The sequence below is a fragment of the Gordonia sp. Swx-4 genome (assembly GCF_030316175.1).
In the GTDB taxonomy this organism is placed as follows: Bacteria; Actinomycetota; Actinomycetes; order Mycobacteriales; family Mycobacteriaceae; genus Gordonia; species Gordonia alkanivorans.
This window is the reverse complement of record NZ_CP128197.1, coordinates 1,891,945-1,949,615: the sequence shown is the minus strand read 5'-3', so window position 1 is coordinate 1,949,615 and position 57,671 is coordinate 1,891,945. Positions and strand designations below refer to the sequence as shown.

The 57,671-nt window shown below is 68.4% G+C and carries 47 protein-coding genes, 1 tRNA gene and 1 pseudogene (2 of these 49 only partly in view); 14 read left to right on the top strand and 35 right to left on the bottom strand.

Annotated features, from left to right (window positions below):
* The 3 genes from PWF70_RS08960 to murA all read right to left on the bottom strand — a co-directional run.
* On the bottom strand, positions 1–194 hold the 5' end (the start) of the coding sequence (locus PWF70_RS08960) for a MadB family AAA-type ATPase (RefSeq protein ID WP_006360533.1). 910 nt of this gene lie to the left of the window's left edge; 194 of the gene's 1,104 nt are visible here — the first part of the coding sequence; it begins with the start codon at positions 192–194; its stop codon lies off the left edge, out of view.
* Positions 195–323: 129 nt separating this feature from the next.
* Positions 324–1,595 carry an NDMA-dependent methanol dehydrogenase gene (gene mdo / locus PWF70_RS08955; RefSeq protein WP_006360532.1) on the bottom strand — a complete coding sequence of 424 codons (1,272 nt, stop codon included), beginning with the start codon at positions 1,593–1,595 and terminating at the stop codon, positions 324–326.
* A gap of 152 nt (positions 1,596–1,747) precedes the next feature.
* Positions 1,748–3,004, bottom strand: coding sequence for a UDP-N-acetylglucosamine 1-carboxyvinyltransferase (gene murA / locus PWF70_RS08950; RefSeq protein ID WP_040004357.1), 1,257 nt, complete (start codon positions 3,002–3,004; stop codon positions 1,748–1,750).
* A 56-nt stretch (positions 3,005–3,060) separates the two neighbouring features.
* On the opposite strand from murA, the gene PWF70_RS08945 reads away from it, so the two are divergent.
* Complete coding sequence (locus tag PWF70_RS08945; protein WP_006360530.1) at positions 3,061–3,675, top strand: cob(I)yrinic acid a,c-diamide adenosyltransferase; 615 nt, start codon at positions 3,061–3,063, stop codon at positions 3,673–3,675.
* 56 nt (positions 3,676–3,731) lie between these two features.
* Here PWF70_RS08945 and PWF70_RS08940 read toward each other — a convergent pair whose 3' ends face one another.
* The 16 genes from PWF70_RS08940 to rpmE all read right to left on the bottom strand — a co-directional run bounded on the left by PWF70_RS08940 (position 3,732) and on the right by rpmE (position 18,308).
* Positions 3,732–4,220, bottom strand: a complete 489-nt coding sequence (locus tag PWF70_RS08940) for a DUF2550 domain-containing protein (protein WP_006360529.1) — start codon at positions 4,218–4,220, stop codon at positions 3,732–3,734.
* A 205-nt stretch (positions 4,221–4,425) separates the two neighbouring features.
* Positions 4,426–4,806: a F0F1 ATP synthase subunit epsilon gene (locus PWF70_RS08935; RefSeq protein ID WP_006360528.1), complete on the bottom strand. Its 381-nt coding sequence runs from the start codon at positions 4,804–4,806 to the stop codon at positions 4,426–4,428.
* A gap of 9 nt (positions 4,807–4,815) precedes the next feature.
* Entirely contained in the window at positions 4,816–6,264 is a 1,449-nt protein-coding gene (atpD, locus tag PWF70_RS08930; protein ID WP_006360527.1) for a F0F1 ATP synthase subunit beta, read from the bottom strand.
* Between the two features lie 67 nt (positions 6,265–6,331).
* A complete protein-coding gene (locus PWF70_RS08925; RefSeq protein ID WP_005194832.1) occupies positions 6,332–7,255 on the bottom strand; it encodes a F0F1 ATP synthase subunit gamma in 924 nt (307 codons plus the stop codon).
* A gap of 45 nt (positions 7,256–7,300) precedes the next feature.
* Positions 7,301–8,929, bottom strand: coding sequence for a F0F1 ATP synthase subunit alpha (gene atpA / locus PWF70_RS08920; protein WP_006360526.1), 1,629 nt, complete (start codon positions 8,927–8,929; stop codon positions 7,301–7,303).
* A gap of 79 nt (positions 8,930–9,008) precedes the next feature.
* Entirely contained in the window at positions 9,009–10,433 is a 1,425-nt protein-coding gene (locus tag PWF70_RS08915; RefSeq protein WP_006360525.1) for a F0F1 ATP synthase subunit B/delta, read from the bottom strand.
* Positions 10,433–10,921, bottom strand: coding sequence for a F0F1 ATP synthase subunit B (locus PWF70_RS08910; protein ID WP_006360524.1), 489 nt, complete (start codon positions 10,919–10,921; stop codon positions 10,433–10,435). The genes PWF70_RS08915 and PWF70_RS08910 overlap by 1 nt, the downstream gene beginning before the upstream one ends.
* 47 nt (positions 10,922–10,968) lie before the next feature.
* The gene (locus tag PWF70_RS08905) at positions 10,969–11,220 is read right to left on the bottom strand and encodes a F0F1 ATP synthase subunit C (RefSeq protein ID WP_006360523.1); all 252 of its coding nucleotides are present in this window, start codon (positions 11,218–11,220) and stop codon (positions 10,969–10,971) included.
* A 134-nt stretch (positions 11,221–11,354) separates the two neighbouring features.
* Positions 11,355–12,104: a F0F1 ATP synthase subunit A gene (gene atpB / locus PWF70_RS08900; RefSeq protein ID WP_006360522.1), complete on the bottom strand. Its 750-nt coding sequence runs from the start codon at positions 12,102–12,104 to the stop codon at positions 11,355–11,357.
* On the bottom strand, positions 12,101–12,514 hold the full coding sequence (locus PWF70_RS08895; RefSeq protein WP_006360521.1) for a hypothetical protein: 414 nt from the start codon (positions 12,512–12,514) through the stop codon (positions 12,101–12,103). Before PWF70_RS08895 ends, atpB begins: the two co-directional genes overlap by 4 nt.
* Positions 12,515–12,797: 283 nt before the next feature.
* A complete protein-coding gene (locus PWF70_RS08890; RefSeq protein WP_286352925.1) occupies positions 12,798–13,997 on the bottom strand; it encodes a glycosyltransferase family 4 protein in 1,200 nt (399 codons plus the stop codon).
* Positions 13,998–14,054: 57 nt separating this feature from the next.
* Entirely contained in the window at positions 14,055–15,278 is a 1,224-nt protein-coding gene (glyA, locus tag PWF70_RS08885) for a serine hydroxymethyltransferase (RefSeq protein ID WP_081474369.1), read from the bottom strand.
* Position 15,279: 1 nt separating this feature from the next.
* Positions 15,280–15,933, bottom strand: a complete 654-nt coding sequence (locus PWF70_RS08880; protein WP_006360518.1) for an L-threonylcarbamoyladenylate synthase — start codon at positions 15,931–15,933, stop codon at positions 15,280–15,282.
* Positions 15,934–16,003: 70 nt separating this feature from the next.
* Positions 16,004–16,882: a peptide chain release factor N(5)-glutamine methyltransferase gene (prmC, locus tag PWF70_RS08875; protein WP_006360517.1), complete on the bottom strand. Its 879-nt coding sequence runs from the start codon at positions 16,880–16,882 to the stop codon at positions 16,004–16,006.
* 4 nt (positions 16,883–16,886) lie between these two features.
* Entirely contained in the window at positions 16,887–17,963 is a 1,077-nt protein-coding gene (gene prfA / locus PWF70_RS08870; protein ID WP_006360516.1) for a peptide chain release factor 1, read from the bottom strand.
* Positions 17,964–18,095: 132 nt separating this feature from the next.
* The gene (gene rpmE / locus PWF70_RS08865; RefSeq protein ID WP_006360515.1) at positions 18,096–18,308 is read right to left on the bottom strand and encodes a 50S ribosomal protein L31; all 213 of its coding nucleotides are present in this window, start codon (positions 18,306–18,308) and stop codon (positions 18,096–18,098) included.
* A gap of 255 nt (positions 18,309–18,563) precedes the next feature.
* Between rpmE and PWF70_RS08860 the strand changes: the two genes are divergently transcribed.
* Both PWF70_RS08860 and PWF70_RS08855 read left to right on the top strand, forming a co-directional pair.
* Entirely contained in the window at positions 18,564–19,787 is a 1,224-nt protein-coding gene (locus tag PWF70_RS08860) for a sulfite reductase subunit alpha (RefSeq protein ID WP_035750774.1), read from the top strand.
* Positions 19,788–19,812: 25 nt separating this feature from the next.
* Positions 19,813–20,760, top strand: coding sequence for a ChuX/HutX family heme-like substrate-binding protein (locus PWF70_RS08855; protein WP_279956803.1), 948 nt, complete (start codon positions 19,813–19,815; stop codon positions 20,758–20,760).
* Positions 20,761–20,919: 159 nt separating this feature from the next.
* Here PWF70_RS08855 and rho read toward each other — a convergent pair whose 3' ends face one another.
* The 6 genes from rho to argS form a co-directional block, all read right to left on the bottom strand.
* Positions 20,920–22,965, bottom strand: a complete 2,046-nt coding sequence (rho, locus tag PWF70_RS08850; RefSeq protein ID WP_035750770.1) for a transcription termination factor Rho — start codon at positions 22,963–22,965, stop codon at positions 20,920–20,922.
* A gap of 455 nt (positions 22,966–23,420) precedes the next feature.
* Positions 23,421–24,425, bottom strand: coding sequence for a homoserine kinase (thrB, locus tag PWF70_RS08845; RefSeq protein ID WP_006360511.1), 1,005 nt, complete (start codon positions 24,423–24,425; stop codon positions 23,421–23,423).
* Positions 24,406–25,491 (bottom strand): threonine synthase, encoded by a 1,086-nt coding sequence (thrC, locus tag PWF70_RS08840; protein WP_006360510.1) that lies wholly within the window; start codon positions 25,489–25,491, stop codon positions 24,406–24,408. Before thrC ends, thrB begins: the two co-directional genes overlap by 20 nt.
* Positions 25,484–26,827 (bottom strand): homoserine dehydrogenase, encoded by a 1,344-nt coding sequence (locus PWF70_RS08835; RefSeq protein WP_006360509.1) that lies wholly within the window; start codon positions 26,825–26,827, stop codon positions 25,484–25,486. Before PWF70_RS08835 ends, thrC begins: the two co-directional genes overlap by 8 nt.
* On the bottom strand, positions 26,824–28,245 hold the full coding sequence (lysA, locus tag PWF70_RS08830) for a diaminopimelate decarboxylase (RefSeq protein ID WP_035750768.1): 1,422 nt from the start codon (positions 28,243–28,245) through the stop codon (positions 26,824–26,826). Before lysA ends, PWF70_RS08835 begins: the two co-directional genes overlap by 4 nt.
* A complete protein-coding gene (gene argS / locus PWF70_RS08825) occupies positions 28,242–29,894 on the bottom strand; it encodes an arginine--tRNA ligase (RefSeq protein WP_035750766.1) in 1,653 nt (550 codons plus the stop codon). The genes lysA and argS overlap by 4 nt, the downstream gene beginning before the upstream one ends.
* Before the next feature lie 155 nt (positions 29,895–30,049).
* Here argS and PWF70_RS08820 point away from each other — a divergent pair, with 155 nt between their 5' ends.
* Both PWF70_RS08820 and PWF70_RS08815 read left to right on the top strand, forming a co-directional pair.
* Positions 30,050–30,874, top strand: a complete 825-nt coding sequence (locus tag PWF70_RS08820; RefSeq protein WP_035750765.1) for a thioredoxin-like domain-containing protein — start codon at positions 30,050–30,052, stop codon at positions 30,872–30,874.
* Between the two features lie 17 nt (positions 30,875–30,891).
* Positions 30,892–31,677: a DUF305 domain-containing protein gene (locus PWF70_RS08815; protein ID WP_006360505.1), complete on the top strand. Its 786-nt coding sequence runs from the start codon at positions 30,892–30,894 to the stop codon at positions 31,675–31,677.
* Positions 31,678–31,765: 88 nt separating this feature from the next.
* Here PWF70_RS08815 and PWF70_RS08810 read toward each other — a convergent pair.
* From PWF70_RS08810 to PWF70_RS08790, 5 genes and pseudogenes are all read right to left on the bottom strand, one after another.
* A tRNA-Arg gene (locus tag PWF70_RS08810) sits at positions 31,766–31,838 on the bottom strand.
* Between the two features lie 56 nt (positions 31,839–31,894).
* A pseudogene (locus tag PWF70_RS08805) lies at positions 31,895–34,869 on the bottom strand (AAA family ATPase).
* 13 nt (positions 34,870–34,882) lie between these two features.
* Positions 34,883–36,070 (bottom strand): exonuclease SbcCD subunit D, encoded by a 1,188-nt coding sequence (locus tag PWF70_RS08800; protein WP_006360503.1) that lies wholly within the window; start codon positions 36,068–36,070, stop codon positions 34,883–34,885.
* A gap of 47 nt (positions 36,071–36,117) precedes the next feature.
* Complete coding sequence (locus PWF70_RS08795) at positions 36,118–37,671, bottom strand: DHA2 family efflux MFS transporter permease subunit (protein WP_035750762.1); 1,554 nt, start codon at positions 37,669–37,671, stop codon at positions 36,118–36,120.
* Positions 37,672–37,673: 2 nt separating this feature from the next.
* Positions 37,674–38,339, bottom strand: coding sequence for a PadR family transcriptional regulator (locus tag PWF70_RS08790; RefSeq protein ID WP_006360501.1), 666 nt, complete (start codon positions 38,337–38,339; stop codon positions 37,674–37,676).
* Positions 38,340–38,461: 122 nt separating this feature from the next.
* Between PWF70_RS08790 and PWF70_RS08785 the strand changes: the two genes are divergently transcribed.
* The 4 genes from PWF70_RS08785 to PWF70_RS08770 all read left to right on the top strand — a co-directional run bounded on the left by PWF70_RS08785 (position 38,462) and on the right by PWF70_RS08770 (position 48,167).
* Positions 38,462–39,538 (top strand): glutathione S-transferase family protein, encoded by a 1,077-nt coding sequence (locus PWF70_RS08785; protein ID WP_035750916.1) that lies wholly within the window; start codon positions 38,462–38,464, stop codon positions 39,536–39,538.
* Positions 39,535–40,260, top strand: coding sequence for a hypothetical protein (locus PWF70_RS08780; RefSeq protein ID WP_006360499.1), 726 nt, complete (start codon positions 39,535–39,537; stop codon positions 40,258–40,260). Before PWF70_RS08785 ends, PWF70_RS08780 begins: the two co-directional genes overlap by 4 nt.
* On the top strand, positions 40,257–44,216 hold the full coding sequence (locus tag PWF70_RS08775; RefSeq protein WP_035750760.1) for an ABC transporter ATP-binding protein: 3,960 nt from the start codon (positions 40,257–40,259) through the stop codon (positions 44,214–44,216). The genes PWF70_RS08780 and PWF70_RS08775 overlap by 4 nt, the downstream gene beginning before the upstream one ends.
* A gap of 138 nt (positions 44,217–44,354) precedes the next feature.
* Positions 44,355–48,167 (top strand): multifunctional oxoglutarate decarboxylase/oxoglutarate dehydrogenase thiamine pyrophosphate-binding subunit/dihydrolipoyllysine-residue succinyltransferase subunit, encoded by a 3,813-nt coding sequence (locus tag PWF70_RS08770; RefSeq protein WP_035750759.1) that lies wholly within the window; start codon positions 44,355–44,357, stop codon positions 48,165–48,167.
* A gap of 69 nt (positions 48,168–48,236) precedes the next feature.
* Here the strand turns inward: PWF70_RS08770 and PWF70_RS08765 are convergent, their stop codons facing one another.
* Both PWF70_RS08765 and PWF70_RS08760 read right to left on the bottom strand, forming a co-directional pair.
* Complete coding sequence (locus PWF70_RS08765) at positions 48,237–49,652, bottom strand: hypothetical protein (RefSeq protein ID WP_006360496.1); 1,416 nt, start codon at positions 49,650–49,652, stop codon at positions 48,237–48,239.
* Between the two features lie 68 nt (positions 49,653–49,720).
* Positions 49,721–50,356, bottom strand: a complete 636-nt coding sequence (locus PWF70_RS08760; protein ID WP_035750757.1) for a TetR/AcrR family transcriptional regulator — start codon at positions 50,354–50,356, stop codon at positions 49,721–49,723.
* A gap of 75 nt (positions 50,357–50,431) precedes the next feature.
* On the opposite strand from PWF70_RS08760, the gene PWF70_RS08755 reads away from it, so the two are divergent.
* Positions 50,432–51,985 carry a flavin-containing monooxygenase gene (locus tag PWF70_RS08755; RefSeq protein ID WP_006360494.1) on the top strand — a complete coding sequence of 518 codons (1,554 nt, stop codon included), beginning with the start codon at positions 50,432–50,434 and terminating at the stop codon, positions 51,983–51,985.
* Positions 51,986–52,020: 35 nt separating this feature from the next.
* The gene (locus tag PWF70_RS08750) at positions 52,021–52,851 is read left to right on the top strand and encodes an SDR family NAD(P)-dependent oxidoreductase (RefSeq protein ID WP_006360493.1); all 831 of its coding nucleotides are present in this window, start codon (positions 52,021–52,023) and stop codon (positions 52,849–52,851) included.
* A 3-nt stretch (positions 52,852–52,854) separates the two neighbouring features.
* Here the strand turns inward: PWF70_RS08750 and PWF70_RS08745 are convergent, their stop codons facing one another.
* Both PWF70_RS08745 and PWF70_RS08740 read right to left on the bottom strand, forming a co-directional pair.
* Positions 52,855–53,823 (bottom strand): type 2 periplasmic-binding domain-containing protein, encoded by a 969-nt coding sequence (locus tag PWF70_RS08745; RefSeq protein WP_035750915.1) that lies wholly within the window; start codon positions 53,821–53,823, stop codon positions 52,855–52,857.
* A 49-nt stretch (positions 53,824–53,872) separates the two neighbouring features.
* Complete coding sequence (locus PWF70_RS08740) at positions 53,873–54,493, bottom strand: MarC family protein (protein WP_006360491.1); 621 nt, start codon at positions 54,491–54,493, stop codon at positions 53,873–53,875.
* 54 nt (positions 54,494–54,547) lie between these two features.
* Here PWF70_RS08740 and PWF70_RS08735 point away from each other — a divergent pair, with 54 nt between their 5' ends.
* Complete coding sequence (locus PWF70_RS08735) at positions 54,548–55,636, top strand: magnesium and cobalt transport protein CorA (RefSeq protein WP_035750754.1); 1,089 nt, start codon at positions 54,548–54,550, stop codon at positions 55,634–55,636.
* A gap of 39 nt (positions 55,637–55,675) precedes the next feature.
* On the opposite strand, the gene PWF70_RS08730 is transcribed toward PWF70_RS08735, so the two are convergent.
* Positions 55,676–56,227: a TetR/AcrR family transcriptional regulator gene (locus PWF70_RS08730; RefSeq protein WP_006360489.1), complete on the bottom strand. Its 552-nt coding sequence runs from the start codon at positions 56,225–56,227 to the stop codon at positions 55,676–55,678.
* A gap of 93 nt (positions 56,228–56,320) precedes the next feature.
* Between PWF70_RS08730 and PWF70_RS08725 the strand changes: the two genes are divergently transcribed.
* Both PWF70_RS08725 and PWF70_RS08720 read left to right on the top strand, forming a co-directional pair.
* A complete protein-coding gene (locus PWF70_RS08725; RefSeq protein WP_035750751.1) occupies positions 56,321–57,235 on the top strand; it encodes an alpha/beta hydrolase in 915 nt (304 codons plus the stop codon).
* Positions 57,232–57,671 carry the 5' portion of an SDR family NAD(P)-dependent oxidoreductase gene (locus PWF70_RS08720; protein WP_006360487.1) on the top strand. It continues 358 nt past the right edge of the window, so the window shows 440 of its 798 coding nt (coding positions 1–440); the start codon lies at positions 57,232–57,234; the stop codon falls past the right edge of the window. The genes PWF70_RS08725 and PWF70_RS08720 overlap by 4 nt, the downstream gene beginning before the upstream one ends.

Sequence of the window (57,671 nt, the reverse complement as noted above, 5' to 3'; positions counted from 1 at the left end):
TTGCCGACACCGGCCGGCCCCTCGAGGAGCAGCGGACGGTCGAGCAGTGTCGCCAGGTGCACGACGACCGCCAGCTCGGTTCCGATGAGGTATCCCTGCTCGCCCAGGGCGGCGGTCAGTTCCTCTGCGGAGGCAAAGCGAGCGGTCTCGTCGGCATCTGCAAGACGGGCCAGACCGGTGGAGGTGTGCGTCATCGGGTCGCCAGACCTTCCTTCGTCGGATCGATGGGGTGGGACGGAACCTCTTGCCCCGGGAGGGATCTCCCTTCCCGGGGCACGGCTCCGCCACGGGCGTCGTGGTGGCTCTCGACGCCCTGGGCGTGATCAGTAGCTGCCGGTGAAGGCGTGCGTGACCATGGGGATCAGCGATTCGACGGTGCTCTCGCGGGGGTTGCCCGGGGTGCACCAGTCGCCCATCATGTGCTCGGCGATGGCGCGGATCTGCTTCTCCGAGGTGTCGATGCCCTCGCCGCGACCCTCGTACTTGCCGGTGTTCATCCGGTTCTTGTCGTAGCTGTTGGTCGACAGCTGTCCGAAGTTGTCCGGGATGCCGAGGTCCTTCGACAGGCGGATGGCCTCCTCGACCGCGGCGTCGGCGGCCTGCACGGTGGTCATCTTGGAGGTGTCGACGCCGAGAAGTGCGGCGATCTCGGCGTAGCGCTCGAAGCGGGAGGGCAGGTTGTACTCCCACACGCGGGGCAGCGCGATGGCGTTGTTGAGGCCGTGGTGGCTGTCGTAGAAGGCGCTCACCGCATGGGACAGGCTGTGCACCAGGCCGAGACCGCCGGAGTTGAACGCCTGCGCCGAGATGTACTGCGCGTGCATCATTCCCGTGCGCGCCTCGAGGTTGCGCGGATCGTAGACCGCGGTCCGCAGGTGCTTGGCGATCAGTTCGATCGAGTACTTCGCGTTGCCGAGCGACGGCGCGAAGTCCAGCCGCGAGACGTACGGCTCACTGGCGTGGGCGAGGACGTCGAACCCGCAGAACGCGGTGAAATGCTCCGGGCAGGGGTAGTACAGCAGCGGGTCGTCCATCGCGAGGTCGACGAGACAGGTGTCGTCGAAAGCGACCCACTTGTGCGGGTTGTTCATGTCCGAGGTGTCGGTGATGACGTAGGCCCAGGAGGTCTCCGAGCCGGTGCCCGCGGTGGTCGAGACCGCGATGTGCTTCGGGTTCTCCTTGTTGGTGGCCTTCGAGAAGCCCTCGAACTCGTTGATGTTGCGGCCGTCGTGGGCGATCACCATGCGGGCGCCCTTGGCGGCGTCGTGGCTCGAACCACCGCCGACCGAGATGATGCCGTCGCACTTCTCCGACTGGTACAGCGCGGCGGCGTCCATGACGTTGTAGTCCTTGGGGTTGGACTCCACCTGGTCGTAGAGGACCACGTCGACGCCCTGGTACTCGATCTTGCCGATCAGTTCCTCGATGATGCCGGAACCGCGGAGGCCGGTTGTCATCAGCAGGGCACGGGTCATACCCAGTTCCTTGGCCTCGACACCGAGCATGTCGTGCGCACCGACGCCCAGCTTCGCCTTCGGGAACGGGTGGAACTCCTTGATCGGGAAATCCCAGATCTGGTTCAGCTCAATGGCCATGGGGGTGAACTCCTTGTGACGGTTGGGTCTGTCACAACGAGAATGTCGCTCAGATCACAACGGCCACAAGGGGTCCTGACCCTTGGCGGACAGGGTCGGCCCATCGGGACGGGGGTACCACCTGTCCGATCGGACAGGTCGGCACCCACGGGTCAGTCGGAGACGCGCTCGATCTCGCCGCCGAGACTGCGGAGGATCTCGACGAAGTGCGGGTAGCCGCGGTCGATGTGTTCGACGTCGTGCACCTCGGTGACGCCGTCGGCAACGAGGCCGGCGAGCACCAGACCGGCGCCGGCGCGGATGTCCGAACACCAGACGGGCGCGCTCGAGAGCTTCTCGATTCCGCGGATGACCGCGTGGTGGCCGTCGGTGCGTGCGTCTGCCCCGAGGCGGACCATCTCCTCGACGAAGCGGAACCGGGCCTCGAAGACGTTCTCGGTGATGACGGACATGCCCTCGGAGATGGCGGCGAGGCCGATCGCCATCGGCTGCAGGTCGGTGGGGAAACCGGGGAACGGCAGCGTCGAGACGTTGACCGCGACCGGCCGGTTGTCGTGACGCACCCGGAAGCCGTCGTCGAAGGTGTCGACGCGGGCGCCGGTGTCGACGAGCTTGTTCAGCACGAGCTGCAGATGCTCGGGCTGCACACCCCGGACGGTCACGTCACCGCGCGTCATCGCGGCGGCGATCCCCCACGTGGCACCGACGATGCGGTCCCCCACCACCCGGTGGGTAGCGGGATGCAGGCGGTCGACGCCGTTCACGGTCAGCGTCGAGGTGCCTGCTCCCTCGATCTGCGCACCCATCTGCTGCAACATCACGCAGAGATCGACGATCTCCGGCTCGCGTGCGGCGTTGTCGATGGTCGTCTGGCCCTCGGCCAGGACCGCCGCCATCAGAATGTTCTCGGTGGCACCCACCGACGGGAACTCGAGCGCGATCGGCGCGCCGACGAGTGCGTCGGCCTCGGCCACCACGCAGCCGTGCTCGATCGAGCTGGTCGCGCCCAGCGCGCGCAGACCCGCCTGATGCATGTCCAGGGGCCGCGACCCGATCGCGTCGCCGCCCGGGAGGGCCACGACAGCCCGATGGCACCGGGCCATCAGCGGTCCGAGGACGCACACCGAGGCGCGGAACTGGCGGACGGCCGCGAAATCGGCATGGAACTTCGGTTCGGCCGGGGCCGTGATCGAGACGGTGTCGCCGTCCATCTCCACGACGGCACCCAGACCGCGCAGGACGTCGGCCATCAACGGCACGTCGGCGATCTCGGGCGCGTTGGTCAGCACCGTCGTCCCCTCGGCCAGCAACGCCGCCGCCATCAGCTTCAGCACGCTGTTCTTGGCGCCACCCACCGACACCTCACCGGACAGACGTGCCCCGCCCGTCACCAGAAACCGATCGCTCACGCATGCCACCTTATCCGCCGCCGTCCGGCGCTCATCGCACGCAGTACATTCAACGCATGGCTGTTCATCTGACGAGGATCTACACCCGCACCGGCGACGACGGTTCGACCGGTTTGAGTGACTTCTCGCGCGTTCCCAAGACCGATCCGCGTGTTGTCGCCTATGCCGACTGTGACGAAGCCAACGGCGCGATCGGCATGGCGTTGGCTCTCGGCGGTGACGTACCCGCCGACATCGCCGCGGTGTTGTCCACCGTGCAGAACGACCTGTTCGACGCCGGCGCCGACCTGTCCTCGCCGATCGTCGAGAACCCGGAGTACCCGCCGCTGCGGATCGCCCAGGAGTACATCGACGCCCTCGAGGGCTGGTGCGACGACTTCGGCTCCGAGCTTCCGCCGTTGGACTCGTTCATCCTGCCGGGCGGAACCCCGTTGGCGGCACTACTGCATCAGGCCCGCACGGTGACCCGTCGCGCGGAACGTTCGGCGTGGGCCGCGGTGGCCGCCTATCCGGACAACACGAGCGTCCTTCCGGCGAAGTACCTCAACCGCCTGTCCGACCTGCTGTTCATCCTGTCGCGGGTGGCCAACCGGGCTCCCGACGGCACCCTCGGTGACGTGAAGTGGGTTCCGGGCGGCAACCGGGAGCGTCCGGAGTCGTCCGACAGCTGAGAGGTCCGAGACCTGGTAGGCCCCGGAGACAGGACGATCCCGCCCGTCTGACGGACTCAGGCGCTCTTGCGCCGCTGTGACCGTGCAGACTGCCGGGACTCCAGCCAGGACTGGAACGCGGTGACCGCGCCCGGGCCCATGGCGAGCTCGTAACCGTCCTTGACCTTGCCGTCCGAGCCCGCACCATCGGAACCCTTGCCGATGGTGTGGGTCTTGCCGGTGGTCTGTACCTGCAGGATCACCATGCCGTCGAGGATCTCCATCTCGGTTCCCTCGGGGCGTCGCCGGCCCGCGATCTCGATGCCCTGACGGGCGAAGGTGACGTTGGGGCCCGGACGCAGTGAGGCCAGCCGGTAGTAGCGCAGCGAGTCGTCGCTGTAGTGCACCGTGCCGTGACGCCAGCCGTGATCTACCTCTGCGGGGATGGTGCGCAGCAGGATCGGGGTGCCGACGCGTCGGAGCTGGGCCAGACGCACCGCGAGCAGAACGCAGACGATGACGGCCACCGCCAGCAGCACACTGAGCAATACGACCAGCAGCGTCATCACCTACTCCTTTGTGCGGTCACCGCAAACGTCCGGTCCGCCGTCGGAGATCCTGATCGATCATCGACGGCATGACCCGACGAGCGGGACAAGGGCTGTGGATCCAGCATGCCAGATCACGCACATCGGGCGCGAAACGACCTCGGCCGGTCACCGGATGCATATCCGATGACCGGCCGAGGTGACCGTCGCGCGAGCGCGGGTGCTACTTCGAAAGCTGCTGTGCCGCAGTCAAACGCGCGTGAGCACGGTGGTACTCCGGGGAGTCCGGCTCAGCCTGCTCGAGTGCGGTCTTCTCCGCGTTGACGTCGACGTCGTCGGCCCAGTCGGCCGACTCCGCGAGCACTGTGACGGCCTCGCCGGTGACGGACAGGAATCCGCCCTCGACCGCGGCCGCGCGGCGATTGCCGTTCTCCTCGACGATCACCACGAAGCCACCCGGGACCAGCTGGCCCAGGAGCGGCTCGTGGTTGGCCAGGATGCCCAGCTCGCCGACCGTGGTCTGCGCGATCAGGAACGTGGCCTCGCCCGAGTACAGGCTCGAATCCGCGGAGACAACCTCCACGTGGAAGGACTTCTCAGCCATGGATTACCGCTACTTTCCGGCGATCTTGGCGGCGGCGGCCTCCACGTCGTCGAGTCCACCGCAGCTGTTGAACGCCTGCTCGGGCAGGTGGTCGAACTCGCCCTTGGCGACACGGTCGAATGCCTCGATGGTGTCCGCGAGCGGGACGACCGAGCCCTTCTGACCGGTGAACTTCTCGGCGACGAGGAAGTTCTGGCCGAGGAACTTCTGGATACGGCGAGCACGCTGCACCGTGACCTTGTCCTCTTCGGAGAGCTCGTCCATACCGAGGATGGCGATGATGTCCTGCAGCTCCTTGTACTTCTGCAGGATGCGCTTGACCTCGTTGGCGACGCGGAAGTGCTCGTCGCCCACGATCGAGGCCTCGAGGATTCGCGAGGTCGAGGTCAGCGGGTCCACGGCCGGGTAGATACCCAGCTGCGAGATCGGACGCGAGAGCTCGGTGGTCGCATCGAGGTGCGCGAAGGTGGTCGCCGGCGCCGGGTCGGTGTAGTCGTCGGCGGGGACGTAGATCGCCTGCAGCGAGGTGATCGAGCGGCCCTTGGTCGAGGTGATGCGCTCCTGGAGCTCGCCCATCTCGTCGGCCAGGGTCGGCTGGTAACCCACCGCGGACGGCATACGGCCGAGGAGGGTCGAGACCTCCGAGCCCGCCTGCGTGAAGCGGAAGATGTTGTCGATGAACAGCAGCACGTCCTGGTGCTTCACATCGCGGAAGTACTCCGCCATGGTCAGCGCCGACAGCGCCACGCGCATACGCGTGCCCGGCGGCTCGTCCATCTGACCGAACACCAAGGCGGTGTCCTGGAGAACGCCCATCTCCTCCATCTCGAGGTGGAGGTCGGTGCCCTCACGGGTGCGCTCGCCGACGCCGGCGAACACCGAGGTGCCGGAGAACTCACGCGCGATACGCGTGATCATCTCCTGGATGAGGACGGTCTTGCCGACGCCCGCACCACCGAACAGACCGATCTTGCCGCCCTTGACGTACGGGGTCAGCAGGTCGATGACCTTGATACCGGTCTCGAGGATCTCGGTCTTGCCCTCGAGCTCGTCGAAGGCCGGAGGCTTGCGGTGGATGCTCCACTGCTCGCCATCACGACCCAGGCCGGGGCTGTCGAGGCAGTCGCCGAGGGCGTTGAAAACGTGGCCCTTCACGACGTCGCCGACCGGCACGACGATCGACTTGCCGGTGTCGGAGACGGGCGCACCGCGGACCAGGCCGTCGGTGGGCTGCATCGAGATGGTGCGCACCAGGTTGTCGCCGAGGTGCTGCGCGACCTCGAGGGTCAGGGTCTTGGCAACCGAGGAGAGGGTGACCTCGGCGTGCAGGGCGTTGAACAGCTCAGGGATCGAGCCGCGGGGGAACTCGACGTCGACCACGGGGCCGATGATGCGGACGACCCGCCCGTCGGCGGAACCCGCCGACTGCGCGGAGGGGTTTTCTACTGCTGCGGTCATGGTGCTTGGGTCACTTCCTCTTGATCGAAGTATTGGTTCTCGTCGTCAGGACTCGGGGGCGCGGTGGCTAGGTGGCCAGTGCGCTCGAACCACCGACGATCTCGCTGATTTCCTGGGTGATCTGGGCCTGGCGGAGCTGGTTGGCCTCACGCGACAGCGTCTTGGCCAGTTCCTCGGCGTTGTCGGTCGCCGCCTTCATGGCGGTACGGCGAGCAGCCGACTCCGACGCGGCCGAATCCAGCAGTGCCGCGTACACCCGCGTTGCCACGTACTTCGGCAGCAGCGCGTCGAGCAGCGCATCCGCACCCGGCTCGAACGTGTAGTTCCGGGACGGGGTGTCGTCGGACGGATCGTCGTCCTCGGACACGACCAGCGGCGCCACCCGGCGAACCTCCGGCACCTGCGACAGCATCGACTGGAACCGGGTGTAGACCAGGTGCAGTTCGTCGACGCCCTCGAGGACGCCGTCGCCACCCGGACGCTCGACCTCGGTGCCCGAGCCGGCCACGAACAGATCCACCAGGAACTGCGTCGCGGTGCTGGCGTCGGAGTACTTCGGGGCCTCCGAGAAGCCGGTCCACGAATCCGAGACGGTCAGGCCGCGGAAGTTGAAGAACCCCACACCCTTTCGACCCATCACGAAGAGCACGGCTTCCTTGCCCTCCTCGCGCAGCAGCGCGATGAGCTCACGGGTCGCCTTGAGCACGTTGGCGTTGTAACCACCGCACATACCGCGATCGCTGGTGACCACCAGGATCGCCGCACGCTTGGGATTCTCACGCTCGTTCAGCAGCGGGTTGTCCAGGTAGCCCGAGTTGCTCGCGAGCTCGGAGAGCACCGTCGTCATCTCTTCCGAGTACGGCTTCGCCGCCGCGACGCGACCCTGGGCCTTCGTGATACGCGAGGTCGCGATCAGCTCCTGAGCCTTGGTGATCTTCTTGGTCGACTGGACCGACCGGATGCGTGAGCGCAGCTCACGAATGCTGGCCATGAGCCCTCACCCCTTCCTTATCGCAATGTCCGTTGACGTCTGAGATCACTTGCGGATCTTGATCTCTTCGTTCTCGACGTTCTCGGCATCCATTGCCTGCGCCTCGGCCTCGTTGACCACGCGACGGCCGTCGTGGGTGAGGTAGCCGTTCTTGAACTTGTTGGTCTCGGCGACGAGGGCCTCGGCCTGGTCGTCGGCGAGCGCCTTGCCGCCGGCGATCGAGTCGTAGACACCCTTCGCGTTGTGGTGCAGGTGGCTCAGCAGCTGGGTCTCGAAGTTGCGCACGTCGTCGACCGGCACCGAGTCGTAGTGACCCTCACCGCAGAGGTAGATCGAGACGATCTGGTCCTCGACCGAGAAGGGGCTGTACTGGTCCTGCTTGAGCATCTCGACCCAGCGGGCACCGCGCTCGAGCTGCGCCTTCGACGCATCGTCGAGGTCGGAGGCGAAGGCCGAGAAGGCCTCCAGCTCGCGGAACTGGGCCAGCTCCAGACGCAGCGAACCCGAGACCTTCTTGAGGCCCTTGGTCTGTGCGGCACCACCGACGCGCGACACCGAGGTACCGACGTTGATGGCGGGGCGGACACCCTTGTTGAACAGGTCCGACTCCAGGAAGACCTGGCCGTCGGTGATCGAGATGACGTTGGTCGGGATGAACGCAGAGACGTCGTTCGCCTTGGTCTCGATGATCGGCAGACCGGTCATCGAGCCGCCGCCGAGCTCGTCGGAGAGCTTCGCACAACGCTCCAGGAGGCGCGAGTGCAAGTAGAAGACGTCACCCGGGTATGCCTCGCGGCCCGGCGGGCGGCGCAGCAGCAGCGAGATGGCGCGGTAAGCCTCGGCCTGCTTGGTCAGGTCGTCGAACACGATGAGGACGTGCTTGCCCTGGTACATCCAGTGCTGGCCGATGGCCGAACCGGTGTACGGGGCGAGCCACTTGAAGCCGGCCGAGTCCGAGGCCGGGGCCGCCACGATGGTGGTGTACTCCATCGCGCCGGCCTCTTCGAGAGCGGACTTGACGCCGGCGATGGTCGAACCCTTCTGGCCGATCGCGACGTAGATGCAGCGGACCTGCTTGGTGGGGTCGCCGGTCTCCCAGTTGGCCTTCTGGTTCAGGATGGCGTCGATGCAGACGGCGGTCTTGCCGGTCTTGCGGTCGCCGATGACGAGCTGACGCTGTCCGCGGCCGATGGCGGTCATGGCGTCGATGGCCTTGATGCCGGTGGCGAGGGACTCCTCGACGGGCTGGCGCTCGAGCACCGAGGCGGCCTGCAGCTCCAGGACGCGCTGCTCTTCCGCCTCGATGTCGCCCTGTCCGTCGATCGGGGCGCCGAGGGGATCGACCACGCGGCCGAGGAAGGCGTCGCCGACGGGCACGGAGAGCACGTTGCCGGTACGGCTGACCTGCTGGCCTTCTTCCAGGGACTCGTAGTCACCCAGGATGACGGCGCCGATCTCGTCCTCGTCGAGGTTCAGCGCGACGCCGAGGACGCCGCCGGGGAACTCGAGGAGCTCGTTGGCCATTGCGCTGGGCAGTCCGCTGACGTGAGCGATACCGTCCGACGTATCGGTGATCATACCGACCTCGTCACGCGACGCTTCGGCTTCGAACGACGAGACGTACTGCTCGATCGCTCCCTTAATCTCGTCTGGTGAGATCGTCAACTCCGCCATGGGTTCTCGTCTTTCCTTGATTAGCTCTGAGGCTTTAGGGCTCGGGCTTGGGTGTTCGGGTGGTCAGGGTCGAGCTGCGTCAGCGCGGCAGCGTCTCGGCTGCCTTCGCGAGGCGCGTGGCGACATCGGCGTCGATGACCTCGTCGCCGACGCTGATCCGCAGGCCGCCCAGCAGTTCGGGCTGGACCTCGGTCTGCACCGAGATGGTGCGGCCGTAGATCCCGCCGAGGACGGTCGCGAGGCGCTCGACCTGTGCGTCGGCCAGTTCGGAGGCCGACACGACGTGGGCGACCGATTCGCCGCGTCGGGCGGCGGCCAGCTCGGCGAGCTGATCGACGGCGACATCGGCGGCCTGACCGTTCAGCAGGCGGACGGTCGAGGACAGCAGCGTCCAGGTGTGGCCGCTGACCTTCTCCCCCACCAGCTTCTGCAGGAGGTCGACGCGCTTGTCGGCGTCCTTGCCGTGATCGGAGAGCAGCGACGCGAGCTGCGGGTTGGCCTCCAGGATCCGGCTGACCCGGAACAGCTCGTCCTCGACCTGCTCGATGACCCCGTCACGCTCGGCGGCGGTGAGCACGATCAGCGAGTTCTGGCGACGCAGGGCGGTGATGAAGTCGCCCGACGACGACCAGCGCTGAGTCGAGGCGGTTGCGAGAACCTCCACGACCACCGCGGCCACCTTGCCGTCGAACAGGGTGTGCACCAGCGAGTTCTTGCCGGCGGCGTTCTCGTCGTCCTCGACCAGTCGCTTGCGCAGCACCGGGTTCTCGCCGAGGAGGTTGATGGCCGCGGTCAGATCACCCGACGCCGCGGCGAGCGCCGCACCGTCGAGATCGCTCGCAGCCGAGTCGAACTTGTCCGACACCGCGAGAGCGGCGTCGCGGCTGGCGGCACGCATGGCGTGCAGACCGACGAGCTTGGCGCTCGACGGAACCGCCGACGACGATCCGGAGGACATCTCCTCGAGCTCGTCGATGACCCGGTCGACACTCGCGGCCTGGGCCGAGTCGTCGGCGAGGTGGTTGCGCACGAGTTCGCCGGCCTTGTCGACCGCGGCGAGACCGAGGTCGGTACGAAGCTGACGAACCAGGTTCGCCCGCACCAGCGCGACCTGGTTGCGGCCGTGCTCGGAGATGCGCTTGACCTCGTGATCGGCCTGGGCGCGGATGTCGGAGGTGATCGCCTCGGCATCGGCCGCGGCGTCCTTCTTCAGCTGCTCGGCCTCGGCCTTGGCCTCGGTCACGGCCTTCTCACGAGCCTTCTTGCCTTCGGCGACCCGCTTCTTGGCGGCTTCGGCCTCGGCGAGTTGGGTGCGCACCGTCTCCTGCCGATCACGCATCATCTTCTGCACCGGCGGGCGGACGTACTTCCACAGCAGGAAGATGATGACCGCGAAGCCGAAGAGCTGAGCGATGAAGATCGCAGGGTCGAAAGCAGCACCGATGTCGTGGAGCCAGGTACCGATGGGGCCCTGGTCGGATTCGGTCTCAGTGTTGGCAGCCATCAGTTCACCGCTCCGCTCGTCGATCGGGTGTCGGAAAGAGTGGCCGAGTCGACACCGAGCACACGCGCCGCGAGGGTCTTGGCGAGTGTGTCCACATCAGCTGCAGCCGTCGATGCCGCCTGCTCACCCTGAGCCGCCAGCTCGGAGCTGGTCGACTGCAGGGCAGCGTCGGCCTCGGCGGTCGCTCGCTGCTTCATCTCGTTCAGCTGTTCACGGCCCTCGGCGCGAGCTTCGTCGCGCTTGGCGGTGGCCTCACCGCGCGCTTCCTTGAGGAGCGAACGGAACTGCACGTCCGCATCCTCGAATTCGGCGGCGGCAGTCCGATTGTCCTCCGCGGTGCGGTGGATCATCTCGTCCCGCTCCTCGAGGACCTGCTGAATCGGCGGAACCACGAACTTGCGGATGACCAGCAGCAAAATCACGAAGATGAGCAGGACAACGAAGAACGTTCCATTCGGAAGCAGGAAGTTCTCTGCAGCAAGCGTCATTGTGGTGAGGTGTCGTTTCTACTCGGCGACAAAAGGGAGAGCGGTGATCAGCCGGCGCTGATCGGGGTGGCGAACACGAAGAGCGCCATGAAGGCCAGGTTGATGAAGTAAGCGGCCTCAACCAGACCAACGGTGATGAAGAACGGGGTGAACAGACGACCCTGAGCCTCCGGCTGGCGAGCGATACCGGCGATGAGCTGGCTACCGGCCAGGCCGTTACCGATACCGGCACCAACGGCGCCACCGGCCATGATCAGGCCGCCACCGATGAGTGCGCCGAGGCCAATGTAAGGATCCATTGTGATATTTCCCTTTCGGTTGCTGACAACTGGTGTGTCAGGTCTGTGGCTGCGACGACAGGCGCCGACGCAGGTCGGTCATGTGCGGTTGTGGTCGCGGCGTTCTCACCCCGCGAGGTGCCCTGCTCGGGCGGTCAGTGATCCTCGGTCTCCATCGACTGCGAGAAGTAGAGGATCGTCAGCAGCGCGAAGATGAACGCCTGGATCAGGCCGACGAACAGCTCGAAGGACTTCCAGATCGCGTTGGGCGCCCACATGATGTACGGCGGGAACAGTGCGATCAGGGCGACCATCATGCTGCCGGCGAACACGTTGCCGAAGAGTCGCAGCGAGAGCGAGATCGGCTTGGTGAACTCCTCGATCACGTTGATCGGTGCGAGGAAGGTGACGTGACCCTTCAGGATGCGCTTGGGGTGGCCCAGCAGACCACGCTGCTTGAAGCCGGCCGCCTGGTACCAGATGAAGACGAAGACCGCGAGCGCGTAGGCGAAGTTCACGTCCGCGGCGGGCGGCTTGAGGATCTCGTGGTGACCGACCTGCACCGGCAGGATCGACAGCCAGTTCGAGATCAGGATGAAGGTGAACAGGGAGACGGCCAGCGGCAGGACGTACGGGGCGACCTTCATGCCGATGGCGCTCTCGACCTGGCTGCGCATCTGGACGGTGACGGTCTCCCAGAAGAGCTGCACACCCGACGGCACACCCGTCGAGGTGACCTTGGACTTCAGGTAGAACGCCAGCGCGAGCATGATCGCCGCCGCGAGCGCCGTGGCGATGATGGTCTCCAGGTTGAAGGTCAACCCGAAGAGCTCGAACTTGGTGTAATGACCCACCTGGATGGATGATTCTCCATCCTCTGCGGCTAGGTAGAGGGCGGTCGTCATGGTTGGCTACGAAGTCCTTTCATCACCGGAATGACCGTGTTCAGCACCAAGACCACCTGGCCGATGGCGAGTCCGAACATCGCGCCCAACCCGTCGGGTTGGACCAGAAACGCCGCCAGCAGAGCGAGCACCGTGATGGCACCGAGTCGCATGGCGGAGTTGAGAGCAAGTGCGGTTTTGCGGGGGTTCAACTCGGCGGTGACCGTGTCGACGGCACGCTTGACGAGCAGTGCGTTGACCAGGATTCCCGCGACTCCGAGCAGGAAGAACACTGCGAAGAGGGGATGACCGACGAGGATCGAGACCACCGCGACCACGAGCGTCACGCCTCCGGCGATAAGGGCCGGACGACGCAGACCGGTGGGCGCCTGCGGATAGACGGGGGCTGAATCAGGGGCAGAAGTCTCCATGTCCCTCTCCTCAGCTCGTTGAATCCATACCGACGGCACGGGGCACCCGCGTGCGTGCAGCAGCCAGTGGCCGCCAGGCAACAGCTCGCGTTTGGTGTGACCCTACCAACACCACCCCGAAGGTCTTACCGGGGGGTATGAGTCGCGGCTCGCGGGAACCGCCGGCGATCACCGTCGGAGCCCGGGCCACAACTACTACGGCCGATAGTACACGAGCTTTACCGTGCCCTTACCAAGGGTGCGCTCGGTCGGAACCGGACATTACCGGAAGCCCACCTGGACCTCACCGGAACGCTTTCGTAGAAGTCCTGAGCTCGGCAAACCGGCGCTCCAACCGGGGCGCCATCGTGACCAGCAGGGCGACCACCAGTCCCCCGCCGAACATGGGCGCGACCACCGACAGCGGGAACAGGGTGCTCGCCGCGGCGGAGAAGGCCAGGACCCCGACCCAGAGGTAGATGATCAGAGCGACGCGGCGCTGGGAATGCCCGAGTTCGAGCAGACGGTGGTGCAGGTGCATCTTGTCCGGGGTGTAGAAGCCGACTCCGGCACGGGTCCGGCGGATCACCGCGAGCAGCATGTCGAGCATCGGGATGAAGACCACGGCCGCCACGAGGATCAGCGGTGACAGCAGGGTGAAGATGTCGGCCGGGCCGTAAGCGTTGACCGCGATACGACCCGACGCACTCGTCGAGGCGGCTGCCAGCATGAGCCCGATCAGCATCGCCCCGGAGTCGCCCATGAAGATCCGGGCCGGCGAGAAGTTGTGCGGCAGGAAGCCGAGACAGGCCCCGGCGAGTGCGACGGCGATGAGCGCCGGCGGGTAGTAGCTGACGTCGCCGCCCTGATCGCGGAGCAGGCCGAGCGAGAACATGCAGATCGCGGCCGCGGCGATGAGTCCTAGACCGGCGGCGAGACCGTCGAGGCCGTCGACGAAGTTGATCGCGTTGATGGTCGCCACCGTGACGGCCACGGTGAGGAGGCCCGCCTGAAGCGGATCCAGCACGATGGTCCCGATGTCGGCGAACGGCACCGGCACCTGGATCCAGGAGATGCCGAGGAGAACGAGCGCCCCGGCGGCGGTCAGCTGCCCGACGAACTTCGTCAGCGCGTCGAGGCCCCACCGGTCGTCGACGACACCGACCAGGACGATCACCGTGCCCGCGGTGATCACCGCGGTCATGTCGGTGGTGTAGGCGAATCCCCGGTTGAGTGCGGGCAGGTTGGCGGCGAGCGCGATGCCGGCCACCACCCCGCCGAACATGCCGAGACCGCCGAGTCGCGGGGTCGGGATCACGTGGACGTCGCGCACGCGCGGTACGGCGACCGCGCCGGCCTTGATCGCGAACACGCGCACCGCCGAGGTCAGCAGATACGTCATCGCGGCAGCGGTCAGACCGACGAGCAGCAACTCGCGCAGCGGGACACCGGCCCCTCCCCCGTCGGTCGCGGCCGCGAGCACCACCGGGGCGGCGTCGATCATCGGCTCACCACTCCCACCGTGGAGATCGCTGGGGACGTATCGGACACCCGGACAACGCTACCCGCATGCGAGGCTGCTGATCTCACGGTGGATCCGATCGTGCGTCGCGAGATCGTCGGTCGACATCGCGGCCAGCATCGCATCGGCGACCGCCGGGATCATGTCCGCGGTCAGGCCCCGGGAGGTGGCCGCCGGGGTGCCGATCCGGATGCCCGAGCCCTCGGCGACGGGACGCTCGTCGAAGGGCAGGACGGCTTTGTCGACCACGATCCCCGATCGGTTGAGACGATCCTGCGCCTCGGACCCGGAGATGCCGAGCGCGGCGACGTCGACCACCGCGAGATGGATGTCCGTGCCCCCGGAGACCACGCGCAGCCCGCGGGCGGTCAACGCGTCGGCGAGGTCGGTCGCGATGCGCGCGGTCGCCCGCACGTAGTCGGCGAACTCCTCGGTACCGGCGTCGTGGAAGGTGACGGCCTTCGCGGCGATCGCGTGCATGGACGGACCGCCCTGGATGAACGGGTGGACCGCCTTGCGCAACGCGTCCGCATGTTCGGTGCGCGCCAGGATGACGCCACCGCGGGGCCCGCGGAAGACCTTGTTGGTGGAGAAGGTGACGACGTCGGCGTGCGGCACCGGCGACGGGAGGAGCCCGGCGGCGACGTGTCCGGCGAGATGCGCGGCGTCGACCAGGAGGATGCACTCGGCCTCGTCGGCTATCTCGCGGAGCAGCGGGTAGTCGAAGGAGCGCGAATACGACGTGGCGCCCGCGACCAGCATCCGCGGCCGGTGCACCAGGGCGAGTTCCCGTACCTGGTCGTAGTCGACGAGCTCATCGTCGCGGCGCACCTCGTAGTGCAGCGGCGAGAACCAGCGCCCGGAGAAGTTGGCGCGCGAACCGTGGGTCTGGTGCCCGCCGTGTTCGAGCCGCAGCGCGAGCACGGGGTCGCCCGGTTGGGCGAACGCGGCATGGACGGCGAGATTCGCCGCACTCCCCGACAGCGGCTGGACGTCGACGTGACCCGCGCCGAAGAGGTCCCGCGCCCGGCCGATCGCGAGCTCCTCGAGCTCGTCGACGACCTCGCACCCGCCGTGATAGCGGGACCCGGGGCGCCCCTCGGCGTACTTCGAGTCGAAGGTCGAGGCCATCGCGGCCCGCACCCCGGAAGTCGGTTCGGTCTCGCTCGCGAGCAGCTGGAGCCACGTCCGCCGGCGGGTCGACTCCCGCTCGATCAGCGCGTCGATCTGCGGGTCACCCGTCGAACCGATGCCCGGCGGCATCTCACCCACGCAGTGAGTCGGGGTCGACGTCGAGGACCTCGGCGACGGCCTCGATCGTGATGGCACCCTCACGCAGGACCCGCGGCTGCGCGCCCGACACGTCGACGATCGTCGACGCCTGGGCGACCGGCGCGGGCCCGCCGTCGAGGTACACCGAGATCTCGTCGCCGAGTTGTTCACGGGCCTCGTCGACCGTGGTGGCGGGCGGACGCCCCGAGACGTTCGCGCTCGACACCGCCATCGGCCCGACCTCGCGCAAGAGCTCGATGGCGACCGGGTGCAGCGGCATGCGCAGCATGACCGTGCCGTCGGTGTCACCGAGATCCCAGGCGAGCGAAGGTGCCTGGCGGACAACGAGACTCAGTCCGCCGGGCCAGAACGCCTCGATGAGGTCACGGGCGGCCTGCGGGACGGACAGCACGAGTCCGTCGATGGAATGCCAGGAGCCGACGAGAACCGGCACCGGCATGTCCCGGCCCCGATGCTTGGCCGCGAGCAGCGAGCCGACGGCGTCGGAATCGAAGGCGTCGCAACCGACTCCGTAGAGCGTGTCGGTGGGGATCACCACCAGGCGTCCCGCCTTCGCCGCCCCGACGGCCGCGCGAATGCCCGCCGAACGGCTCTGCGGATCGTTGCAGTCGAAAACAATGCTCACCGGTCCATCCTTTCATGCCACCGGCCGGGCACCCCGGCAGACGCGCCTCAGCCGACCCGGCGGGCGCGCCTCAGCCGACCCGGCGGGCCGTCACGAAGCGCGGCCGGCCGGCCAGATCCGTACGGGCGGTCACCTCGTCGAATGCGCCGTGCGCGCGTAGGCAGTCGACGACGGCGCCCGAGGTCGTGTCGTCGTGTTCGATCCCGACGAGACCACCCACGGAGAGCATGGTCGCGATGATCGGCACCATCGGGACGATCACACTCATGCCGTCGTCGCCGCCGTAGACGGCGCGCGCCGGATCGTGGTCCACTTCCGGACCGACCTCGGACCGCATCGGGACGTAGGGCGGGTTGGTCACGACGACCGAGACGCTGCCCGGCGGGATCGCCTTGCCGATCTGCTCGGCGTCGGTGACATCCGCGGCCACCACGTCCAGCCGTTCCCGAACCACTGCAGGTGCGTCGGACACGTTGCGCCGCAACCACTTCAAGGCATCGTCGTCCACCTCGACGGCGGTCACGCGCGCGGATCGGACCAGCGTTGCCAGGCCGATGGCCAGCGCACCGCTCCCGCTGCACAGATCGACGATGCGCACCGGGTCCGTCATGGTCGCCGCGGCGGACGCCGCCCACTCGAGCAGATACTCCGTCTCCGGCCGCGGGATGAACACACCCGGCCCCACGGCCAGTTCGAGCGGGCCGAAGGGTGCGCTACCGACGATGTGCTGCAACGGGATTCGCCGTGTCCGCTGCTCGACGGCCGTCCGGAACTCGCGGAGCCGTGCGTCGTCGATCGTGTCGACGACGATCAGGCGCCCGGGATCACACGAGAGGACGTGCGCCATCAGCCATTCGGCGTCCCGACGCGCCGAGTCGATCCCGGCGGCGGCCAGTCGTGCGGCGGCACTGCGGATTTCGTCGGCCACCCGGGCCGGCGCGTCCGACATCGGGCTATTCGGCTTCCATGCGGGCCTGGCGCTCGGCGGCGACGAGTGCGTCGAGGAGGTTGTCCATGTCCCCGGCGAGGACGGCATCGAGGTTGTTGGCCTTGTAGCCGATGCGGTGATCGGTGATGCGGTTCTCGGGGAAGTTGTAGGTACGGATGCGCTCGGAACGGTCGACGGTGCGGATCTGCGCAGCACGACCCTCCGCGGCCGCGGCCTCCGCCTCTTCCTCCGCCGCCGACTGGAGGCGGGCGGCGAGGACCTGCATGGCCCGGGCCTTGTTCTGGAGCTGCGACCGCTCGTTCTGGCAGGTCACGACGATGCCGGTGGGCAGGTGGGTGATGCGCACCGCGGAGTCGGTGGTGTTGACGCCCTGGCCGCCCTTGCCCGACGACCGGTAGACGTCGATGCGGAGGTCGGATTCGTCGATCGCGACCTCGGCGACCTCTTCGGGCTCCGGGTAGATGAGCACTCCGGCCGCCGAGGTGTGGATGCGCCCCTGGGACTCGGTCACCGGCACGCGCTGCACGCGGTGGACGCCGCCCTCGAACTTGAGTCGCGACCACACGCCGTCGCGGACGGTCTCCTTGGACTTGATCGAGAAGGTCGCCTCTTTGTAGCCGCCGAGGTCGGATTCGGTGACACCGAGGGTCTGCACCTTCCAGCCGTGCCGCTCGCAGTACTTGAGGTACATGCGTGCGAGGTCGGCGGCGAACAGCGCGGACTCCTCGCCGCCGGCGCCGGACTTGATCTCGAGGACCACGTCGTCGCTGTCGTGGGGGTCACGCGGGGCGAGCAGGTCGGTGAGCGTTGCGTCGAGTTCCTCGACGGTCGTCTCGAGGGCGGGGATCTCGGCGGCGAAGGACGGGTCGTCGGCCGCGAGCTCACGTGCCGCCTCGAGGTCCTCGCGGGCCGCCTTGAGCTTGTTGTAGGTCGACATCACCGGGGCGAGTTCGGCGAACCGCTTGCCCACCCGCCGGGCGGCGGTGGGGTCGTCGTGGAGCGAGGGGTCGGCGAGCTGCCGCTCGAGACCGGAGTGCTCGGCCAGGATGTCATCGATGGCCGACGGACTCTGCGTACTCACTGCGAACCTCACTCGTAAAGACGGAACTCACCGCCGAAGACGCCTTCGGCAAGCATGCTGGGAAAGAAGAACCTGGTCAAACACAAACGACGCCCGTCCCGACTCGGCGTCGGGCGGGCGTCGCAGCGTGGTCTACTTGGCGCGCTTGCCGTAGCGCTTCTCGAACCGGGCGACACGGCCGCCGGTGTCGAGGATCTTCTGCTTGCCCGTGTAGAACGGGTGGCACTGCGAGCAGACTTCGACGTTGATACGACCGTTGGCCGCGGTGCTGCGGGTCTCGAACGTGTTGCCGCAGCCGCAGACGACGGTGGTCGCCGCGTACTCGGGGTGGATTCCCTGCTTCATATCTGGGTGTCCCTTTCTGGGGTCGCCGGGTCACCGTCGCCTCTCGACGGTGTGAACCGGAACCGGACTCGACCGCTCAGTATGCCATGTGTGCCGTTCGCGACGGAAATCGCGGACGCAGCGGTCGCACGTCGGTCAACAGCGGGGCCACCCGTTTGATTCCCGGCCAATGTCACACCCCGGAAGGGTCGTAAGGGTGCCCTAAACATAGTACGGTGGCCGACGGCCAACCGTCCGCGACACGAAGGACTCTCGATGTACGACGCCGCTTCGGCCGGTACCAGCACCCCACTGCGCACCACCCCGGATGAGTCGTCCATGCCGCAGACCGCACCCGCGCGGCGCAAGCCGGCGCGGTCACCGTGGAACCGCCGTAACCCCTACCCCGCGACGATCCTCGCCAACACCGTCCTGTCGGGCCCGGGATCGGCCAAGGAGGTCCGGCACGTCGAGATCTCGCTCGGCGACAGCGGCATCACCTACGAGCCGGGCGACGGCATCGCCATCACGCCGGTCAACGATCCCGCCCTGGTGGATCTCCTGCTCGACCGCCTGGGCGCGGCCGGCGACGAGATCATCGCCGATCGGAAAGCCACCTACAGCCTCCGCGAGGCCCTGACCACGCGCTACGAGATCGGCTGCCCGTCGAAGTACCTGGCGAAGGCGGTGGCCGAGCGTACCGGTCAGGCCGAGCTCACCCGCCTGGTCGAGGCCGGTGACGCACAGGCACTCGACGCATGGCTCCGCGGCCGTGACGTGCTGGACCTGCTGAACATCGATCCGACCCTGGACTTCGCACCCGAGGAACTCCTCGAGGAACTGAGTCCGCTCGCCCACCGCGAGTACTCGATCTCCTCGAGCCCCACGGTTCACTCCGGAACCGTGCACATCACGATGGCAACCGTTCGCTACGTCGCCGACGACCGCGAACGCGGCGGTGTCTGCTCGACGCACCTCGCCGACCGTTGCGCACCCGGCGACACCGTGAACGTCTTCATCACCCCCAACAAGACGTTCCGCCTTCCCGACGCGGATGCCCCGGCCGTCATGATCGGTCCGGGAACCGGCATCGCCCCGTTCCGCGCTTTCCTCCACCATCGTGCGGCCACCGGTTCGAACGGCTCGAACTGGCTGTTCTTCGGCGACCAGCATCGCGACACCGACTACCTCTACGCCGACGAGATCGATCGGTTCGTCACCGACGGTCTGCTGGACCGACTGGATCTCGCGTTCTCGCGGGACCAGGAGCACAAGGTCTACGTGCAGGACCGGATGCGCGAGAACGGCGCGGACCTGTTCGCCTGGCTCGAGAAGGGCGCCCACGTCTACGTGTGCGGCGATGCCGCCACGATGGCCGGCGACGTCGACGCCGCCCTGCACGAGATCGTCGCCCAGCACGGCGGACTCGACTCCGACGCCGCCCGCGACTACGTCGACGCACTCCGGGCCGCGGGCCGTTACGCTCGCGACGTCTACTGAGCCGACCCCCCGAGACCAGCGCGCAGTGCCCGACTCCACCGACGACCCGATCCGGCCGAGCGACCTCGAAACACTCCTCGCCACACCGGGTTTCGGCGACTCCGCGATCAGTCCGGACATCGACACGATCGCCGCACGACTCCCCTCGCTCGCCGAGGTCGTCGGTGTCACGGTCGCCGGGCCGGTGATCATGAACGCGGTCGGCGTGCACGGGAGCCCCACTCCGCTGGGCGGCCCCCTCGCCATCGGCGCCGAGCAGATCTCGTTGCGGCTCAACCCCTCCCGGTTGTCGTCGGCGCTTCAGACCGATCCCGCCGCCCTTGTCCCGCCCACGCTGCGCCTGTTCGACTCGAGCGGCAACACCGCGCATGCGACCTACCTGACCGAGAACTCCGACCGCCTCGCCTTCGAGTCGCTGAGCCTGTCCACCTCGGTGGCGGCCGTCCACGGCTCGGACCCCGCTCCCGTGCCGCCCCTTCCGGGACCGGAGTACATCCAGGCCGCTCTCCACGACCGCCACGACGGCGACCAGGTCGGGCTATTCGACTCGATCCTGCTCGACGGCGGCACCTCGCGGCTCCGGCTGCTGGCCCAGGGACATGGGTCGCGCGGCATCCGCGTCGATCCGAGTCGGGTCATCACCTCTCTCGAGCACGCCGCGCTGCTCGGGATGACGGTCACCGTGGCCGCTGCGGCGCCGGGATGTATGCAGATGCGCCAGGACCGGCTCGACGGCGCCCGCGAGCACCGCGGGCAGATGGTGCTCGCGTCCGGCACCTCCCGGGTGATGGTCAACTTCAACCACGTCGAACAGTGCTGGGTCACCAGGTCACCGGGCGTGTGGGGCCCCACCGCGGCCATCGAGTTCTACGACCGGCGCTCACGCTGCTGCCTCGTCGTCACCCACACCGGCCCCGTTCCGCGCGCCACCGCCGAGGCGTGGGATCACCTGACCTGCGATCTGGCTTCCTGACCCCCCGTGCTGTCCGAGGCGCGAGGAGCACAGCGACGAGCCACGAAGACCCGGACCCTTCGACACGCTAGCAAGCTCGCGGTCAGGGAGCGGACGCGAAACGCCGACGGCCCCGTCCCGCATGATGCGAGACGGGGCCGTCGATCAATTCGTCGACTGTCAGTCGTCGTTGCCACCGGCTCCCGGAGCGGTCTTCTGTACCGACATCAGGAACTCGATGTTCGTCTTGGTCTTCTTCAGCTGGCTGATCAGCAGGTCGATCGCCTGCTGCGAGTCGAGACCGGACAGGAGACGACGCAGCTTGTGGACGATCGCGAACTCATCGGGCGAGAGCAGGAGCTCGTCCTTACGCGTGCCCGACGGGTTGACGTCGACCGCGGGGAACACGCGGCGCTCGGAGATCTTGCGATCGAGCTTGAGCTCGGCGTTGCCGGTGCCCTTGAACTCCTCGAAGATGACCGTGTCACCGGTCGAACCGGTCTCGACCATCGCGGTGGCGATGATGGTCAGCGATCCGCCGTTCTCGATGTTGCGGGCCGCACCGAGGAACCGCTTCGGCGGGTACAGGGCGGTCGAATCGACACCGCCGGAGAGGATTCGGCCCGACGCCGGCGACGCGTTGTTGTACGCGCGACCCAGACGGGTGATCGAATCCAGAAGTACCACAACGTCTTTGCCACTCTCGACGAGACGCTTGGCGCGCTCGATGGCGAGCTCGGCGACCGAGGTGTGGTCTGACGGCGGACGGTCGAAGGTGGAGGCGATGACCTCGCCCTTGACCGAGCGCTGCATGTCGGTGACCTCTTCGGGACGCTCGTCGACGAGCACCACCATGAGGTGACATTCCGGGTTGTTGACCGTGATCGCGTTGGCGATGTCCTGCAGGATCGTCGTCTTGCCGGCCTTCGGCGGCGAGACGATCAGTGCGCGCTGCCCCTTGCCGATGGGCATGATCAGGTCGATCACGCGGGTGGACAGGCGGTCCGGCGTGGTCTCCAGGCGCAGTCGCTGATTCGGGTACAGCGGGGTGAGTTTGTTGAACTCGGGGCGCTTCTTCGCCGCCTCCACCTCACCGCCGTTGACGGTGTCGAGACGCACGAGCGGGTTGAACTTCTGACGCTGGTTCTGCTGGTCACCCTCGCGCGGCACCTTGACCGCGCCGGTGATCGCGTCGCCGCGTCGAAGTCCGTTCTTGCGCACCATGTTCATCGACACATAGACGTCGTTGGAACCGGCGAGGTAGCCCGAGGTGCGGACGAAGGCGTAGTTGTCGAGCACGTCGAGGATGCCGGCGACGGGCTGCAACACGTCGTCTTCGGAGACCTGCGGCTCGTTCTGGCTACCGCCGTCGCGGTCGCGCCCACGACGACGCTCGCGGAAACGGCGTCCCCGGCGACGACCGCCGCCTTCGCCGTCGTCGTCACGGTCGTCACGGTTGTCCCGATTCTGGCCGCCACCGCGGTTCTGGCCCCCGTCGCGATTCTGGTTGTCGCGATTCTGGCCGCCATCGCGGTTCTGGTTGTCCCGGTTCTGGCCACCCTCGCGGTTCTGGCCACCCTCGCGGTTCTGGCCACCCTCACGGTTCTGGTTGTCCCGGTTCTGGTTCCGGTTGCGGCGATTGCGCTGCTCACCGGCGTCGGAGTCGCCGGCCTTCGCCGAATCCCCCTTGGCGTCGCCCTTCGGCTCGTCGCCCTTCTGCTCGTCTGCGCGCTGCTCGCCGGCCTCCGCGTCGGCGCTCTTCCTGCCCGTGCGGGGTGCCCGACCGGAATCGCCGTCTTCGGCGGACTCGACGATCGACAGCTGCCCGTCCTCGGACGACGCCTTGGCGCTCCGGCGCCGGGTCTCGGAGCTCTTAGCCTCGGTCTTGGCCTCGGAGCCTGCGCTCTCGGCGGCCTTGGCCTCGGTGTTCTTGGCCTCGGTGCTCTTGGCCTCGGTGTTCTTGGCCTCGGCCTTGGCGTCTGCACTCTTGGCGGCTCCGCCGCCTTGGCGCTCCTTGATGGCGGCGATCAGATCGCCCTTGCGCATCCCGGAGGTGCCCTTGATACCGAGTTCACCGGCAACGGTCCGCAGCTCGCTGAGCACCATGCCGGACAGGCCGGTACGTGCTGCCCGAGCCCGCGTCTTGGCCGGTTGCCCCGAGTCAGGGCCGGCCGTACCCGCTGATTCCTGCTCGGCAGGTGCGGTGATCAGGTCCGTATCTGTCACGGAAGTCCTTTCGTTCCTCCCGCAGACGGAAGCTGCGTGAGGTCTGCGTTTCCCTGCTGTGTACGCGAGGGAGTCCGTCCGCGTTGGACGGTAGGGGGTGAACGGTCAGAGAGATGTTCGGTCCCGCTGCGAGCGTGCTCGGGAGCCACCCGTGCTTCGGCACCGTCGACAGAGACCCACGACCCCGGCCGGATACGATCGGTGGTCCCGATCGGTGATGGATGAGAAGCACGGCGGGACAAGCCCGCGCGGCTAGACCAGAATATGTTAACCCCGTTCGCATGATAGGGGCAACACGCCGAAAGTGCCAAATGAAGACATCGATCGGAGGTTGTGATCCTCGGCTGAACACCGCTGAACACCGCTGAACACCTCGTTCCCAACGTGCGTTGCACGTCGGGTATTCCCCGGGCGCCCCGTGACGAAACGCTTCGCCCCCGCCGTGGAGCGGCGACTCAGCCTGCGCTGATGTCCACGCCGCCGGCGATGGCCACCGAGTGGGTGGTGAAACCGAGTCCCTGAGCGAGCACCCGGATGTCGGCCGGGATCGGCGCGGTACCGAGCACGAGCACCGTCGGCCCGGCGCCGGAGACCGTCGCGGCATGTCCGCGCGCACGCAGTTCGGCGACGAGTTCGCTGGTCGGCACCATCGCCGACGCACGATAGGGCTGGTGCAACCGGTCCGCCGAGGCGGCCATCAGGTTGCGCGGGTCGGAGGTCAGCGCCACGACGGCGAGCGCGGCCCGGCTCAGATTGAACACCGCATCGGCGCGCGGCACCGCATCCGGCAGCAGCCCACGGGTGAACGACGTCGACGACTCGGTGTCGGGCACGAACACGGTCGCGCAGACATCGGGGTGTACCGACAGCCGGTGGGCGTGATACGAGTTCACGTCGTCGGCGGTCTCCGTCCAGGTGACGACGACCGAACCGAGGACGCTCGCGGCGGCGTTGTCGGGGTGTCCCTCGAACTCGCTGGACAGCTGGACCAGTTCGTCGGTCGACAGACCCGCGCCGAAGCCCGCGGCGGAGATCAGACCGGAGGCGGCGGCGAGGCCGGACACCGCGGCCGCGGCCGAGGACCCGAGGCCCCGCGAATGCGGGATCTGGTTGACGCAGCGCAACTTCAGGCCCGGAGCGGACACGCCGGCGTGGGTGAGTCCGCGATTGAGGGCGCGCACGACGAGGTGGGACTCGTCGCGCGGGACGTCGGCCGAACCCTCCCCCTCGACGTCCAGCACGATCCCGTCGTCGACGGTCTCGACGATCACCTCGTCGTAGATGCCCAAAGCGATGCCCAGACAGTCGAATCCCGGTCCGAGGTTGGCACTCGACGCCGGCACCCGCACGCGCGCCGAGACACCCACGGGTAGCTGTCGCGTCGCCACCCCGGGCTCGGTCATCTCGCCGTTGTGCGTCATCTCCTCGACCCCGGCGGACTCAGCCGACACCGAGCGCATTCGCCACCGCCACCGGATCGACCGGGATCGCCTCGACCTCGGGGATGCCCGCCAGCGCGGTGTCGGGGTCTTTCAGACCGTTGCCGGTCACGGTGCATACGACCGTCGAGCCGGCCTCGATCCAGCCGTCGGCACGTGCTGCGAGGAGTCCGGCCACGCTCGCGGCGGACGCCGGCTCCACGAAGACGCCTTCCTTGCCCGCGATCAGGCGGTAGGCCTCGAGCAGCTTCTCATCGGTGGCCGCGCGGAACTGTCCGTTCGACTCCTCCTTGGCGGCGACGGCCTGGTTCCAGCTCGCGGGCGAGCCGATGCGGATCGCGGTCGCGATGGTCTCCGGCTCCTTGACGGGGGCGCCGTTCACCAGCGGGGCCGCACCGGCGGCCTGCACACCGAGCATCCGCGGCACCGAGGACGACACACCGTCGGCGTGGTACTCGGTGTAGCCCTTCCAGTAGGCCGTGATGTTGCCGGCGTTGCCGACGGGCAGCGCGTGCACGTCGGGGGCGCGACCGAGGACGTCGACGATCTCGAAGGCGGCCGTCTTCTGCCCCTCGATGCGGGCCGGGTTGACCGAGTTCACGAGCTCGATCTCACTGAACTCCGCAGTCGCCTTGCGGGCGAGCTCGAGGCAGTCGTCGAAGTTGCCCTGCACCTGGATGATCTTGGCGCCGTGCATGACCGCCTGGGCGAGCTTGCCCATCGCGATCTTGCCCTGCGGGATGAGCACCGCGCACGTGATCCCGGCGCGGGTGGCGTAGGCGGCCGCCGAGGCGGAGGTGTTGCCCGTCGAGGCGCACAGCACGGCGGTCTTGCCGTTGTTGACCGCGTTGCTCACGGCCATGGTCATGCCGCGGTCCTTGAAGGAGCCGGTCGGGTTGAGGCCCTCGACCTTGAGATACACCTCACAACCGGTCAGCGACGACAGATGCGGGGCGCTGATCAGTGGGGTGCCGCCCTCGAGCAGGGTGACGACCTTCCAGTCGTCGGCGACGGGCAGCCGCGAACGGTATGCCTCGATCAGGCCGGGCCACGCGCGGTGCACGGGCGCGGGAGTCGTCTCAGTCATCGGTACCTTCCAATCGCAACACACTCGACACCTTGATGACGGCGTCCATGTCTTCTAGCGCCGCAACGCAATCCGACTGCGCGCGGTCCGGGGCCCGATGGGTCACCACGATCAGGCGGGCGTCGTCGCCTGCGCCTTCCTGGCGCACCGCGGCGATGCTCACCGAACGCTTGGTGAACTCGCCGGCGACCTGTGCGAGCACGCCCGGGCGGTCGGCGACGCGCATCGAGATGTAGTAACGGGTGAACACGTCGTCGATCGGAGCGATCGGCAGCGACGCATAGGTCGACTCCAGCGGACCGCGTCCGCCGTGCACACGGTTGCGCGCGGCCATCACCATGTCGCCGAGCACGGCCGACGCGGTGGGCGAGCCACCGGCGCCCTGGCCGTAGAACATGAGCCGACCGGCGTTCTCCGCCTCGACGACCACCGCGTTGAACGCCCCGTTGACGGTGGCGAGCGGGTGGGTCAGCGGGATCAGTGCCGGGTACACGCGAGCCGAGACCCGCTGGGAGCCGTCGACATCGCGAACGCGCTCGCAGATCGAGAGCAGCTTGATCGTGCAGTCGAACTTCTTCGCGGCGAGCAGGTCGGCCGCGGTGACCGAGGAGATCCCCTCGCGGTGGACGTCGGCGGCGGTGACCCGCGAATGGAAGGCTATCGACGCGAGGATCGCGGCCTTGGCCGCCGCGTCGTAACCCTCGACGTCGGCTGTCGGGTCGGCCTCGGCATATCCGAGACGGCCCGCCTCGGCGAGCGTGTCGGCGTAGTCGGCGCCGGTCTCGTCCATGGCCGACAGGATGAAGTTGGTGGTGCCGTTGACGATTCCGGCGACGCGCTCGACGGTGTCGCCGGCGAGCGACTGCATCAGCGGGCGGATGACCGGGATTGCACCGGCGACCGCGGCCTCGAAGTACAGGTCGACCTTCGCGTCGGCGGCCGCGCTCGCGAGCTCACCGGTGTACTCGGCCAGCAACGCCTTGTTGGCGGTCACGACCGACTTACCGCTCTCGAGCGCGGTACGGATCAGCGCCCGGGCCGGGTCGATGCCGCCCATGAGTTCGACGACGATGTCGACGTCGTCGCGTGCGATCAGCGACGCGGGATCGTCGGTCAGCAGTTCCTGGCCGATCTTGCGCGGCCGGTTGAGATCTCGCACCGCGACGCCCCGGATCTCCACCGGTGCGCCCACGCGCGCTCGCAGGTCGTCGGCATTGTCGGTGATGATGCGCACCACCTCGGCACCGACGTTGCCCATCCCGAGTACCGCCACCCCGATGGGTCGCACGGCATTCACCTCGCTTGTGTCGCTTGCGTTCTGGACAGATCCGGTCACGAGCCCACCTCCAGGCTGAGGAAGTCGTCGATGGTCTCGCGCCGCAGCATCAGGCGTGCTGCCCCATCGGCCACGGCCACCACCGGCGGCCGCATGGTCATGTTGTACCGGCTCGACATCGAGTAGCAGTAGGCGCCGGTGGCGGCGACCGCGATCAGGTCACCGGGACCCAGGTCCTCGGGCAGCCAGCAGTCCTTGATCACGATGTCACCGCTCTCGCAGTGCTTCCCGACGACGCGGCAGACGACCGCACGTGCGTCGGACACCCGCGAGACCAGCCGGACGTCGTATTCGGCCTGGTACAGGACGGTACGGATGTTGTCGCTCATCCCGCCGTCGACGGAGATGTAGCGGCGGGTGGCACCACCGCCGAGTTCCACGTCCTTGACGGTGCCCACGCGGTAGAGCGTGACGGTGCCGGGTCCGGCGATCGCGCGGCCGGGCTCGACGGCGATGATCGGCATCGGCAGTCCGACGGCTTCGGATTCGCGGCGGACGATGTGAGCGAGGGTCTCGGCAACCTTCTGCACCGGCAGCGGGCGCTCCTCCTCGAGGTACGAGATACCCAGTCCCCCACCGAGATCCACGATGGACATCTGCGAGGTCTTCTCGACGCCGAACTCGTCGACGACATCGTGGAGCAGGCCGAGGACGCGGTGGGCGGCGAGCTCGAAACCGTCCATGTCGAAGATCTGCGAACCGATGTGGCTGTGCAGACCGACGAGACGGAGGTTGTCGGTCGCGAAGACCCGCCGGATGGCCTGCATCGCGACCCCGCCGGCGAGGGCGAAGCCGAACTTCTGGTCCTCGTGGGCGGTCGAGATGAACTCGTGGGTGTGCGCCTCCACACCGACGGTGACGCGGACGAGGACGTCGGTGACGACGCCGCGCTCACCGGAGATCGCGTCGAGCCGGTCGATCTCGATCATCGAGTCGAGGACCACGTGCCCGATCCCGGCGTCAACCGCCGCGGCCAGCTCCTCGGGGCTCTTGTTGTTGCCGTGCAACGCGATTCGTTCCGCGGGGAAACCGGCGTGCAGCGCGATGGCGAGTTCGCCGCCGCTGCACACGTCGAGGGAGAGCCCCTCTTCGTTCACCCAGCGCGCCACCTCGCTGCACAGGAAGGCCTTCGACGCGTAGTGCACCCGGCCGTAGGGGCCGAACGCCGCCATCATGTCGCGGCACCGGGACCGGAAATCGGCCTCGTCGACGATGAACGCCGGGGTGCCGAACTCGGCGGCCAGCTCGCTCACCGGCACTCCGGCGATACGAAGCTCACCCGACTCGTCGCGGGCGGCGTTGCGCGGCCACACCTGGGGCGGGAGGGCGGCGAGGACGGCCGGATCGTTCGGACGCTGCGCGAGATGCGGCGCGGCCAGCAGTTCGGCGTGCCGCGGGCCGGCCGGGTGCGCGCTCACATCTGCTCCGGAGCGCTGACGCCGACCAGTCCGAGGCCGTTGGCCAGGACCTGGCGGGTGGCCTCACACAGCGCGAGCCGCGCGCGGTGGATGTCGGCCACCTCTTCGTCGCCCTGGGGCAGGACGCGGCACTTCGCGTAGAAGCGGTGGTAGGTGCCGGCGAGGACCTCGAGGTAGCGGCAGACGCGGTGCGGCTCGCGCAGCGTGGCCGCGGTGGCGACGACCTCGTCGAAATCGCCGATCGTGCGGATCAATTCGCCCTCGGCGGGGTCGTCGAGCAGGTCGAGGTGATCGAGCGAGGACACCACACCCAGGTCGGCGGCGTTGCGCGCCAGCGCCGACATCCGGGCGTGTGCGTACTGCACGTAGTAGACCGGGTTGTCGTTGGACTGCTTGGTCAGCAGGTCCAGGTCGATGTCGATGTTGACGTCCACCGACGAGCGGATCAGCGAATACCGCGCACCGTCGACACCCACGGCGTCGACGAGGTCGTCGAGGGTGATGACCGTGCCCGCGCGCTTCGACATGCGCACCGGCTTGCCGTCCTTGACCAGGTTCACCATCTGCCCGATGAGGACCTCGACGGTGGCCGGGTCGTCGCCGAGCGCGGCCGCGGCGGCCTTGAGGCGGCTGACGTAACCGTGGTGGTCGGCACCGAGCATGTAGATGCACAGGTTGAAGCCGCGGTTGCGCTTGTCGCGGTAGTAGGCGATGTCACCGGCGATGTAGGCGGCGTTGCCGTCGCTCTTGATGACGACACGGTCTTTGTCGTCACCGAAGTCGGTGGACTTCAGCCACCACGCCCCGTCGTTCTCGTACAGGTTGCCGTTGCCCTTGAGCTGTTCGATGCACTCGTCGACGAGGCCCGTCGCGAACATCTTGTCCTCGTGGGTGTAGACGTCGAAGTCCGTGCCGAAATCGTGCAGGCTCTGCTTGATGTGGTCGAACATGAGGTCCACACCGATGGAGCGGAAGGTCTCGAGCCGGTCCGCCACGGGCTGCGACAGCACATCGGGCACCTTCGCGACGACCTGCGCGGCGATGTCGGCGATGTAGTCGCCGGCGTATCCGTCCTCCGGGGTCGGGTTGCCCAGCGCCGCGGCCTCCAGCGACCGCGCGAAGCGGTCGATCTGGGCGCCGTGGTCGTTGAAGTAGTACTCACGCGTCACGTCGGCGCCGCGAGCGGCCAGGACACGGCCGAGCGCGTCACCGACGGCGGCCCAGCGGGTGCCGCCGAGGTGGATCGGTCCGGTCGGGTTGGCCGAGACGAACTCCAGGTTGATGATCGAGCCGGCCAGCTCCTTGCCGCGGCCGTAGCTCTCGCCCTGCTCGAGCACGGTCTTCATGACGGTGTTCTGGGCGGCCGCACCGAGCCAGATGTTGACGAAGCCGGGACCGGCGATCTCCGACTTCGCGATGCCCTCGGCGCCGGCGAACGCCTCGGCGAGCCATCCGGCCAGCTCACGGGGCGCCACACCGAGTCGCTTGCCGAGCTGCAGGGCGACGTTGGTGGAGTAATCGCCGTGGTCAGCGTGACGGGGGCGCTCGACGACGACGGAGTCGGGCACCAGGTTCTCGTCCAGTCCGCGGTCGCGGACCACGGTCAGGGTCACGGCGCGCAGCAGCGCGGCCAGGTCGGCGGGAGTCACGGGACACCATCCTATTGGCCGAGGGCCGCTCGTCGATAATCGCACCCTCCCAGAGCGGGTGCCGTCCACCAGTAGACTCGTGTGCGCCGAGCGCGCGTCGGGGGGTACGACCGCCCGCGCGCACGGCGACCCCCGTCGTACGAGGAAAGAAGTCAATGGCGCGCAAACCAGGGGCCAACGTCCCCAAGGCTCGTAAGAAGTCCGGGTCCGTACCCACTGCGACCGGCCGACAGGTCGACTGGATGCTGATCGGCGCAGTCGTCGTGGTCATCGGCCTCGTCGCCGGACTCGCGATCTATCTCCTCCCCAAACTCAACGAGAAGCGCGCCAACGAGAAGGACGACGTCGCGGTCCAGTCGGCCGAAGGGTTCGTCCCGTCGCCGCAGACCCCGGACCCGTCGCAGGGCATCGACGGTGTGACGAAGATCTACTACGAGGCGGGCAAGCATGTGAACGCGTCGCAGCGCGTCGCCTACGACCAGTCGCCGCCGTTCGGCGGTCCGCACGACGAGATCTGGGCGACCTGTACCGGCGTCGTCTATCCGAACCCGCTGCGTTCGGAGAACGCCGTCCACGCCCTCGAGCACGGCGCCGTCTGGATCACCTACAACCCCGACACGGCTTCGCCCGAAGACGTCGACTACCTCAAGCGGCTCGTGCGCGGCGAGCAGTACCTGTTCCTGTCGCCGTACCCCGGCCTGGACAAGCCGGTCTCCCTGCAGAGCTGGGGCCACCAGCTCAAGCTCGACTCGGCGACCGACCCGCGGGTCGACCAGTTCATCACCTCGCTGCGCCGCAACATGATGCCCGGCGTCTACCCGGAGAACCCGCAGACCGCGGCCTACCCGGAGACCCAGGCCACCTGTACCGCCATCCCGGGCTTCGATCCGTCGAATCCCCCGCCGGCCGACGAAGGTGAGCCCGGCCCCGACGCCGTCCCCATGGGCGGCGGCGGCAACAACCCGATGCCCGCGGGCTGATCAGGCGAGGAACGAACATGAGCGAGACACCTGAGAGCACGACGACACCCGCGGGTACCGAGACCGCCCCGTCGCGTCGGAGCCCTGCCCTTCTCGCACTCGCCGCAGTGGCGCTGCTCCTGGTCGGCGTCGGCCTCGGCCTGCTGATCCAGGCGAGCCTGGCCGACGACTCCTCCGGCGAGGACTCCCCCGCGGCGAACTCGGCCGCGGTCGGCTTCGCGCAGGACATGACGCGTCACCATGAGCAGGGCGTCGAGATGGCCGCGATCGAACTCGAGCACGGCACCGATCCCCAGGTCCGCAGCATGGCCTTCGACATCCTCACCGCGCAGAGCAACGAGATCGGCCAGATGCAGTCGTGGCTGACCCGGTGGGGCCAGCCCGTCACCAACCCCGGCGAGACGATGGGCTGGATGGGCCATGGATCGTCGACGGAGGCGACCGGTGACGATCACGGGGACCACGGCGACATGGATCACGGCGACATGGGCCACGGAGATCACGGGGCCACTCCGGCCGCCGACGTCGAGCAGCCGGCCATGCCGGGCATGGCGACGTCGGCCGAGATGGAGCGGTTCCGCGCGATGCGCGGGCCGGAGGTCGACACGACCTTCCTGCAGCTGATGCTTCGCCACCACGAGGGCGGGCTCCACATGATGGAGTACGCCGCGAATCCCGACAACGTCTCGCAGCCCTACGTCCGCGACCTCGCATCGGCGATGGAACGCACGCAGGACAAGGAGATCGGGATCATCGAGGCGATGCTGGCCGAACGCAATGCCCAGCCGCTGCCGATGAACTGACGCGGAAGCGCAAACCCACCAGAAATGGAGAAACCCACCGGCCCGAAGGGCGGTGGGTTTCTCCATAAGTGGTGATTCTGTGTATCTGTGCCCCCGGCAGGATTCGAACCTGCGGCCTTCTGCTCCGGAGGCAGACGCTCTATCCCCTGAGCTACGGGGGCTCATCGGGCGGAACCCAGACTAGCGCACGCTCACCGGCACATCACAATCGGGCTGCTCACGACACGCCGAGCGGACTCTGCACCCGCAGCGTCGAGCCGTGTTCGCCGCGCAGGACGTGCAGTTGCGCCGGAATCCGGGCCCGCAACTCGTCGACGTGACTGACGACGCCGACGACGCGACCGCCGGAGCGGAGGTCGTCGAGGACGCCCATCACGAGGTCGAGGGCTTCGGGGTCGAGGGTGCCGAAACCCTCGTCGATGAAGATCGTGTCGAGGACGCGACCGCCGGATTCGGCCGAGACGACATCGGCCAGACCCAGCGCGAGGGCCAGCGAGGCGAAGAACGTCTCTCCACCCGACAGCGTCGTGGTGGCCCGCAGCACGCCGGTGTACTCGTCGCGGACCTCGATGCCCAGGCCGCCGCGGCGACCGCGCACACCGGCGGCGTCCGAGTGGACGAATTCATAACGGCCCGATGACATCTCGCGGAGACGTCCGGACGCGGCGACGAGCACCTCGTCGAGCCGGGCGGCGAGCACGTACGACCGCAGCGACATGCGTCGGGAGTTCTGTCCGCGGCCGCTCACCAGTTCCGCGAGGCCCTGCAGCTCCTCGTGTCGTGCCTTCAGCGGTGCGAGTGCGTCGAGGGCGGCCCAGAAGCCGGCGACGTACTCCTCGAGGTCCGTACGGCGCTGCGCGGCCACCGCATTCACGCGGGCGGCATCGTCGCGGCGGGCACGTGCGGCCACCAGATCCGCCGTCAGACCGGCGACATCGACCTCGGGCGCCTCCAGCGCCGCGCACACGTCGGGATCGGCGAGGGTCTCCTCCGCGCCGGCGCGTATCGCCGCCGCCTCTTCGAGGAGCTTCTCCCACTGTCGGATCTGACCCGGCGACGCGGCGGCCGACCGGACCTCGTCCGCTCCGGTGAATTCGGCGGCGGCACAGGCGACGGTGAGCCGCTCGGCGATCTCGGCCTGCCGTCGGCGGGTCCGGTCGAGCTCGCGCCGGGCCTCCCGCAGAGTCCTTGTGCGGCGGCAGAGTTCGGCGAGTTCGCGACGACGCTCCGCGACCCCCATCCGCCCGCCGGTCGCCTCGTGGACCTCGGCGTCGAGGGCGCCCAGCTTCTCGCGCAGGGTCGTCAGGCGTTCACGACGCCGCGCCTGCGCGGTCTCGTGATCGGCCAGGGTCCGGCGCCGGTCGGCGATCTCGGCGTCGATGCGTTCGACCGCGTCCTGCAGCGACGGCGTGCGGACGGCCGCCCGCTCGGCAGCCGCGAGGTCGGCGGCGAGGCGGTCGTGACCTGCCCGGGTGGCGGCGCGGTCGGCGCCGGCGATGACGGCATCGAGATTGGCCTGCCGCTCCTGCAGTGCGGCGACCGCGGACTGGGCGATGGCCCTGATCGCGCTCGCACGCTCTTCGGCGGCCGCGGCTTCCTTCTCCTGGGCCTCGCCCACCGAGGTGCCGGCGTCGCCGGTGGCCGGCGCGGGATGACCGACCGAGCCGCAAACCGCGCACGGGTGCCCGTCGACGAGGGCACCGGCGAGTTCGACGGCCATGCCGGTGAGGCGTCGTTCGCGGATGTCGAGCTGCTGTTCCCGTGCGGCAGAGTGCTGCTCCCGCGCGTCGAGAAGGTCCCGTTCGGCGTCGGCGAGCTGCGCGAGCACCTCGTCGCGGTCGGTGAAGGCCTGGAGAACACGGCGGGCGTGGTCGCGTTCGGCGTGCAGCTTCGGCGCCTGGACACGTAGTTCGTCCGCCGCCCGGAGTGCGGCGACTGCCTCGTCGCGGCGAGCCGGTACCGACTCGAGCCACGTCCGGGTTTCGTCGGCCTGCTGCTCCGCGCCGGCGATCGTCTTCTCGAGTCCGTCGATGTCGGCGACCAGCCGGGGCCGCTCGGCGACACGCTTCGCCAGCGGTTCCCAGCGACCAGATTCCTCGGTCCATCGGTCGACGGCCGCGACGAGAGCTGCATCGTCGCAGTCGGATTCGCACAGTTTCGCACCCTCGGCGAGTTCGCTGAGGGCGTCACGTGCGTGGTCGGCCGCGGCCGTCGCCGAGGCCAGGTCGGCGGCCACGCGCTCGTGGTCGTCGGCCAGGGCGCGATGGGTGCGGCGCGCAGGGCGAGCCGGCGTGACCGCTCGGCGGCCGTCAGCGTCACCTCCCCCTCGGTGAGGCGGGCGAGCCGGTCGCGCGCCTGCAGACCGCGGCGACGTAGATCGTCGACGCGCCTGCCGTGTTCGTGGGCGGCTTCGGCCTGTTCGACGGCCGCCTGCGCGGCGGTCGATTCGGCGAGCGCGGACGCGGCGGTCTGCCGGGCCGTGTCGAGACATGCCTGGGCCCAGTCGAAGTCCGGTTCGGCAGGCGCCTGCGTGCCGCTGATCGCCACGATCTGCCCGGCGATGCGGTCCAGGGTGCCGGTCTGCTCGGCCAAGGAGGACGCGCTCTCGCGGGCACGATCGCGGAGCCATTCCTCGAGGTCGCCGAACCGCTCGGTGTCGAAGAGGCGCTCCAGCAGCTCCTCCCGCTCGTCGGAGTGCGCGCGGAGGAACCGGGCGAAGTCGCCCTGCGGCAACAGGACCACCTGGAAGAACTGCTCGGCGCTCATACCGAGCAGGCGGACGACCGCCTCGCCGATCTCCGGGATGCGGGTCAGGTCAGGGCCCGAACCGTCCACCCAGACGAGCGACGCACACGCGTTGATCTTGCGTTTCCCGTCGCCGCGCTTCTTGGGGCGCTCGTGCTCGGGCGATCGGGTGATGCGCAATCGGCGGGAACCGACGGTGGCCTCGAGTTCGACCTGCGGAATCGTCTCGGGCGCAGCATGATCCGAGTGGAGTCGGCGGTTGGTGTCACGAGCGCCGGGGACCCGGCCGAACAAGGCGAACGCCACCGCGTCGAGCACGGTGGTCTTGCCGGCACCGGTCTGGCCGTGCAGGAGGAACAGCCCGTCTGCCCCGAGCTCGTCGAAGTCGACGGTGACCTCGTCGGCGAACGGGCCGAACGCGCGAATCCGGATGTGGTGCAGTCTCATACGCCGTCAGCACTCACGCGGTCTCGGCGACGAACGCATCGAGGGCGAACAGCGCGAGCTCGCCGTCGGCCTCGGGTTCGCCGACGACCGCCCGCAGTGCGCGTTCGATCAGCACCCGCTCCCCCTTGGTCGGGGTGTCGCGGACGTCCTCGATGAAGGAGTTGATGATCTCGGCATCGCTCCGGCCGCGGACCCGCGAACGGTAGTCGACCCCCGAGCCGGTGTGCGGGCGGTCCCACTGCACGTGCACCGCGCACGGGAACCGCTCCCGCAGGCGTCGCATCGCGTCGAGCGGGCGTACCGCGTCGGTCAAGGTCACCTCGACGTAGTGGTCCTCGGCGCCCGCGAACTGCTCCGAGGTCAGCAACTCGTCGAGTGTTCCACGGAGGGAGCTCAACTCGCGCACGACCGGAAGCTCGTGCTTGCGGATATCGCCGACCCCGTCGGCATCGAGGTCGACCACCCACACCGCTTTGCGATGCGTGCGCTCGCCGAAGGAGTACGGGAGCAGCGAACCGCTGTACCGGACGGTGTCGGTGACGCGCTGCGGCGAGTGCAGATGACCGAGGGCGACGTAATCGGCACCGGAGAAGGTCTCGGCGGGAACGGTTTCGACTCCCCCGACGCTGATCGACCGCTCGGACCCGGAGGCGGCGGCGCCGCTGACGAAGGCGTGGGCGACGACGATCGATCGGGCCTGCCGGGACGCGAGGTCGGCGCGGATGCGGGTCATCGCGGCATCGAGAACTGCGGTGTGGCCGCACACCTCCTCGACCCCGAGATGGCGACGGGCGGTGTCGGGTTCGAGGTACGGGATGCCGTACACCGCGACCTCGCCGTGCTCGTCGGACAGGACGATCGGCTCGGCGATCCCCTCGATCGAGGTCCGCAGGTGCAGTCCGCCGGCCGCCGCGAACGCCGACCCCGCGCCGAGGCGCGTGGGCGAGTCGTGGTTGCCCGAGGTGACGATGATCCGGGCACCGGCGGCGGCGATCTCGGCCAGGCCTTCGTCGTAGGCACGCACCGCGTCGGCCGAGGGCACCGAACGGTCGTAGACGTCGCCGGCGACGATCACGGCGTCGGCCGATTCGGCGGCGACCAGCTCGGCGAGGTGGCTCAGCGCACGACGCTGGTCGGCGAGCAGGTCGACACCATGGAACGTCCGGCCCAGGTGCCAGTCGGAGGTGTGCACGATCCGCATGGTGACAAACCATACGGTCGGGGCCCGACAGATCGTGGGACGCGCGCTCAGGCCCCGGTCAACGGGGCATTGTGAGTCGCGCTACCCGCCGCGGCATCGGCGGGCCCACCGGGTACGGCCGCGGCCGGCGGCATCTGATGCGCGGGCCGCACGAAGAAGAACGTCGCCACGACGCCGACCAGCAACGCCGCCGCGGGGAGGAACAGCGACTGCCCCATCGCGGAGGCGAAGCCCTCGCGGAGGAACTCCGGAAGCTGGTTCGCGCCACTCGCATCCTGCGCGGCGCCGGCGTCGATCCCGGGCAGCTCGGCGGCGAGGCGCGACTGCAGGAGGGCACCGATCATCGCCGAGCCCAGCACCGAGCCGATCACGCGCAGGGTGTTGTACACACCGGCGCCCGCACCGGCCTGATGCCACGGCAGGTTGCGGGTCGCGGTGGCGGCCAAGGGAGCCCAGATACCGGCCGACGCGACACCCATCAGGCACAGGGGCAGGATGATCATCCAGACCGGGGTGTCCGGTCGCGCGACCACACCCAGCCAGCCGATGGCGATCGCGTTGAGCAGCAGCGCGGTGGAGACGATGGCCCGCGGGTGCACACGGTCGACCACGCGACCGACGATCGGCGCGAGGATGCCCGTCAGGATCGCCATCGGCACCAGCACGACCGCCGACTGGGTCGGGGTCATCCCGCCGACGAGCTGCAGGAAGAAGGTCAGCGGGATCATCATGGCCGACACCGCGAAGCCCATCGAGGAGATGCCCACGGTGGCCAGCGCGAAGTTGCGATCCCGGAACAGCGAGAGCGGGAGCAGCGGCTCGGTCCGGATGCGCGACTGCCACCAGACGAAGACGCCGAGGAAGATGAGCCCGCCGCCGATCAGGGCCCAGACCCAGGCGGCCCAGTCGAAGCTCTCGCCCTCCTGGATGCCGAACACGAGCGCGGACAGGCCGACGGCCGACAAGCCCACGCCGATCCAGTCGAACTGGTGGTCGTTGGTCTCGACCTGCGGGACCAGGACCGCGGCCAGCACGAGTCCCGCGATGCCGACGGGCACGTTGATGAAGAAGATCCATTCCCAGCCGAACGCGTCGGTGAGGACGCCGCCGAGCAGCGGCCCCACGAGGGTCGCGACCCCGGCGACCGTGCCCCAGATACCCATGGCCGCACCGCGCTTCTCCGGCGGGAAGGTACGCGTGATCAGCGACATCGTCTGCGGGGTGATGAGCGCGGCGCCGACGCCCTGCAGGGCGCGAGCGGCGATGAGCTCGCCGATCGAATCCGACAGTCCGCACCACACGCTGGCGATCGTGAAGACGATCAGGCCGATCTGGTACATCGACTTCGGCCCGTACTTGTCGCCGAGGCGCCCGGTGATGAGCAACGGCACCGCATAGGTCAGCAGGTAGGCGCTCGTGACCCACACGACGCCGTTGACGTCGGTGTTCAGGTCGGCCTGGATGCGCGGCTGCGCGACCGCCACGATCGTCATGTCGACGAGGATCATGAAGAAGCCCACGCACAGCGCCATCAGCGCCGCCCAGGGCCTCGTCGTCACCTCGGAGCCGGTGACCCCGGTGTCAGGGGTGGAACGGGTCATCACTACTCGACCTTCTGTGCGAGGTGTTCGGCGTCTGCCGCGGCATTCGGTGCCGTGGCGGGATTCGGCTGGGTCGGAACGAGATACGGCGAATCCGGATCGTCGAGCCAGTCGATGCGGTGAGTGCGGAGCCGGTCGACGAGGTCGTCGAGCCAGGCGATCTGGGCGGTGAGCGTCGCGATCCGGCAACCCCCGTCGAGGAAGAACATCTCCGGTTTCCCGTGGGCCCGGAACTCCGTGACGGCGGCCTCGACGTCGGCGAGGTCGGCCCGCATGGTCGCGACCCGCCGTTCGAGGAGTTCGACGACCCGGTCCCGGGGCAGACCATGCGCCTCCGACAGGGCGAGGTAGAGCTCCGGGTACTCCTCGGGTCTCGTCTCGAGGATGCGTTCGAGGTTCTCGGTCAGAGCCTCCCGACCCGGGCCGGTGATCGCGTACACGGTCCGTTCGGGCCGGTTGCCCTCGCGACGGACCTCGTGGACCTCGATCAATCCGTTCTCCGACAGCCGGTCGACCGCGTGGTACAGGGTGCCGGCGCGGAACTTCGCCAACCGGTCCTCGCGACGCGCGACGGTCGTCTGAACCATCTCGTACGGGTGCATCGGACGCTCGAGGAGAAGGCCGAGCACCAGGATCGCCACCGGTCCGAGCGGTGCGGAACACGCCATGCGCGACCCCCTTGGTCCGGGCGGCCTGCGGGACCGCTGATCGGCGTCGAATATTCCAGTCGGAATATACGCAGGTGTTCGGTTGCTGCCAAGTGTCGCCGGCCATCATTACTGTGGACGGCATGACTCATGCGCCGGAGGAATCCACCCAGAGCGACCCCACCGGGACAACCGATTCCGGGGAGCAGGGCAGCTATGTGATGTCCGGCCAGGAGTTCGTGCGGGACACCAAGTACATCGAGACCCGCATCACCGCCGACGGCCGGGACGGCTACCCCGTCGAGGCCGGGCGCTATCGTCTCGTCGCCGCACGCGCCTGCCCCTGGGCCAACCGGACGCTCATCGTCCGCCGACTCCTCGGGCTCGAGGACGCCATCTCACTCGGACTGTGCGGACCCACCCACGACAAGAACTCGTGGACCTTCGACCTCGACCCCGGGGGCCTCGACCCCGTCCTGCAGATCCCGCGCCTCAAGGACGCCTACGAGAAGCGGATCCCGGGTTACCCCAAGGGGATCACCGTGCCGGCGATCGTCGACGTCCCCACCGGTGAGGTCGTCACCAACGACTTCCCCCAGATGACGATCGACTTCTCGCTGGAATGGACCGCGTTCCACCGCGACGGCGCGCCCGAGCTCTACCCCGAACGCCTGCGCGACGAGATCGACGAGGTCAGCCACGGGATCTACACCGAGGTCAACAACGGCGTCTACCGGTGCGGGTTCGCCGGCAGCCAGGAGGCCTACGAGGCCGCTTACGACCGCCTGTTCACCAAGCTCGACGAGCTGTCCGAGCGGTTGTCGACGCAGCGGTACCTGGTCGGCGACACCATCACCGAGGCCGACGTCCGGCTGTTCACGACCCTCGCCCGCTTCGATCCCGTCTACCACGGCCATTTCAAGTGCAATCGCAGCAAGCTCAGCGAGATGCCGGTGCTGTGGGCCTACGCCCGCGACCTGTTCCAGACCCCCGGCTTCGGCGACACCACCGATTTCACCCAGATCAAGCAGCACTACTACATCGTGCACACCGATGTGAACCCCACGCAGATCGTGCCCAAGGGCCCCGACCTGCGGGGATGGCTGACCCCACACCACCGCGAGGAACTCGGCGGGCGTCCCTTCGGCGACGGCACGCCGCCCGGCCCCCCACGGCCCGACGAGGTCGTCCCCCAGGAGAATTGGGTACCCCAGTCATGACCGACCCCACTCCCAAGCCCGCCGGCAAGGCCGTCGAGGTCACCGGCGGCATCCTCGACCGCGCGCAGCGCCTGCAGGGCCCGGCGGTCAAGAAATACGTCGACTCGCTGCGCCGCAAGTACCCCGACGACTCCCCCGCCCAGATCATCGAGCGCCTCGAGAAGCGCTACCTGAACGCGGTCACCGGTTCAGGTGGAGCGGTCGGCGCGGCAGCCGCCGTGCCCGGGGTCGGGACGATGACGGCCTTCGGCGCGATGACCGGCGACACCGCCTTCTTCCTCGAAGCCTCGGCACTGCTCGCCCTGTCGATCGCCGAGGTCCACGGCATCGGCGTCCACGAGACCGATCGACGCAAGTCGCTCGTCCTGGCGGTCGCGCTCGGCGAGGAAGGTGTGCTCGCCCTCGGCCGGGTCGTCGGTACGCGCGGCGGCCCCCTGCGCCGGCTCGGCGGTGCGGCCCTGCCGTCGGGCGCCATCACCAAACTCAACAAGACCCTGGTCAACAAGCTCGTGCGCAAGTACGCGATCCGGCGCGCGCCGTTGATCTTCGGCAAGCTGATGCCCGCCGGCATCGGAGCGGTCATCGGCGGCGCGGGAAGCCGCGCGCTCGGCCGCAAGGTGGTCAACAACGCGCGGGAGGCATTCGGCCCCGCACCTGCCTTCTGGGTTCTCGACGCCGAGGTGGTGAACGAGACGAGCCCGCTACCGCCCGGCTCCCGGTGATCCCGGAGCCGACCATGCCTCCCGCCACCGGGAGCACCCCAACCACCTCGCCGCCGGGCTGGATCCGGAAGCTGCTCGGCGAGGCGTGGCGTTATCGCCGCATCGTCATCGTGACCCTGACCGTCACGATGATCGCGGTGGCCGTCGACGTCGTGATGCCCCTGCTGGCCAAGGGCGCGATCGACCGGGCCACCGGCGTGATCGACGACGGCCTCGCCTTGTCCACCATCATCACGGGCCTGGTCGTTCTCGCGTTCGTGCGTTACGCCTGCCACTTCGGACGGCGCGTGTTCGCCGGCCGCCTCGCGGTCAACGTGCAGAACAACCTGCGCCGGCGCCTGCTCGACACCCTGCTGCACCTCGACGGCCGCAGCCAGCACCAGATCCGGACGGGACAGATCGTCTCCCGCTCCATCTCCGACATCCAGGTGGTCCAGGGCTTGCTGGCGATGGCACCGCTCTCGTTGGGTGCCGCGGTGCAGATGGTCGTCGCGCTCGGAGTCATGGCCTATCTCTCCCCGCTGCTCACCGCCGTCGCACTGGTGATCGCGCCGCTGATCGCCCTGGAGGTCTTCCGTACCCGCCGAAAGCTCTTCGCGGCGACGTGGTCCGCGCAGCAGTCCGCGGCCGATGTGGCCCAGCACGTGGAGGAGACCGTCACCGGCGTCCGCGTCGTCAAGGGCTTCGGCCAGGAGGACCGCGCCGTCGACGGACTGGTGACGCGCTGCCGCACCTTGTTCGCCCGGCGCCTGCGCGCGGCCCGGATCAACGCCCGTTTCGCCCCCACCCTGAGCGCCATCCCCCAACTCGGCATGGTCGGCGTGATCGTCGTCGGCGGCTACCTGACGATGACGGACGCGATCACCGCCGGCACGTTCCTCGCGTTCACCACCTACGTCACCGCGATGACCGGCATTGCCCGTCTGCTCACCAATCTCATCGTCAACGCCCAGCTCGCCCGCGCGGCGGTGGAACGCGTCTACGACGTCATCGATCACCCGCGCGATCCCGGTGAGACCGCGACCGGCACGCTGCCCGACGGCCCGCTCGGCGTCGAACTGGAGAACGTCTCCTTCGCCCATCACACCCACGAGGCCGACGATCCGCCCGCCGTGCTGAGCGGGATCGACCTGCGTATCGAACCCGGCGAATGCGTGGCGATCGTCGGGCCACCCGGCTCCGGGAAGTCGACCATCGCCGACCTGGTCAGCCGCTACGAGAGACCCGACGCCGGCACGATCTCCCTTGTCGGCGCCGACGGCCCGCACCTGGTGGACTCGCTGTCGCCGACTGCGCTGCACGAAGCCGTCGCCGCCGTCTTCGACGAACCGTTCCTCTTCTCCGACACCATCACCGCGAACATCGCCATGGGACCGGGCGCCACCGCCGACCCCGATTCGCTCGCCGACCGGGTGCGAGCCGCGGCGGCCGCGGCCGAGGCCACCGAGTTCATCGAGGCACTCCCGGACGGCTACGACACCGTCGTCGGCGAACGCGGCCTGACCCTCTCCGGCGGACAGCGCCAGCGGATCGCCCTCGCGCGTGCCCTCTTCGCCGACCCGCGCGTCCTGGTGCTCGACGACGCGACATCGGCGGTCGACGCCACCACCGAGGCCCGGATCCTCGGCCGCCTACGTGATCAGAGACGCACCATGCTGGTCCTCGCCCACCGGCGGTCGACACTCGTCCTCGCCGACCGGGTCGCCGTGCTGGACGAGGGCCGGATCACCGCGATCGGGACGCCGGCCGAGCTCGAGGCCTCCTCGGCGCGGTTCCGCGAGCTGATGACGAACGCCGTCGGTGACCCGGACGTCGTCTCGCCGCCCAGCCGGCCGAGCATCTCCGACCACACCGTCGAGAGCTTCTGGCCGACAACGCAATTCCTCGACGAGCAGACGTATACGCGGACCGGCCCGGCGGTGGGCGCGGGCACGCGGACCGGGCAGCGGGGCGGCGGTGTCGCCAGCGCACTGGGGTCGATGCCGGCGACGCCCGAACTCCAGGCGAGGGTCGACGCGCTGCCGCCGGCCGTCGAGGACCCAGCGGTGGACGTCGCCGACGCCCGGCGCGAGAACCCGGACTTCACCCTCCGCGGCCTCCTACGACCGGTCCGCTGGCTGCTCGCCTTCGCGTTGGTCGCCATCGCCGTCGACACCCTCGTCGGCCTGGCCTTCCCCAGCATCGCCCGCGCCGTCATCGACGCGGCCGGCGACCACGACCAGCGCACCCTGTGGTGGGCGGCGGTCGGCGGTGTGGCACTCGTCGGCGTCGGGTGGGTCGCCGCGTCCGTGTTGACGATGACCTCCACCCGAGCGGGTGAGCGCGTGCTGTTCGGACTGCGCATCCGCAGTTACGCCCACATCCAGCGCCTCGGCCTGGACTACTACGAGCGCGAGCTGTCGGGTCGGATCATGACGCGGATGACGACCGACATCGACGCGTTGTCGACCTTCCTGCAGACCGGTCTGACGTCGGCGATCGTCGCACTCCTCACCCTGGTCGGCGTCACGGTCGCGTTGCTGGTCACCGGGCCGTCGCTCGCACTGCTGGTGTTACCCGTCTTCCCGCTGCTGGTCGTGGCGACCGTCGTCTTCCGGCGTGTCGCGAGCGCCGCCTACACGCGGTCCCGCGAACTGATCAGCACGGTGAACGCCGACTTCCAGGAGAACATCGCCGGGATCAAGACCACCCAGACCTACCTCCGCACCGACGACGCACAGAAGCGTTTCGGGCAGCGTTCGGCGGCGTGGGTCGCGGCACGGATGGTCTCGCAGCGGGCGATCGCCTCGTACTTCCCGCTGATCATGCTGATGTCGGACATCGCCACCGCGATCGCACTCGGCGTCGGCGCCGGCCAGGTGGCCGACGGCTCACTCACCGCGGGCACTCTGGTCGCCTTCGTCCTCTATCTCACGATGCTGTTCGGTCCCGTCCAGCAGCTCTCGCAGGTCTTCGACGGTTACCAGCAGGCGGCGGTCGGCCTACGGCGCATCGGCGACCTGCTGCGGACCCCGAGTTCGCTGCGGGTCAACCCGGACGCCACGACACCGCCGGCCACCGGCTTCGACGGCGAGGTCGATTTCGACGGGGTCGGCTTCCGCTATCAGGGCGCGGAATCCGACGCCCTGCTCGACGTCGACCTGCACATCCCCGCCGGGTCCTCGCTCGCCCTCGTCGGTCGAACCGGCGCGGGCAAGTCGACGATCGTGAAACTGCTGGCCCGGTTCTACGACCCGACCACCGGACGCGTCCTCGTGGACGGCACCGACATCGGCGACCTCGTCCTCTCCGGGTACCGCAGCCGACTCGGCCTGGTCCCGCAGGAGCCGCATCTGTTCACCGGGACCGTGGCGGACAACATCGCCTACGGCCGGCCGGATGCCGATCGCGCCGCGATCGTCGAGGCCGCGGCCGCGGTGGGCGCCCTACCGATGATCGCGGCCCTGCCGGGACGCATGAACCATCCCATCGGCGAACGCGGCCAGGGCCTCAGCTCCGGTCAGCGCCAGCTGATCGCACTGGCCCGAGCCGAACTCGTCGACCCCGACCTCCTGCTGCTCGACGAGGCGACCGCCACGCTCGACCAGGCCACCGAGGCGCAGGTCCTGGCCGCCGGGCGGGCGATGACTCGGCGCCGGACCTCCGTCATCGTCGCGCACCGGCTGGCCACCGCGGCTCGCGCCGATACCATCGCGGTGGTCGACGGCGGCCGAATCGTCGAACTCGGAACACACGACCAACTCCTGGCGTTGGACAGTCTGTATCGCGGCTTCTGGGAGGCCGGTGTCGATCCCGACGAGGCCGCGGTGACGGAGCCCGGTGTGACGGTGACCGCCGCGCGTACAGACGCGGTGGACGCCGACTCACATGCGGGCTCGCGACAGGACGCTCGACGTGGCGCGTCCGCAACCGACAACCAGACCATCCGCGCCGGATCACCCGAGATGACGATCTGACTCTGTAGTAGCAGGTCGGTGGGTGTGACGCAGCAGATGACGCGTAGCATCGGCAGTTGGTTCACCGATAGTCTCCACAAGGGACGTCAGTGTGGCAGAGAACCCGGCACCTTCAGGGAATTGAGGCGAGATACCGCTGTGAGCAGCAGTTCGATTTCTGACTTCGGACAGAACACCTGGCTGGTCGAGGAAATGTACCAGCAATTCAAAGAGGACCCGAGCTCGGTGGACCCGAGCTGGCATGAGCTCTTGAAGAGTTACAAGCCCGGAGACAACGGTGGTGCCGCGTCCGCCGCATCGACGTCCACCACTCCCTCCTCCAACGGCAGCGCACCGGCGAAGCCCGCGGCCGAGTCGGCACCGCGCAAGCAGGTCACGCTCGATCAGGAACCGACGCGGACCGCCTCTGCCCGCAAACCCTCCCCTGCCAAGGAGTCGACCGCGACCAAGGCCGCATCCGGCCACAGCGTCGCGAGCCGTGACGGTTCCGCCCGTTCCCAGCCGAAGCCCGCCGCAGTTGAAAAGCCTGCTGCCGCCAAGCCCGCAGCCGCCGAGTCCAAGAAGGAATCCGCGGACGGCAACAAGGTGCTCCGCGGTCCCGCCGCCGCCATCGCGAAGAACATGGCGCTGTCGTTGCAGATCCCGACGGCCACCAGTGTTCGCGCGGTTCCCGCGAAGGCGATGATCGACAACCGCATCGTCGTCAACAACCACCTCGCCCGCACCCGCGGCGGCAAGATCAGCTTCACCCACATCCTGGGTTACGCGATCGTCCAGGCCATCAAGGCCTTCCCGAACATGAATCGGCACTACGCCGAGATCGACGGCAAGCCCAACGTCGTCACCCCCGCGCACACCAACCTCGGTCTGGCCATCGATCTGGTCGGCAAGGACGGCAACCGCACGCTCGTCGTCGCCGCCATCAAAGAGTGCGAGAGGATGGGCTTCGCCGAGTTCTACAACGCGTACCAGGACATCGTCCGGCGCGCGCGTGACGGCAAGCTCGGCGCCGACGACTTCTCCGGCGTGACCATCTCGCTGACCAACCCCGGCACCATCGGCACCGTGCACTCCGTGCCCCGCCTGATGAAGGGCCAGGGCGCCATCATCGGCGCCGGTGCGATGGAGTACCCGGCCGAGTTCCAGGGCGCCAGCGACGAGCAGATCGCCGAGCTCGGCGTCGGCAAGCTGATGACGCTGACCTCGACCTACGATCACCGCATCATCCAGGGAGCGGAATCGGGCGACTTCCTGCGCACCGTCCACCAGCTGCTGATCGACGACGCGTTCTACGACGAGATCTTCACCGCGTTCCACGTGCCGTACGAGCCGGTCCGCTGGCGTCGTGACATCCCGGCCGGCCTCGTCGACAAGAGCACCCGCGTCCTCGAGCTGATCGCCGCCTACCGCAGCCGCGGCCACCTGATGGCCGACATCGATCCGCTGATGATGAACAGCGATGCGCGCAGCAGCCATCCTGATCTGGACATCGCGACCTACGGCCTGACCCTCTGGGATCTCGACCGCACCTTCAAGGTCGGCGGTTTCCACGGCCAGGAGAAGATGAAGCTGCGCGACGTGCTGGCGATCCTGCGCGACGCCTACTGCCGCCACGTCGGTGTGGAGTACACCCACATCCTCGAACCGGACCAGCAGAAGTGGCTGCAGGAACGTGTCGAGGTCAAGCACGTGAAGCCGCCGGTCGGCGAGCAGAAGTACATCCTGAGCAAGCTGAACGCGGCGGAGGCCTTCGAAACCTTCCTGCAGACCAAGTACGTCGGTCAGAAGCGCTTCTCGCTCGAGGGTGCCGAGTCGGTCATCCCGATGATGGACGCGGTCATCGACCAGAGCGCCGAGCACAACCTCACCGAGGTCGTCATCGGTATGCCGCACCGCGGCCGTCTCAACGTGCTCGCCAACATCGTCGGCAAGCCGTACTCGAAGATCTTCTCCGAGTTCGAGGGCAACCTGAACCCGTCGCAGGCGCACGGTTCGGGTGACGTGAAGTATCACCTCGGCGCCGAGGGCAAGTACTACCAGATGTTCGGCGACAACGAGATCAACGTCTCGCTGACGGCCAACCCGAGCCACCTCGAGGCGGTCGACCCGGTCCTCGAGGGCCTGGTCCGCGCCAAGCAGGACCTCATCGCCGACGCCGACGACGAGAGCTTCCCGATCCTGCCGCTCATGCTGCACGGCGACGCCGCGTTCGCCGGTCAGGGCGTGGTCGCCGAGACGCTCAACATGGCGATGCTGCCCGGTTACCGCACCGGCGGCACCGTGCACATCGTCGTGAACAACCAGGTCGGTTTCACCACCGCCCCGGAGCACTCGCGTTCCACCGAGTACTGCACCGACGTCGCGAAGATGATCGGCGCGCCGATCTTCCACGTGAACAGCGACGATCCCGAGGCGTGCGTCTGGGTCGCGAAGCTCGCCGTCGACTACCGCCAGGCGTACAACAAGGACGTCGTCATCGACCTCGTCTGTTTCCGCCGCCGCGGCCACAACGAGGGCGACGACCCCTCGATGACGCAGCCGGCGATGTACGAGGTCATCGACACCAAGCGCGGCGTCCGCAAGAGCTACACCGAAGCCCTGATCGGTCGTGGTGACATCTCGACCAAGGAGGCCGAGGACGCTCTGCGTGATTACCAGGGACAGCTCGAACGGGTCTTCAACGAGGTCAAAGAACTCGAGAAGTACCACGCCGAGCCGTCGCCGTCCATCCAGGCCGACCAGACCCTGCCGACCAAGCTGGTGACCGCGGTCGACAAGGAAGTCCTGCAGACCATCGGCGACGCCTTCGTCAACGTCCCGGAGGGCTTCACCCCGCATGCGCGCGTGAAGCCGGTTCTGGAGCGTCGTGCCGAGGCCGCCCGCAACGGCAACATCGACTGGGCCTTCGCCGAACTCCTCGCGTTCGGTTCGCTGGTGATGGAGGGACGCACCGTCCGCCTGTCCGGTCAGGACTCGCGCCGCGGTACGTTCACGCAGCGCCACTCGGTGCTCATCGACCGTCAGAACGGTTCGGAGTACACCCCGCTGAACCACCTGCAGCCCGCCGGCGAGGAGAGCAACGGCGGCCGGTTCATGGTGTACGACTCGCCGCTGTCAGAGTTCGGTGTCGTCGGCTTCGAGTACGGCTACTCCGTGGGCAACCCGGACGCACTCGTGCTGTGGGAGGCGCAGTTCGGCGACTTCGTCAACGGCGCACAGTCGATCATCGACGAATTCATCTCGTCCGGTGAGGCCAAGTGGGGTCAGCTCTCCGACGTGGTGCTGCTGCTGCCGCACGGCCACGAGGGCCAGGGTCCCGACCACACCTCCGGCCGCATCGAGCGCTTCCTGCAGCTGTGTGCCGAGGGCTCGATGACCGTCGCACTGCCGTCGACCCCGGCGAGCTACTTCCATCTGCTGCGTCGTCACGTCCTCGACGGCATCAGCCGACCGCTCATCGTCTTCACCCCGAAGTCGATGCTGCGCAACAAGGCCGCCGTCAGCCCGGTGTCTGATTTCACCGACGACAAGTTCCGTTCGGTCATCGACGACCCGAAGTTCGCCAAGGGCGACGCCGACCGCAGCAAGGTCAAGCGCGTCCTGCTGGTGAGCGGCAAGCTCTACTACGAGCTCGCGGCCCGTCGTGACAAGGAGGATCGCGAGGACATCGCGATCGTCCGCATCGAGCAGCTCTACCCGGTGCCGCACCGCCGCCTGCGCAACACGCTGGAGCAGTACGGCAACGCCAGCGAGTTCCGCTGGGTCCAGGAGGAGCCGGCCAACCAGGGCCCGTGGCCGTTCCTCGGCCTGTGGCTGCCCGAGGTGCTGCCGGATGTCCTCGGTGGCCTGCGCCGCGTCTCGCGTCGCCCGATGTCGGCCCCGTCCTCGGGTTCGAGCAAGGTGCACGCGGTCGAGCAGCAGGAGATCCTCGACGAGGCGTTCGGCGAGTAGCGAACCCTCACAGACAAAGGCGGCCCCCGCCGGACTCGGTCCGGCGGGGGCCGCCTTGCTGTGTCGAACTCACCAGATCTCGTGCGGGAGCCCCCAGGCCGCGAGTTCGGAGGTGAGGAGGTCCCGGAGTACGGCGTCGGAGCCGAAGGCCTCGTCGTCGAGTCCGAGGACGGTGAACGACACCTGCTCCGGGGTCCGGATCAGCCACGACTGCACGCCGTCGCCGAAGCGATGCCCGGACGCGGGGTCGACGCCCTGGGTCATGCCGCGCAGCGCCATGCGGCGCGCGGTCCGGCCGCCGACCACGGTGGCCTCCGGCGTCACCTCACCGATGTTGGAGATCACCGCGTCGGGCATGCCCTTGCCGGCACCGCCGCCGACGAGCTTGATCAGCACCGAGACCGGCAGGAACCAGGCGAGCGGACGAAGGTAGATGTGGGGCGCGCGGCGGCCTTCGGACAGCCGCACGAACGCGGCCTTGCATGCAGCCCGAATCCCGGCGAGGTCACCTCCCGGCACCGGCTCGTCGGTCAGGAACACCGACACCCCTGCGATCGCGTTGGTCCGGGTGTCCTCTTCGCCCTCACGACGATCCACCGGTACCCCGACCTTGATCGGGGTCCCCAGCGGGGACCGTCCCCCGGATCGGAGGAGGCCGCTCACGACCGCGATGAACAGGGTGTTGGAGGTGCCGCCGTGATCGGCCGCGACGCGGTCCCAGTCGCCGGCGGGGATCGACGCGGTCGCCCAGGTGAACTTCGCTGCCGGGGACCGCTCCGCGAGCGGGGGACGTTCCGGCCGCGGATCCGGTTCGAGCCCCGAGGCCTTGCGGCTCTCGGCGGCCGCCCGGGCGATGCCGACGACGACTGCACCAGCCTGCGCCACGGCGTCGGCGACATCGTCGAGGCGTCCGCGGCGCCAGGAACCCCGGGACTCCGAACCTGCCGACAGAGAACCTCCCGCTGCCGAGGTCCGCTCGTCCGCGACGGCGACGGGTACGCCCGATTCGCGTGCCGCCGCGGCGGCTGCGGCGACCATGCCCCGTCCGTCGGTGACCACGTGCAGGGCACACAGTGACAGCGCGGTGCCGCCGGATTGGGTGGGCGCGCTCCGCAGGCGCCAACAGCGACCGCCCTCGGCGTCGAGCGGGACCGTCGACATCTCGGCGGTCGCCCATGCGTCGACGCCGGCATCGGGAATCGGGAGGGGATCCACGGCCAGCCCCGGGGCGTCGGGCGCCGGGACCCAGCGGGGACGCGAGCCGTACACGGTGGACGACACCAGCATCCGGTGCATGCGTCCGCGGGCCAGCGCGGCGTTCATCGCGGTCAGTGCCTCGAGGGAGACCTCGTCCTCGAAGACCCACACCATCTGCAGCACCACCGACCAGCCGAGTGCCGGGGTCGCGAACCAGAACGGTGCGTCGTCTGTGGCGAGTCGCCCACTCCGTTCGTCAACCGGATCCGTGCGTGACAAGGGCGCCATGGGTCCACCTCACTGAAGATCGACCCCGCGGTCGATGCCGACTCCCCCGTCGTCCTCCCCGTGGGAGTCTAGGACGCGGCGCCGGCGAGTGTCGGAAGGGCGGCGGTGATCAGGCCGAGCAGGTCCTCTCGGGTGACCGTCGGCGAGGTCAGCCAGCGGATCGTCGTCTCCTCGACGAAGGCGACCCAGCCGTGGACGCTCAGCACGACCGTCGGGGTGACCTCGACGCCGAATGCCGGTGCGTGATCGAGAACCCGGCCCACCATGACCTCACGGGTTCGGTCGAAGACGTCGCGCATCGCGGGATCCGAGCTCGACGCCCCGCGGATGAGAGCGGTGTAGGCGGAGCGGTTCTCGCTGACGAAGTCGACGAACGCCGCCATCGAGGCGGTCAGGATGGCGATCGGGTCCCCGAGGGACGCGTCCGGTTCGGTACACGCCAGCATCCGGTCGGCCTGGGCCTGCGCGATCGCGACGTGATAGTCCTGCTTGGAGGCGAAATAGTGGAACAGCAGCGCCCGCGACACCCCGGCCGCATCGGCGATGGCGTCAATGGTGATCTCCTCGAGCGGACGGTCCCGCACCATCTCCAGACCGAACTCGAGGAGCTGGTCGCGACGCGCCTCCGGACTCATCCGGGTGCGCTTGGATGCGGTTTGCTTGTCCCCGATCACCGGCGCGGCAGCCGTTCCTCTACCGGTCACCCGGCCAGACTACTCCTATTGAGTCTTGTTCAATAACTATTGACACGTGTTCAGTATCACCCCTATGGTGACACCATGACAACGAACGATGTAGAGATCGCCATCATCGGGGCCGGCTTCTCGGGGCTGGGTGCCGCCATCCGGATGAGGCAACACGGATTCGACGACTTCGTCCTCCTCGATCGCGGCCGCGACTTCGGGGGCACCTGGCGCGACAACACCTACCCCGGCGCCGCCTGCGACGTGCCCTCGCAGCTGTACTCCTACTCGTTCGCGAAGAACCCCACCTGGTCGCGGTCGTACTCGCACCAGCCGGAGATCCACGATTACATCAACGATGTCGCGGCCCGCCACGACATCGCCGCCCGGTCGCGCTTCGGCACCGAGGTCACCAACGCCGCATGGAACGAGGACGAGGGTCGCTGGATCATCGACACCGAACGCGACGGCAAGCCCGAACAGGTCCGCGCCCGCGTGATGATCGGCGGCGTCGGCCCGCTCTGCGAGCCGAACCTCCCGGACATCGACGGCATCGAGTCCTTCCAGGGCAAGATCGTCCACTCCGCCCGCTGGGACAACGACCACGACTTCACCGGACAGCGCGTCGCCGTCATCGGCACCGGCGCGTCGGCCATCCAGCTGGTCCCGGAGCTCGCCAAGGTGACCTCGCGCCTCGACGTCTACCAGCGCACCGCACCGTGGATCGTCCCCCGCACCGAGCGCGCGTACACCAAGCTCGAGCACTGGGCCTACAAGAACGTCCCCGGTTACCAGTCGGCCGTCCGCGGCGGGATCTACGCCGCCAACGAGGTCGTCGCCTTCGGCCTGACCTACTCGCCCACCGCCCTCAAGCCCGTCGAACTGCTCTGCCGGGCGAACATCCTGCGCGGCGTCGGCCGTGACGCCGAGCTCCGCCGCAAGGCCACCCCCACCTTCCAGGTCGGCTGCAAGCGCATCCTGCGGTCCAACGACTGGTACCCCGCCCTCGCCCGGCCCAACGTCGACCTCGTCACCGACGGGATCGACCGCATCACCGCGAACGGCGTCGTCGCCAAGGACGGCACGACCCGTGAGGTCGACGTCATCGTCGTCGCCACCGGCTTCCACGTCACCGACTCCCCCGTCTTCGACAAGATCGTCGGCAAGGATCAGCGGAGCCTCGCAGACGTCTGGGCCGAGATCGGCATGCAGGGCTACAAGGGTTCGTTCGTCCACGGCTTCCCGAACATGATGCTGATGGTCGGACCGTCGACCGGCCTCGGCCACACCTCGATGGTGTACATGATCGAGTCGCAGCTCAATTACCTCGTGGACTACCTGAAAACCGTTCGAGCCCAGGGAATCACCCGGACCGAGGTCCGGATGTCGGCCCAGCAGGAGTACAACGCGGGCATCCAGCACAAGCTGCGCAACAGCGTGTGGGTCAACGGCGGCTGCGCGTCCTGGTACAAGGACGCCAACGGCAACATCACCACGCTGTGGCCGGGATTCACCTTCGCGTTCCGCAACATCACCCGCCGCTTCGACATCGCCGCATACGATGTCACCCGCGGTGCACGACGCCCGGCGGTCGCAGCGCCCGGACAGGGCGAGTCGACGACCGATCAGCCCGCTGCCGTGAACGCCTGAGACCCGGCGCACCGAAGAGATTCGAGGACAAACTCATGAAGGACTTTCGCGACAAGGTCGTGGTGATCACCGGTGCCGGTTCGGGCATGGGCCGTGACATCGCCGTCAAACTCGCCGGACAGGGTGCCCGCCTGGCCATCTCCGACGTCACGCCCGACGGACTGGCGGAGACCGAGCGCCTCGTGAAAGCGGCCGGCGCACAGGTGCATTCGCAACTTCTCAATGTCGCCGAGCGGGAGGCCGTGCTGACCTACGCCGACACCGTCAAGAACCATTTCGGCGTGGTCAACGTGGTGTTCAACAACGCGGGCATCGCGCATCACGGTGAGGTCGAACGCACCGAGTTCAAGGACATCGAGCGCGTCATGGACGTCGACTACTGGGGAGTCGTCAACGGCACCAAGGCGTTCCTGCCTCATCTGATCGCCTCGGGTGACGGCCACATCGTCAACACGTCGTCGCTGTTCGGTCTTCTCGCCGAACCCGGTCAGGCCGCGTACAACTCGGCCAAGTTCGCCGTCCGCGGCTTCACCGAGGCCCTGCGCCAGGAGATGATCATCGCCAAGCACCCGGTGAAGGTGACCTGCGTGCACCCCGGCGGCATCAAGACCGCGATCGCCCGCAACGCCACCGTGTCCGGCGACCACGACCAGAAGGCCACCGCCGCCTTCTTCGACCGTTACCTCGCGCGGATGTCGAGTGAGGACGCCGCCGACGTCATCATCGCGGGCGTGCGGAAGGACAAGGCGCGCGTCCTGGTCGGCGCCGACGCCAAGGTCCTCGACATTGCGGTGCGCATCGTCGCGTCGAAGTACCAGTGGGTCTCGGCGAAGGCGACCGCCTGGGCGTTGTCGAAGGCGCAGTAGCGGCTACAGGCCGTGCTCGGCCAGCCACTCGAGCGCGACCTCGCGCGGATCACCACCCGTCTCGACCTCGCCCGCCATCGTGGCGAGGTCGGCGGTGGTGATCTCGCCGGCGACCTTGTTCATGGTCTTGACCTGATCGCGGTTGAGCGCGGCCGACCGGAACACCGGGACGAGCACCTCGGCGCGCGGTCCGGACTGTTCCTCGGGCGTGCGTTCGGTACGCGGTTCGTCGGCGGGCGGATTGTCGGCGGTGTCGCCGCCACCGGCCGACGTGCGTAGCGCCTGAACGTCGGACGACGCGCCCTCGGCGTCCTCTCCCGCGATGTCGAGCGGGGTGAGCAGGCCGACCGCGTTGCCCTCGGATGCGCGCTGCAGCACTTCGTCGGTGGTGCCGGACGTTTCCACCGGTCCCAGACGGCATCCCGCCGAGGCAAAGGCGTCGAGCGTCGCCGGATCGGGGTCGGAGGTGGCGACCACCGGCAGGCCCGGTGGGAGGAGTGCGCAGTCGTCGAGGCCGCTCGCGCCGACGCTGCCGGCGAGGGTCGTCGACACGAAGATCTGCGGCGCACCGGAGACCGGTGTCTCGTCGCCGACCGAGACGCCCTGCGGCAGCGAGCGGTTCAGCTCGACGTAGACGTCCTCGGCGCCGACCGCGGTCGACGACGGGGCGAGCAACGTCAGGAGGTCCCCGGTGAAGGCCGGGAAGAGGTCGACGTCGGCGCGGTCCATCTCGTCGAGCAGCGCCGCGTCGTCTCCGCGCAGCTGATCGGCGGACACGACCGAACCCGCGTTCCGCAGGGCGCCCGCGTACACCTCGGCCATCACCCGCATGGCCGCGTCCTCGGACGAGCCGATCACGATCCCCGGCGGCGGCGAACCGGCTTCGTCCCCGCACCCGACGAGAACAACGGCCAGGGCCGCGATCAGTCCGGTGACCACCACGAGACGCTTGCGGACGATGCGTTTTTCCACGTAGCCACCGTATCTGTTGGGCGCCGTCATCTGTTCTGGCCCACTGGCTTCAGACACCCTCGGCGATGAAGCCCATGATCGAGCTCGCGATGAGCTGGACGGCGATCGCGGCGAGCAGCAGACCGGCGATCTTGGCCAGCAGGGTGATACCGCCGACGCCGAGTACGCGGATCAGAACCGTCGAGTACCGGAGCACCAGCATCACCACGATGTGCACGCTGATGATCGCGGCCGCGATGGCCAGGTAGCCGGCGGCCTCCCCGTCGACGCTGCTGACCTGCACGATGACCGCGGCGATGGCGCCCGGTCCGGCGAGCAGCGGGGTGCCCAGCGGCACGAGCGCCACGTTGACGTCGTCGGACGCCTTCGGGTTGCCGGCGTTGCCCAATCCGGTGAGGAGTTGCAGCGCGACCAGCAGCAGGAGCAGTCCGCCCGCGCCCTGGAGCGCCGGGATGCCGATGTGCAGATAGTTCAGGATCGCCTTGCCGCCGATCGCGAAGACGCTGATCACCAGGAGGCTCACGAGGGGTGCCTGCCAGGCCGCGCGCCGCCGGTACTCGGGCGACCGCTGGCCGACCAGGCTGAGGAACAACGGGATCTGTCCCGGCGGGTCCATGATGACGATCAGCGTGATCAACGTGGTCGTGTACACGGTGACGTCGAAAGGCACGGCCGAATCCTACTGGGGAGGCACGCCCGGGCCCCGCGGGTACCATCGGCAGGCGTGGCGACGATCCCTCGGTCCGGTCCGCGCGGTCTCCCTCCGCGCGGTGACACCGCGGCGCCCGCGGGAAAGAACCGGGCCCCGGTGTCGCGCGCCGTCGTCGACTGCGCGGTCTATCTCAACGGCCACCGCCAGCCGGGCGACATCTCCTACCGCGACGCGCTGGCGCAGGTCCGCGAATCCGGTGAGGGTTTCGTCTGGGTCGGCCTGCACTCCCCCGATGACTCCCAGATGACCGACGTCGGCACGACCTTCGGCCTGCACGAGCTCGTCGTCGAGGATGCCGTGCACGCGCATCAGCGGCCGAAACTCGAGGTGTACGACGACACGCAGTTCTTGGTGCTGAGGACGGTGCAGTACGTCGAACACGAGTCGATGGCGATGGCCAGCGAGGTCGTGGAGACCGGCGAGATCATGGTCTTCGCCGGGCCCGATTTCGTGATCACGGTGCGCCACGGTGAGCACACCGAGTTGTCGGGGATGCGACGGAATCTCGAGAGCCGGCCCGAACGACTCGCCCTCGGCCCGACCGCGGTCCTGCACGCCGTGGCCGACAAGGTCGTCGACAGCTACCTTGCGGTCACCGACCGCATGGACGTCGACGTCGCCGCCATCGAGGAATCGGTGTTCAGCCGACAGAATCGCTGGCTCGACATCGACCCGGTCTATCTTCTGCGACGCGAGGTGCTCGAACTCCGGCGCGCGGTCACCCCGCTCTCGACGCCGCTCCAGACCCTCACCGCGAGCGGTAACCCGTTGGTGCCCAAGGAGGTTCGACGACACCTGCGCGACGTCGCCGATCACCTCACGACCGTCATCGAACGGGTCCTGGAGTACGACGAGCTGCTGAACTCCATGCTGCAGGCCGGGGCCGCGAAGGTGGGCATCCAGCAGACCACCGACATGCGCAAGATCTCGGCGTGGGTCGCGATCGCCGCGGTGCCGACGATGGTCGCCGGGATCTACGGCATGAACTTCGACCACATGCCCGAACTGCATCAGCCGTGGGGTTATCCACTCGTCCTCGGCCTTCTGGTCGCGACGTGCGTCGCCCTGTTCGTGGTCTTCCGTCGCAGTCACTGGCTCTGAAAGTGCCCCAGGATCACCGGTTACCGACGGTGCCGTGGCCTAACCGGTGGTCGACGGCCACCGAGAGGCCAGCGTCTCGCACACGGAGCGTTGCTCACTCTCGTCCCGCGCGTGCATCAACAACCCCTCCACGGTGAACACGGCGATCATCACCTCGGCGTCGACGGTCTCCGGTGAGACACCCGCCGCCTCCAACTCGGCCCGGAACAGACTGCCGGTGAGCAGGTGAAAGTTGTTGTGCCACTCCGCCACCGCCGGTGAATGCGGTACGCGGGCATGCACCGTCGTCACCAGACCACGCATCTCGGTCAACCGCTGCACGATCCACAGCACCCGAGCGGCGATCGGCTCATCCGACACCGCCTGATACATGGGCCAGACGTCGGCCATCACGGCCGACAGAACCGCAACGAGTACATCGTCCTTGTCGTCGAAGTACCAATAGATCGTGTTGGCCGCGACGCCGGCCTCCTTGGCCAACCTGTTCATCGACGTCGCCTCGTATCCGCCCTCGATGAACAGATTCCGCGCGGCGGCGACTATCTCGTCGCGCTTCTCGTCGGCGGCTTGCGGCCTCTTGTTCCGCGCCACGGAAAAAGTCACCTCCACAGATCCTCTTGAACGCCATTCAAGACGCTGTTATCTTGTTGAACACCATTCAAGATACTCGGCGAAGGTTTACCCATGTCACGTCAGTTCAGTTACGTCCGGTCCGATGTCACGTTCCGTTCGGGCGACTCCCGGTGCGCCGCCTGGCTCTACCGACCCGATGGCGTCGAGAACCCTCCGATCGTCGTCCTCGCACACGGTTTCGCCGCATTCCGGGAGCTGCGCCTCGACGCGTACGCGGCGCGGTTCGCCCAGGCCGGCTATGCCGCGCTCGTCTTCGACTACCGCCATTGGGGTGCGAGCGAGGGTTCACCGCGTCGCGTTCTCGACATCGCCAAGCAGCACGCCGACTGGGATGCCGCGATCGCCTACGTCCGCGGTCTCGACGGCGTGGACACGGGCCGAGTGGTGGCGTGGGGGACGTCCTTCGCCGGCGGTCACGTCCTGAGACTGGCCGCCCGCGACCGCGATCTGGCCGCCGCGATCGTCCAGGTGCCGCACGTGAGCGGGCCCGCATCGGCGTTCTCCCAGTCGCCGGCACTGGTGAGCCGCCTGATCTTCGCCGGAGTACGCGATCAGGTCCGGGCATGGACGGGACGGCCGCCGTACCGCATGGCTGCCGTCGGGCGCCCCGGCGACATCGCGATGATGACCTCGCCTGGCGCCTACGAGCAGGTCGAACGCATGGGAGACATGCGTGAGGAACTGCTTGCGGAGAACGACGTGGCCGCCCGAATCGCGTTGCGGGTGCCCTTCTACTCCCCCGGCCGTCACGCAGCCGACATCGATGTCCCGGTGCTGGTCCAGCTCGCCACGAGGGACGACGTCACACCGATCGACAAAGCGCAGGCCGTCGCCCGTCGGATTCCGAAAGGTGAAGTCCACACCTACGACTGCGCCCATTTCGAGCCGTATCTCGATCCGTACTTCGACACCATCATCGACCACCAGATCGGCTTCCTCGACCGCCACTTAGGAGACCCGCGATGACCGTGAACGATCGTCGACGCACCGCCCTGGTAACCGGCGCCTCCGCGGGAATCGGAACCGCCTTCGCCCGACACCTCGCCGCCGAGGACCACGATCTGATCCTGGTGGCGCGACGCGCGGACCGACTCGCCGAGCTGGCATCCGAACTCCATCGGCAACACGGGATACGCGCCGAGATCATCACGGCCGATCTCAGCGACCCGGCCGCGCCCGCCGCGATCGTCCATCGCGCAGCCGAACTGGGCATGCCGATCGACATCCTCGTCAACAACGCGGGACTGTCCGCCGGGACGAAGTTCTCCGACACCCCCTGGGACTCGGTGGCCGCCGAACTCCAGCTGATGGTGACCGCGGTGACCGAGCTCATCCATCGGGTCGTACCCGCCATGAAGGCGCAGCGCTGGGGACGCATCGTGAACCTGTCGTCCCTCGCGGC

What these genes read in the sequence shown, in the direction of transcription:
- PWF70_RS08750 (WP_006360493.1), top strand. Translation starts at nt 52,021, where the DNA reads ATGAAGGACTTTCGCGACAAGGTCGTGGTGATCACCGGTGCCGGTTCG.
- PWF70_RS08935 (WP_006360528.1), bottom strand. Translation starts at nt 4,806, where the DNA reads ATGGCTGAGAAGTCCTTCCACGTGGAGGTTGTCTCCGCGGATTCGAGC.
- atpD (WP_006360527.1), bottom strand. Translation starts at nt 6,264, where the DNA reads ATGACCGCAGCAGTAGAAAACCCCTCCGCGCAGTCGGCGGGTTCCGCC.
- rpmE (WP_006360515.1), bottom strand. Translation starts at nt 18,308, where the DNA reads ATGAAGCAGGGAATCCACCCCGAGTACGCGGCGACCACCGTCGTCTGC.
- PWF70_RS08815 (WP_006360505.1), top strand. Translation starts at nt 30,892, where the DNA reads ATGAGCGAGACACCTGAGAGCACGACGACACCCGCGGGTACCGAGACC.
- thrC (WP_006360510.1), bottom strand. Translation starts at nt 25,491, where the DNA reads ATGACTGAGACGACTCCCGCGCCCGTGCACCGCGCGTGGCCCGGCCTG.
- PWF70_RS08895 (WP_006360521.1), bottom strand. Translation starts at nt 12,514, where the DNA reads ATGGAGACTTCTGCCCCTGATTCAGCCCCCGTCTATCCGCAGGCGCCC.
- PWF70_RS08915 (WP_006360525.1), bottom strand. Translation starts at nt 10,433, where the DNA reads ATGGCTGCCAACACTGAGACCGAATCCGACCAGGGCCCCATCGGTACC.
- PWF70_RS08820 (WP_035750765.1), top strand. Translation starts at nt 30,050, where the DNA reads ATGGCGCGCAAACCAGGGGCCAACGTCCCCAAGGCTCGTAAGAAGTCC.
- PWF70_RS08765 (WP_006360496.1), bottom strand. Translation starts at nt 49,652, where the DNA reads ATGGCGCCCTTGTCACGCACGGATCCGGTTGACGAACGGAGTGGGCGA.
- thrB (WP_006360511.1), bottom strand. Translation starts at nt 24,425, where the DNA reads ATGCGCTCGGTGTCGGCTGAGTCCGCCGGGGTCGAGGAGATGACGCAC.
- PWF70_RS08860 (WP_035750774.1), top strand. Translation starts at nt 18,564, where the DNA reads ATGTACGACGCCGCTTCGGCCGGTACCAGCACCCCACTGCGCACCACC.
- atpA (WP_006360526.1), bottom strand. Translation starts at nt 8,929, where the DNA reads ATGGCGGAGTTGACGATCTCACCAGACGAGATTAAGGGAGCGATCGAG.
- PWF70_RS08790 (WP_006360501.1), bottom strand. Translation starts at nt 38,339, where the DNA reads ATGGCGTGTTCCGCACCGCTCGGACCGGTGGCGATCCTGGTGCTCGGC.
- PWF70_RS08795 (WP_035750762.1), bottom strand. Translation starts at nt 37,671, where the DNA reads ATGACCCGTTCCACCCCTGACACCGGGGTCACCGGCTCCGAGGTGACG.
- PWF70_RS08910 (WP_006360524.1), bottom strand. Translation starts at nt 10,921, where the DNA reads ATGACGCTTGCTGCAGAGAACTTCCTGCTTCCGAATGGAACGTTCTTC.
- atpB (WP_006360522.1), bottom strand. Translation starts at nt 12,104, where the DNA reads ATGACGACCGCCCTCTACCTAGCCGCAGAGGATGGAGAATCATCCATC.
- PWF70_RS08800 (WP_006360503.1), bottom strand. Translation starts at nt 36,070, where the DNA reads ATGCGGATCGTGCACACCTCCGACTGGCACCTGGGCCGGACGTTCCAT.
- PWF70_RS08785 (WP_035750916.1), top strand. Translation starts at nt 38,462, where the DNA reads ATGACTCATGCGCCGGAGGAATCCACCCAGAGCGACCCCACCGGGACA.
- mdo (WP_006360532.1), bottom strand. Translation starts at nt 1,595, where the DNA reads ATGGCCATTGAGCTGAACCAGATCTGGGATTTCCCGATCAAGGAGTTC.
- PWF70_RS08945 (WP_006360530.1), top strand. Translation starts at nt 3,061, where the DNA reads ATGGCTGTTCATCTGACGAGGATCTACACCCGCACCGGCGACGACGGT.
- PWF70_RS08780 (WP_006360499.1), top strand. Translation starts at nt 39,535, where the DNA reads ATGACCGACCCCACTCCCAAGCCCGCCGGCAAGGCCGTCGAGGTCACC.
- PWF70_RS08755 (WP_006360494.1), top strand. Translation starts at nt 50,432, where the DNA reads ATGACAACGAACGATGTAGAGATCGCCATCATCGGGGCCGGCTTCTCG.
- PWF70_RS08725 (WP_035750751.1), top strand. Translation starts at nt 56,321, where the DNA reads ATGTCACGTCAGTTCAGTTACGTCCGGTCCGATGTCACGTTCCGTTCG.
- glyA (WP_081474369.1), bottom strand. Translation starts at nt 15,278, where the DNA reads ATGCCGCCGGGCATCGGTTCGACGGGTGACCCGCAGATCGACGCGCTG.
- PWF70_RS08905 (WP_006360523.1), bottom strand. Translation starts at nt 11,220, where the DNA reads ATGGATCCTTACATTGGCCTCGGCGCACTCATCGGTGGCGGCCTGATC.
- PWF70_RS08925 (WP_005194832.1), bottom strand. Translation starts at nt 7,255, where the DNA reads ATGGCCAGCATTCGTGAGCTGCGCTCACGCATCCGGTCGGTCCAGTCG.
- PWF70_RS08890 (WP_286352925.1), bottom strand. Translation starts at nt 13,997, where the DNA reads ATGATCGACGCCGCCCCGGTGGTGCTCGCGGCCGCGACCGACGGGGGA.
- prmC (WP_006360517.1), bottom strand. Translation starts at nt 16,882, where the DNA reads ATGTCGGACGCGCCGGCCCGGGTGGCCGACGAAATCCGCAGTGCCGCC.
- PWF70_RS08940 (WP_006360529.1), bottom strand. Translation starts at nt 4,220, where the DNA reads ATGACGCTGCTGGTCGTATTGCTCAGTGTGCTGCTGGCGGTGGCCGTC.